The sequence below is a fragment of the Phycisphaerales bacterium genome, from assembly GCA_040217175.1.
Lineage (GTDB): Bacteria > Planctomycetota > Phycisphaerae > Phycisphaerales > UBA1924 > JAHCJI01.
Map to the genome: position 1 here is coordinate 230,686 of JAVJNT010000001.1, position 56,453 is coordinate 287,138.

Annotated in this window: 51 protein-coding genes and 1 tRNA gene (2 of these 52 only partly in view); 24 read left to right on the forward strand and 28 right to left on the reverse strand. The window is 67.9% G+C overall.

Annotation, left to right across the window (positions count from 1 at the left end; all coding sequences use genetic code 11):
- Positions 1-36: the 5' portion of a futalosine hydrolase gene (gene mqnB, locus RIA68_00970; protein ID MEQ8316002.1), read on the reverse strand. It extends 684 nt beyond the left edge of the window; the window shows 36 of its 720 coding nt (coding positions 1-36); its start codon is at positions 34-36; its stop codon lies beyond the left edge, outside the window.
- 201 nt (positions 37-237) lie between these two features.
- Between mqnB and RIA68_00975 the strand changes: the two genes are divergently transcribed.
- Positions 238-1,977 carry an HlyD family efflux transporter periplasmic adaptor subunit gene (locus RIA68_00975; GenBank protein ID MEQ8316003.1) on the forward strand — a complete coding sequence of 580 codons (1,740 nt, stop codon included), beginning with the start codon at positions 238-240 and terminating at the stop codon, positions 1,975-1,977.
- Positions 1,978-1,983: 6 nt separating this feature from the next.
- On the opposite strand, the gene RIA68_00980 is transcribed toward RIA68_00975, so the two are convergent.
- The 6 genes from RIA68_00980 to RIA68_01005 form a co-directional block, all read right to left on the reverse strand.
- Positions 1,984-3,282, reverse strand: a complete 1,299-nt coding sequence (locus RIA68_00980) for an HD domain-containing protein (GenBank protein ID MEQ8316004.1) — start codon at positions 3,280-3,282, stop codon at positions 1,984-1,986.
- Between the two features lie 123 nt (positions 3,283-3,405).
- Positions 3,406-4,374 (reverse strand): calcium/sodium antiporter, encoded by a 969-nt coding sequence (locus RIA68_00985; protein MEQ8316005.1) that lies wholly within the window; start codon positions 4,372-4,374, stop codon positions 3,406-3,408.
- A gap of 111 nt (positions 4,375-4,485) precedes the next feature.
- A complete protein-coding gene (locus tag RIA68_00990) occupies positions 4,486-5,562 on the reverse strand; it encodes a hypothetical protein (GenBank protein MEQ8316006.1) in 1,077 nt (358 codons plus the stop codon).
- A gap of 18 nt (positions 5,563-5,580) precedes the next feature.
- Positions 5,581-6,660, reverse strand: coding sequence for an LOG family protein (locus RIA68_00995; protein ID MEQ8316007.1), 1,080 nt, complete (start codon positions 6,658-6,660; stop codon positions 5,581-5,583).
- A 47-nt stretch (positions 6,661-6,707) separates the two neighbouring features.
- Positions 6,708-11,159 (reverse strand): AsmA-like C-terminal region-containing protein, encoded by a 4,452-nt coding sequence (locus RIA68_01000; GenBank protein ID MEQ8316008.1) that lies wholly within the window; start codon positions 11,157-11,159, stop codon positions 6,708-6,710.
- Positions 11,160-11,184: 25 nt separating this feature from the next.
- Entirely contained in the window at positions 11,185-11,652 is a 468-nt protein-coding gene (locus RIA68_01005; protein ID MEQ8316009.1) for a thioesterase family protein, read from the reverse strand.
- A 72-nt stretch (positions 11,653-11,724) separates the two neighbouring features.
- On the opposite strand from RIA68_01005, the gene RIA68_01010 reads away from it, so the two are divergent.
- From RIA68_01010 to RIA68_01030, 5 genes are all read left to right on the forward strand, one after another.
- On the forward strand, positions 11,725-12,324 hold the full coding sequence (locus RIA68_01010; protein MEQ8316010.1) for a GNAT family N-acetyltransferase: 600 nt from the start codon (positions 11,725-11,727) through the stop codon (positions 12,322-12,324).
- Entirely contained in the window at positions 12,324-13,058 is a 735-nt protein-coding gene (locus RIA68_01015; protein ID MEQ8316011.1) for a hypothetical protein, read from the forward strand. The genes RIA68_01010 and RIA68_01015 overlap by 1 nt, the downstream gene beginning before the upstream one ends.
- The gene (gene queC / locus RIA68_01020) at positions 13,055-13,744 is read left to right on the forward strand and encodes a 7-cyano-7-deazaguanine synthase QueC (protein MEQ8316012.1); all 690 of its coding nucleotides are present in this window, start codon (positions 13,055-13,057) and stop codon (positions 13,742-13,744) included. The genes RIA68_01015 and queC overlap by 4 nt, the downstream gene beginning before the upstream one ends.
- Entirely contained in the window at positions 13,741-14,451 is a 711-nt protein-coding gene (locus tag RIA68_01025; protein MEQ8316013.1) for a 7-carboxy-7-deazaguanine synthase QueE, read from the forward strand. The genes queC and RIA68_01025 overlap by 4 nt, the downstream gene beginning before the upstream one ends.
- A gap of 122 nt (positions 14,452-14,573) precedes the next feature.
- The gene (locus tag RIA68_01030; protein MEQ8316014.1) at positions 14,574-16,106 is read left to right on the forward strand and encodes a trypsin-like peptidase domain-containing protein; all 1,533 of its coding nucleotides are present in this window, start codon (positions 14,574-14,576) and stop codon (positions 16,104-16,106) included.
- A gap of 2 nt (positions 16,107-16,108) precedes the next feature.
- Here the strand turns inward: RIA68_01030 and RIA68_01035 are convergent, their stop codons facing one another.
- From RIA68_01035 to RIA68_01045, 3 genes are read right to left on the reverse strand one after another with little or no spacing between them, the layout of a single operon-like run.
- Complete coding sequence (locus RIA68_01035; protein MEQ8316015.1) at positions 16,109-16,864, reverse strand: alpha/beta hydrolase; 756 nt, start codon at positions 16,862-16,864, stop codon at positions 16,109-16,111.
- A gap of 43 nt (positions 16,865-16,907) precedes the next feature.
- Positions 16,908-20,225, reverse strand: coding sequence for an efflux RND transporter permease subunit (locus RIA68_01040; GenBank protein MEQ8316016.1), 3,318 nt, complete (start codon positions 20,223-20,225; stop codon positions 16,908-16,910).
- Positions 20,222-21,571, reverse strand: coding sequence for an efflux RND transporter periplasmic adaptor subunit (locus RIA68_01045; protein MEQ8316017.1), 1,350 nt, complete (start codon positions 21,569-21,571; stop codon positions 20,222-20,224). Before RIA68_01045 ends, RIA68_01040 begins: the two co-directional genes overlap by 4 nt.
- Before the next feature lie 113 nt (positions 21,572-21,684).
- On the opposite strand from RIA68_01045, the gene RIA68_01050 reads away from it, so the two are divergent.
- The 6 genes from RIA68_01050 to RIA68_01075 all read left to right on the forward strand — a co-directional run bounded on the left by RIA68_01050 (position 21,685) and on the right by RIA68_01075 (position 24,200).
- Positions 21,685-21,757: transfer RNA gene (locus tag RIA68_01050), tRNA-Ile, on the forward strand.
- A gap of 164 nt (positions 21,758-21,921) precedes the next feature.
- On the forward strand, positions 21,922-22,800 hold the full coding sequence (locus RIA68_01055; GenBank protein ID MEQ8316018.1) for a DUF502 domain-containing protein: 879 nt from the start codon (positions 21,922-21,924) through the stop codon (positions 22,798-22,800).
- Between the two features lie 102 nt (positions 22,801-22,902).
- On the forward strand, positions 22,903-23,220 hold the full coding sequence (raiA, locus tag RIA68_01060; GenBank protein ID MEQ8316019.1) for a ribosome-associated translation inhibitor RaiA: 318 nt from the start codon (positions 22,903-22,905) through the stop codon (positions 23,218-23,220).
- 2 nt (positions 23,221-23,222) lie between these two features.
- The gene (locus RIA68_01065; protein ID MEQ8316020.1) at positions 23,223-23,705 is read left to right on the forward strand and encodes a PTS sugar transporter subunit IIA; all 483 of its coding nucleotides are present in this window, start codon (positions 23,223-23,225) and stop codon (positions 23,703-23,705) included.
- Between the two features lie 50 nt (positions 23,706-23,755).
- On the forward strand, positions 23,756-24,007 hold the full coding sequence (locus RIA68_01070) for an HPr family phosphocarrier protein (protein ID MEQ8316021.1): 252 nt from the start codon (positions 23,756-23,758) through the stop codon (positions 24,005-24,007).
- Positions 23,997-24,200, forward strand: coding sequence for a hypothetical protein (locus RIA68_01075; protein ID MEQ8316022.1), 204 nt, complete (start codon positions 23,997-23,999; stop codon positions 24,198-24,200). Before RIA68_01070 ends, RIA68_01075 begins: the two co-directional genes overlap by 11 nt.
- Here RIA68_01075 and murA read toward each other — a convergent pair.
- Positions 24,197-25,552, reverse strand: coding sequence for a UDP-N-acetylglucosamine 1-carboxyvinyltransferase (gene murA, locus RIA68_01080; GenBank protein MEQ8316023.1), 1,356 nt, complete (start codon positions 25,550-25,552; stop codon positions 24,197-24,199). The genes RIA68_01075 and murA overlap by 4 nt on opposite strands.
- Positions 25,553-25,853: 301 nt before the next feature.
- Between murA and RIA68_01085 the strand changes: the two genes are divergently transcribed.
- Positions 25,854-26,810, forward strand: a complete 957-nt coding sequence (locus RIA68_01085) for a fibro-slime domain-containing protein (GenBank protein ID MEQ8316024.1) — start codon at positions 25,854-25,856, stop codon at positions 26,808-26,810.
- A gap of 48 nt (positions 26,811-26,858) precedes the next feature.
- Here RIA68_01085 and RIA68_01090 read toward each other — a convergent pair whose 3' ends face one another.
- Positions 26,859-27,263 carry a hypothetical protein gene (locus RIA68_01090; GenBank protein ID MEQ8316025.1) on the reverse strand — a complete coding sequence of 135 codons (405 nt, stop codon included), beginning with the start codon at positions 27,261-27,263 and terminating at the stop codon, positions 26,859-26,861.
- Between the two features lie 625 nt (positions 27,264-27,888).
- On the opposite strand from RIA68_01090, the gene ychF reads away from it, so the two are divergent.
- A complete protein-coding gene (gene ychF, locus RIA68_01095) occupies positions 27,889-28,998 on the forward strand; it encodes a redox-regulated ATPase YchF (protein ID MEQ8316026.1) in 1,110 nt (369 codons plus the stop codon).
- 12 nt (positions 28,999-29,010) lie between these two features.
- On the opposite strand, the gene RIA68_01100 is transcribed toward ychF, so the two are convergent.
- From RIA68_01100 to queF, 3 genes are read right to left on the reverse strand one after another with little or no spacing between them, the layout of a single operon-like run.
- Positions 29,011-29,724 carry an LON peptidase substrate-binding domain-containing protein gene (locus RIA68_01100; protein MEQ8316027.1) on the reverse strand — a complete coding sequence of 238 codons (714 nt, stop codon included), beginning with the start codon at positions 29,722-29,724 and terminating at the stop codon, positions 29,011-29,013.
- A 42-nt stretch (positions 29,725-29,766) separates the two neighbouring features.
- On the reverse strand, positions 29,767-30,753 hold the full coding sequence (locus RIA68_01105; protein ID MEQ8316028.1) for an HD domain-containing protein: 987 nt from the start codon (positions 30,751-30,753) through the stop codon (positions 29,767-29,769).
- Positions 30,754-30,798: 45 nt separating this feature from the next.
- Complete coding sequence (gene queF / locus RIA68_01110) at positions 30,799-31,176, reverse strand: preQ(1) synthase (protein MEQ8316029.1); 378 nt, start codon at positions 31,174-31,176, stop codon at positions 30,799-30,801.
- Positions 31,177-31,308: 132 nt separating this feature from the next.
- Between queF and RIA68_01115 the strand changes: the two genes are divergently transcribed.
- Entirely contained in the window at positions 31,309-31,683 is a 375-nt protein-coding gene (locus RIA68_01115) for a PilZ domain-containing protein (GenBank protein MEQ8316030.1), read from the forward strand.
- Here the strand turns inward: RIA68_01115 and asnB are convergent.
- The 3 genes from asnB to RIA68_01130 all read right to left on the reverse strand — a co-directional run bounded on the left by asnB (position 31,676) and on the right by RIA68_01130 (position 34,403).
- On the reverse strand, positions 31,676-33,475 hold the full coding sequence (asnB, locus tag RIA68_01120; protein ID MEQ8316031.1) for an asparagine synthase (glutamine-hydrolyzing): 1,800 nt from the start codon (positions 33,473-33,475) through the stop codon (positions 31,676-31,678). The genes RIA68_01115 and asnB overlap by 8 nt on opposite strands.
- A 77-nt stretch (positions 33,476-33,552) precedes the next feature.
- On the reverse strand, positions 33,553-33,876 hold the full coding sequence (locus tag RIA68_01125; protein ID MEQ8316032.1) for a hypothetical protein: 324 nt from the start codon (positions 33,874-33,876) through the stop codon (positions 33,553-33,555).
- Between the two features lie 158 nt (positions 33,877-34,034).
- Complete coding sequence (locus tag RIA68_01130; GenBank protein MEQ8316033.1) at positions 34,035-34,403, reverse strand: hypothetical protein; 369 nt, start codon at positions 34,401-34,403, stop codon at positions 34,035-34,037.
- Between the two features lie 64 nt (positions 34,404-34,467).
- Between RIA68_01130 and RIA68_01135 the strand changes: the two genes are divergently transcribed.
- The 3 genes from RIA68_01135 (at position 34,468) to ahcY (ending at position 37,824) form a co-directional block, all read left to right on the forward strand.
- Complete coding sequence (locus RIA68_01135) at positions 34,468-35,202, forward strand: tetratricopeptide repeat protein (GenBank protein MEQ8316034.1); 735 nt, start codon at positions 34,468-34,470, stop codon at positions 35,200-35,202.
- Positions 35,203-35,269: 67 nt separating this feature from the next.
- Positions 35,270-36,229, forward strand: coding sequence for a metalloregulator ArsR/SmtB family transcription factor (locus RIA68_01140; GenBank protein ID MEQ8316035.1), 960 nt, complete (start codon positions 35,270-35,272; stop codon positions 36,227-36,229).
- An 80-nt stretch (positions 36,230-36,309) separates the two neighbouring features.
- Positions 36,310-37,824, forward strand: coding sequence for an adenosylhomocysteinase (gene ahcY / locus RIA68_01145; protein MEQ8316036.1), 1,515 nt, complete (start codon positions 36,310-36,312; stop codon positions 37,822-37,824).
- Between the two features lie 92 nt (positions 37,825-37,916).
- On the opposite strand, the gene tpiA is transcribed toward ahcY, so the two are convergent.
- The 4 genes from tpiA to RIA68_01165 form a co-directional block, all read right to left on the reverse strand.
- A complete protein-coding gene (gene tpiA / locus RIA68_01150) occupies positions 37,917-38,702 on the reverse strand; it encodes a triose-phosphate isomerase (protein ID MEQ8316037.1) in 786 nt (261 codons plus the stop codon).
- A 3-nt stretch (positions 38,703-38,705) separates the two neighbouring features.
- Positions 38,706-39,086 carry a DUF4112 domain-containing protein gene (locus RIA68_01155; GenBank protein ID MEQ8316038.1) on the reverse strand — a complete coding sequence of 127 codons (381 nt, stop codon included), beginning with the start codon at positions 39,084-39,086 and terminating at the stop codon, positions 38,706-38,708.
- Between the two features lie 99 nt (positions 39,087-39,185).
- The gene (locus RIA68_01160) at positions 39,186-39,707 is read right to left on the reverse strand and encodes a hypothetical protein (protein MEQ8316039.1); all 522 of its coding nucleotides are present in this window, start codon (positions 39,705-39,707) and stop codon (positions 39,186-39,188) included.
- Entirely contained in the window at positions 39,704-40,423 is a 720-nt protein-coding gene (locus RIA68_01165) for a hypothetical protein (protein MEQ8316040.1), read from the reverse strand. The genes RIA68_01160 and RIA68_01165 overlap by 4 nt, the downstream gene beginning before the upstream one ends.
- 574 nt (positions 40,424-40,997) lie before the next feature.
- On the opposite strand from RIA68_01165, the gene RIA68_01170 reads away from it, so the two are divergent.
- Positions 40,998-41,849 (forward strand): hypothetical protein, encoded by an 852-nt coding sequence (locus RIA68_01170; GenBank protein MEQ8316041.1) that lies wholly within the window; start codon positions 40,998-41,000, stop codon positions 41,847-41,849.
- Positions 41,850-41,960: 111 nt separating this feature from the next.
- Here the strand turns inward: RIA68_01170 and RIA68_01175 are convergent, their stop codons facing one another.
- Complete coding sequence (locus tag RIA68_01175; GenBank protein MEQ8316042.1) at positions 41,961-43,250, reverse strand: NADH-quinone oxidoreductase subunit D; 1,290 nt, start codon at positions 43,248-43,250, stop codon at positions 41,961-41,963.
- 199 nt (positions 43,251-43,449) lie between these two features.
- Here RIA68_01175 and RIA68_01180 point away from each other — a divergent pair, with 199 nt between their 5' ends.
- The 3 genes from RIA68_01180 to RIA68_01190 all read left to right on the forward strand — a co-directional run bounded on the left by RIA68_01180 (position 43,450) and on the right by RIA68_01190 (position 48,036).
- A complete protein-coding gene (locus RIA68_01180) occupies positions 43,450-45,624 on the forward strand; it encodes a glycosyltransferase (protein ID MEQ8316043.1) in 2,175 nt (724 codons plus the stop codon).
- Positions 45,625-45,696: 72 nt separating this feature from the next.
- Positions 45,697-47,265, forward strand: a complete 1,569-nt coding sequence (gene purF, locus RIA68_01185) for an amidophosphoribosyltransferase (GenBank protein ID MEQ8316044.1) — start codon at positions 45,697-45,699, stop codon at positions 47,263-47,265.
- Between the two features lie 3 nt (positions 47,266-47,268).
- On the forward strand, positions 47,269-48,036 hold the full coding sequence (locus tag RIA68_01190; GenBank protein ID MEQ8316045.1) for a hypothetical protein: 768 nt from the start codon (positions 47,269-47,271) through the stop codon (positions 48,034-48,036).
- On the opposite strand, the gene RIA68_01195 is transcribed toward RIA68_01190, so the two are convergent.
- Entirely contained in the window at positions 47,919-48,611 is a 693-nt protein-coding gene (locus RIA68_01195; GenBank protein MEQ8316046.1) for a DUF4230 domain-containing protein, read from the reverse strand. The genes RIA68_01190 and RIA68_01195 overlap by 118 nt on opposite strands.
- A 52-nt stretch (positions 48,612-48,663) precedes the next feature.
- Positions 48,664-49,290, reverse strand: coding sequence for a hypothetical protein (locus tag RIA68_01200; GenBank protein ID MEQ8316047.1), 627 nt, complete (start codon positions 49,288-49,290; stop codon positions 48,664-48,666).
- A 146-nt stretch (positions 49,291-49,436) separates the two neighbouring features.
- Here RIA68_01200 and fliD point away from each other — a divergent pair, with 146 nt between their 5' ends.
- Together fliD and fliS are read left to right on the forward strand one after the other, a co-directional pair.
- A complete protein-coding gene (fliD, locus tag RIA68_01205) occupies positions 49,437-52,277 on the forward strand; it encodes a flagellar filament capping protein FliD (GenBank protein MEQ8316048.1) in 2,841 nt (946 codons plus the stop codon).
- Between the two features lie 47 nt (positions 52,278-52,324).
- Entirely contained in the window at positions 52,325-52,795 is a 471-nt protein-coding gene (fliS, locus tag RIA68_01210; protein MEQ8316049.1) for a flagellar export chaperone FliS, read from the forward strand.
- Here the strand turns inward: fliS and RIA68_01215 are convergent.
- The 3 genes in view from RIA68_01215 to RIA68_01225 are tightly spaced (at most 54 nt apart) and all read right to left on the reverse strand, a layout consistent with a single transcriptional unit that may run on beyond the window.
- Entirely contained in the window at positions 52,779-53,867 is a 1,089-nt protein-coding gene (locus RIA68_01215; protein ID MEQ8316050.1) for an AAA family ATPase, read from the reverse strand. The two genes, fliS and RIA68_01215, sit on opposite strands and share 17 nt — an antisense overlap.
- A gap of 31 nt (positions 53,868-53,898) precedes the next feature.
- A complete protein-coding gene (sthA, locus tag RIA68_01220) occupies positions 53,899-55,311 on the reverse strand; it encodes a Si-specific NAD(P)(+) transhydrogenase (protein ID MEQ8316051.1) in 1,413 nt (470 codons plus the stop codon).
- A gap of 54 nt (positions 55,312-55,365) precedes the next feature.
- Positions 55,366-56,453 carry the 3' portion of a phosphoglycerate kinase gene (locus RIA68_01225; GenBank protein ID MEQ8316052.1) on the reverse strand. Its footprint extends 118 nt past the window's final position, so 1,088 of the gene's 1,206 nt are visible here — the last part of the coding sequence; the start codon falls outside the window, past its right edge; the stop codon is at positions 55,366-55,368.

Here is a 56,453-nt window from a genome sequence, read left to right on the forward strand (position 1 = left end):
AGGAAGATCGTGGGCTTTCGTCGAACTGGTGTCCATAGAACGTCGTTGGCGGTGGATTGGCCCAAGTTTTTGAGGGATTTCGGCGACGGAGTGGAACCCTTCGGGGCTCTGGGTAGTTGAACGCTAGTGTCCTCCAGTTCGCGGGGCCGATGGAACGGCCCAGAAGGCGGGCAATCGCTCGGTCCCGGGGTCTCGGGGCCGTGGCACACTCGAGCGACGCTCCGGGGAAGGTGGTCGATGGGACAGGCACGAACGAGGCGGGGCAGCATCCTCATCAAGGCTGCGGGAGCGGTCGTCGCACTGGCCGTGATCGGCGGCGGCGGGTGGTATGCCACCACGCAGCTCGATGACATGGAGGCGGTGGGGACGGCCGACATCGTCTCTGCCTCCGTGCGAAACTTTGATATCCAGACCATCGCGACGGGTGAGCTCGAGGCTCGCCAGCAGGTCGAGATCCGCAACAAGGTCGACAGCCGTGCCACGCTGGTCAGCATCATCGACGAGGGCACCCGCGTCTCCAAGGGCGACGTGCTCTTCACGCTCAACAGCGAGTCGATCGAGCAGGAGATCACCGAGGAAGAAAGCCGGGTCGAGACGGCCCGGGCCGACCTCGAAGCCGCCGAGAACGCCTACCTCATCCAGGTAAGCGACAACGAGTCGAATCTCCGGGCGGCCAACCTTGAGTTGGAGCTCGCGCGGCTGGCGCTCCAGCAGTGGCGTGACGGCGACGACCCCAAGGAACTCGAGCGGCTCCAGGCCGACCTCGACAGCGCCACGCGGAACCGAGATCGCTTGCGGGACAAGTTCGATCAGAGCAAGATCCTGTTCGACAAGAAGTTCAAGAGCAAGAACGACTTCGACCAGGAGCAGATCCAGTTGCTCGAGGCCGAGTCGCGGGTGAAGCAGGCAGAGCTCGCGCTCCGTACCTACCGCGATTATCAGCGGCCGCGCGACGAGAAGCAGCGCACGAGCGCCGTCGAAGAGGCCGAGGCCAAGGTCGATCGCGTTCGCAAGCAGAACGCCATCGAACTCGCCAGCCGGGACGCCAATCGCAAGAACGCCCGCAGGCAGCTGGAACTCCGCGAGGAGCGCCTGTCCAAGCACCGCGAGCAGCTTGGCTACTGCGAGATCAAGGCGCCCAACGACGGACTCGTTGTGTACAACTCGAGCACGCGGCGCGGTCGCTGGAACGATGACCCGCCAGAGCCCGGCCAGGAGATCCGACCCAACCAGGTCTTGATCGTCCTGCCCGACACGAGTGAGATGGTCGCGTCGGTCCGTGTGCACGAGTCGCTGGCCGGACGGCTTCGGCCCGGCCAGGCCGCGACGGTACAGATCGAGGCCCTCGGCTCGACCATCCTGCCGGGGACCGTCGAGTCGATCGGCGTCCTCGCCGAGAGCGGCAACTGGCGAGATCCGAATCTCCGTGAGTACACCGTGCGCATCCTGCTCCAGCCCGGAGAGCACGCCAACAAGCTCAAGCCTTCGATGCGGGCCGAGGCCACCATCGTGATGGATCGCGTGGATGAGGCGCTGACCATTCCGGTCCAAGCGGTCTTCAGCGAAGGACGCCTGCAGTTCGTGTACAAGCCGAACGGCACTCGCTACGAGCGTGTCCCGATCCGGCTGGGTCGCCGCAGCGAGACGGAGGCCGAGGTGCTCGCAGGCCTCTCGGCGGGAGACGTCGTGCTGGTCCGCTCGCCCGCACCGGGCGAGGTGCTCAAGCAGCCCTGGGACCCCGGACGCCTTCAGACCGTCGGCTTCACGCTCGACGAGAACGGAAAGCCCGTTCCGGATCGGGCGGGAGGCCGTCCGAGCCGGACGACGAAGGCCGAGGGCGACGAGCAGACCGAGGTCGCACAAGGTGATGCCGCCTCTGACGATACGGCGACCGTCGAGGAATCGGCGTCCGGCGAAATCGCCGAAGCGGCGCCCGTCGCGTCGGCTTCGGACAAGGCGGCCGAGCCTACGGGCTGAAGCAGTTCAGGTCGGCTCGAGCGCCTGCGCCCGGTTGATCCGCTCTCGATCGGCCTGTCGCAGGTCGAAGGATTCGTGGCTCGGCAAAACGAAGTTGTCCTTCGATACGTCGAAGCCCTCGGCCTCCACGATCGAAAGGTCGGGCGTCGAAGTGAGATCAACCGTGTCGGGCGGCTCTTCCGCGTCGATCACGCTTGATCCCTGGGCAGTCGCGCCGACGGCGTCGCTGAGGCCTTCGATGGGCAGCACACGCGGCCGGCACGGGTCGTCTGGCCGCCAGTTGCACACGACAGCGCGGCGCCGGTCGCTCAGCGTCACGACCGAGCCGGGCGTGTAGGCCGGCACACAGGCGACGAGTGCCTTGATCACCATTGGGTCGAAGCGCTTGCCGGTGTCGCCCAGCACCATTTCTCGCAGTGCCGCGACGGTCGAACGCCGAGTCTGGGGCACGGAGTCGGCACCGGGCGCGTCACCACTATCGCGCAGGCGATCGAACGCGTCGGCCACCGCGACGATACGCGCAAACGCGTGGATCTCCTTGCCCTCGAGCGGCACCGATCCGCCGCCGAGGAGCTTCCGCCGCGGGAAGCCCGAGCCGTCGTGGGCCTGGTGGTGGTGCAGCACGATGGCCGCCGCTGACGGGTCGACGCCGTCGCGCACCATGTCGAATCCGAGCTTGACGTGCCGCTGCCAGTTGGGATCGCCTTGGTCGTGCTCGCGATTCCACCGGCGGAGGGTCTCTGGCGGCAGGCGGAGCATGCCGACGTCGTGCAGCATGGCGCCGACGCCAAGCGACGTCACGTCCCGGGCGTGGTTCGGATGCAGGCGCGGACGCTCGGCAATGAGGTAGTCGCCTAGCTTCAGCCCCATCAGCACGCTCAGGAAGCACACCGAATTGGCATGACGGCCCTGCGGCGTGTCGGCGGTGGCGAGTTCTTCCAGGTAGTACGCCGCCGTCGGCGCGCGCACGAGTTGTTCGATCAGTCCGACGACGGCCCGCTTGTAGCTGGTGTAGTCCAGCCGAGCCACGGCATTGGAGGCGACCTCGTCAAGGGATGCGAGGACGTGCTGGCTCAGCTCGGCACGGGCCTGCATGATGGCCGGGCTGACGTACCGGCTCAGGAACGACATCCCCGGGTAGTGGATGTAGATCTCGCGCAGGTTGATCTCTCGCAGACGGGCAATGAGCCGGGCGTCAAGGGTGACGTCCGCCTTCAGGAGCACGGGGCCCCCGCGCTGCGGGTGGTACACCGGCATGGCAAGTCTCATGCCCTCACTGGCTTCGTGCATCGATACGCGCAGCATGGTCGATCTCCGAGTGTCGGCGAATACACCCGTTCCATCGGCTGCACGGACAATCCAGTTGGCCCTGGAAGGCCGACTTCTGGCCGGAAAGCCTTCGTTTTGCCTTGATGCTCGGTTATGGGGCTACAGCGTCATGACCAGGGTCACGTAGACCGCATAAACGGTCAAGAGCAAGCAGCCCTCGATCCGGCTCACGGTGAACCGCGTGACCATGATCGGCAGGAGCAGCAGCGTGAGCCCGAGCATGACCCACGCGTCCCTCTGGACGGCGATGTCGGGCACTTGCAGCTCCCCGATCAAGCCGCTGACGCCGACCACGCAGAGTATGTTGAAGATGTTGGACCCGAGCACGTTGCCCACCGCGAGGTCCGAGTGGCCCTTGAGGGCGGCCATGACGGTGGTGACGACCTCGGGCAACGACGTGCCGAATGCCACCATCGTCAGCCCGATCAGGAATGCGGGCACGCCCAGGGTAACCGCGAGGTCGGTGGCGCCCAGGACGGCGCGATCGGAGCCGATGACCATGCCGCCCAGCCCGATGGCAACCAGCACCAGGCTCATGGCCACGCCGTGCGGCGGCTTATCGCCTTCGTGCTCGTCCTCGGTCTCGATGACTAGAGCAGAGTCTTCCGGGCTCAGGTGCCGCGACGAGTACAGGGTCCACGCGATGAACGCTGCGAGACCGACCACGAGCAAGGTCGCGTCGACACGCGTGATCGACCCGCCAAAGAGCGTGGCGACCAGCGCAAGCGTCACGATGATGAGCAGTGGGACCTCGCGGCGGACCACGCCGCCCCGGACGCGAGCTGGCTTGATGATCGACGCGATGCCCAGCACCAGGCCGATGTTCGCGACGTTCGAGCCGATGACGGTGCCCACGATCAGGTCGCTCTGTCCCTTCAGCACGGCGCCGATGCCCGTTGCCAGCTCGGGCATGCTGGTACCAAAGGCCACGACCGTCAGGCCAATGATGAACGTGGGGACGCCCAGGCGTCGGGCTAGCGACACGGCCCCGCGAAGCATGATCTCTGCTCCGCCCACCAGCAGCGTGATGCCGAGCAGCAACCACAGGATCGAAACCAGGTTCTGCAAGGCGGCCGTGCTCCACGAGTGGCAATAGGGATAGCCCGATCGAGTCCGTCGATCGGTCCCGATGGTAGGAGAGTGGTCGTCGGGCTTCGGGCCGGCGGTCTCGCGTGCGGGTCAGCCCCCGTCGAGCGACAGCCACTCGGGCAGCACAGGAACGACCACGAGCGCGACCGGCCGAGCCGTGCCGTCTGGACCGAAGGTCGAGAGGACCGCCTTGCCAATGCTCGAACCGGTTGGAACGGGGCCGACCTCGTCGGCCGCTTGCTCCTTGTCGGCCACGGTGATCACCAACGCATGGCCGCGTGGGATGGAGCCGCGCAGCAACAAACGCTCGAACACCGGGCCGGCGTCGAGATCGCTCGGCGGGCCAGCGTCGAGGTCGAGCCGATCGGCAAGCCTTGCCGCGAAGGTGCGGGCAGAGCCCTCCGACCGCAGGTACTGCGGACACAACTCGAGGCGGAGCACCGGGCCGCTGATGCCCGGAGCAGGCCAGGCCCGGCCGATGAGCGCCATGCGGCCGGCTCCGAGGATGAGTGGTCCAGCATCGGTCTCGAGCCGCTGCGTTGAGAAGGGGACGCCCATAGCCATGTGCGACCAGGTGGTCGTGGCGCCCCACCAGACCCGCTCCAGTGGCCCCGGGACGCCCATCGCGTTGCGCAGGCTCGCGAGTTCGTCGATGGGCACGAGCGCGAAACGCATTCCGTTCTGCGTCCAGACCTGCACGGCCGCCGCGTCGAGGGCGTCGCGCGTGTTGGCGTACTGGTCGACTGCCTCGCGTCCGGGGCGATCGATCAGACCTTCCGACCTTGATGCCACGAACTGCTCGAACGTGTTGAGTGGGCCGTCCTCGGGTTCGGCGGGCGGACCCGCCTGGCTTGCCGTCGACACCACGAGCGGCCCGTCCGGGTCTTCTTCGGCACTGGCGATGCGTTCGGCCTCGATGGCCAGCCATTCGCCGTAGAGCGCTTCGAGTTGCGCGTTGCTCCGAGCCCGCTTCCACGACGTGGCGTCGAGCGCCCACGTGCGCAGCTCCATCCCATAGCCAGCCAGGCGCGTCACCGGCTCCTCGTCCACCGGAGGCGCATCGGGAATGCGGATCTGCTTCGCGCAGCCACCTCCGATCAGCCACGCCGAGCACGCGGTCGCTGCAAGCAACACGCGGGCGGCGCAGGCTGGTCGGGCTCGGGTCATCGGTGCGGCTTGAGAAGGTCAGGACGCGTCGAGCTGGTTGATCCGGTCGATGAGCTTGCGGACCAAGCCGAAGTCTCGCCTGGTGTGGGTGAAGCTGATGCGTGGGAGGTCGAGGAACTCGTCCTCATATTCGTGCGGCCCGCCCTGGCGGATCTGGCCTTCTTTAACCAGGCGGGCGAATTCGTCGTTGAGCGTCGCCAGGTGCTCGTCGCTCAGCCGGCGGCGGACGCGGATGATCAATTCGTCTCCGGCGTAGCGCGAGCTGTGGTAGTTGCGGTAGAAATCCAGCACGTGCTTGACGGCGTCGCGCGGGTTCCTGGCGTGGTAGTAGAGCGAGGTATCGTCTTCGCTGATCATCTGGCGGCTGAGCAGCGCGTTGCGGGCGAACGAATGGAACTCGTCCCAGTATCCGCCGCCCTGGCCCTCGAGCATGACGATGGGGGCCATGCCGCTCTTGCCGGTCTGGATGAGCGTGAGCGTCTCATAGGCCTCGTCCATGGTGCCAAAGCCGCCCGGAAAGAGCGCGACGGCCTGGGCCTGCGAGAGGAACATGAGCTTGCGCGTGAAGAAGTAGCGGAAGTGGATGAGCTTCTCGTCGCCGTGGATCACCGTGTTGGCGGTCGTCTCGAAGGGCAGACGGATCGCCACGCCGAAGCTCGCCGCCTTGCCCGGGCCCACGTGGCCGGCCTTCATGATGCCGTCGCCCGCGCCGGTGATGACCATCCAGCCCGCCTCGGCCATCTCCTTCGAGAACTCCACGCACGACTCGAAGTCGGGGTGGTCCTCGGGCGTTCGGGCCGAGCCGAAGATGGTGATCTTCTGCGCCTGCTCGTAGCGGCCGAAGACGCGGTAGGCGTACCGCAGTTCCTTCATCGCGGCGGTCAGCAGCTTCAACTCGCCGCGGTTGCGACCATCGGGCAGGAGCTTCAGGCCAGCGGCGACCAGTTCGGCAACCAGCTTGCGATCGAACGCCTGCGTCCCGTCGGGCGCGACCATGTCGACGAGTTCGTCGATCCGCTTGCCGATGGCCTGCCAGTCGGCGCGAGGGTTGGGGGTGCGGGCGTCGCTGGTCGTGGTGCGTTCGGTGCCTTCCTGCATGGGCCCATAGGGTAGCCGTGGGGACGGCTCGTACGAGGCCTCGATGGCTACCAGCCGCTGTCGGGTTCGCCGCGCTGTTGCGAGTACCGGCGCAGGCGTTCCTTCGACCACTCGTCGAAGTTCTGCCCGCCCTGGATCATGCGTCGCAGCCGATCGAGCGGCCCCACGAGCGCCTGGGGCTTGGGCGCCGGGGCGGGGTCGTCGAGCGTGCCCCGCAGGTCGACCGCGACGATCACGTCGCGCAGCGAGCGTACGAACGAGCGGAACGCGTTGTCGCGTGTCGGCCTGGTCGTGATGTTCATGTCGAGGGCGCCGCGCTCGAGATCGACCGTGCCCAACCCATCAAGGATGACCGAGTCGGAGCTCACCGCGAGCCGCGTGAACGTCAGCGTTCGGCCCTCGACGTAGAAGTCGCCATTCATCGCGTCGTAGGCGTCGGCCCCAAACTTCACGTTCATCGCTTCGACCGCGGCGCGAATGGCCAGGGGCAGCTCGACCGGCGACCCGCCACGGATGCGCATGGAGCCGCGGCCCCGGTACCGGTCGCGCTTGCCGATCTGGCCCTCTAGGCCCAGCGAGAGGTCGAGGTCTCCCGCCCCGCGGACGGCCTCGGGCTCGCGGTCCTGCAGCGCCGCGAGCACGCGTTCGGTGTAGAGACCCGAGCCTGCAAGGTCGAGTGCGTAGCGAGCACGCTCGCCCTCGTCCTCGGCAAGCGTCACCGTGCCGCGGCCGGCGACGCGCCCGCCGCCCGCCACCGCACGGACGACCGGCATGCGCACCACACCGTCGCGGCGCACGTCTGCCAGCAATTGCGCCTCGGTCACGTCCAAGCCCCAGCACGAGCCTTCGGCGGCCGACAGGTCGATGGCCGCCAGCAGCGTCGGGTGCTCGGTATCGCTCGCGATGGCGATGGCCGCTTGCCGCAGCACCGCGATCGGCCGCTCGTTCTCGCCCTCGGCATCATCTTCCGCTGCGCGGGTGCCCACGACGGCGTGCTGGACGCCGAGCAACGCGTCGGCCTCGATCCTCGCATCACGATCGGCCTGCGTGACGATGCGCAGCCGGCCTTCGTTGATCACCATCGAGCCCAGGCTCTCGGCATCCATCGCATCCAGCGACCGTCCGACGCCGGGCGGCAGGATTCCCATGATCGGTTCGGGCACGCCGTGCACGCGGCCGATGGCACCCTCGCTCTGACCAACTTCTCCGTCGAGGCCGACCTCGACCTCGCTCCGCAGCCCGCCCGCGGCACGCCAGTAGCCGTCGAGGGACACCCACCAGTCGTCGCCGCCCAGCACGAGCGAATCGATCTCGCCCTTGTATTCCGACTCCCCGCCGGGGCCGTCGGGGCTGGGCTTCATCTCTCGCCCCGACACGATGCCGCTGACCCAAGGCACGAAGTAGCGCTCACCGTCGCGCACGAGCGATGCGTCGTAGGGCGAGAGCTCGAACTCGCGGATGGGCGAGACGCCAGGGCCATCGCCCCCGTAGCCCTCGGTCTGGAGCGCGACGAACGCGTCGTACTCGCCATGGACGTCCCAGCGGTCGAGGAACGAGCCCTCGTCGCGCGCGTCGCGGTTGCTGGCGAGCCGCCGCAGCAGCTTTGACTCGAGCCTTCCCCCCTGGATCTCGATGTCGAGCGTCGTGGGGCGAGTCACCAGGCTGCCGCGTTCGCGGAGCGCATCGAGCGGGATCTCGCCGCGCAGCCGGACGCGGCCGATGGGCTCGCCGTCGAAGCTGCCCTCGCCCAGCATGCGGTCGAAGGTCACCATGGGCCCCTCGTCGCCCGTCGCCACGACGACCGATCCGCGGCCGGCGTCGAGCCCGAGGCGGCCGTCCAGCCAGTCGAACCGCAGGCCATCGACGCGAGAGATGCGCGCCTCGGCCGATACGTCCTCGCCGGCCTTTCGCACGCTGCTCGCCAGGTCCGCGAAGCCGCGGACGTCGAAGAGGTCGCGCGCGTCTGACAACGCCTCGGCAAGCTCGGGCGCGAATACCGCCACCGCGTCCTCGACGGGCGACTGCAGGTTCAGGTCGTCCGTCGTGACGACGGCGATCACGGAGTCGGTCTCGAAGCTTGCCCGCACGTTCGCGTCGACGCGACCGCCGAGCGATGCCTCGCCCGTCAGAGATCCGCGGAGCCCTTCGCCATCGACCCGGAACGAGCCGCCGACATCGTTAATGACCAGCGGCCTGCGTCGCTCGATCGCCCGTGGACTCAGCGTCGCCGATCGCGGCTGGATCTCGGCCCACCAGTCCAGGTCTCCCGCCGAGTCGCGCGTGACGCGCACCTGGGCGTCGATCTGTCCACTCGGGCCCAGGTCTTCGAGCAGGCGTCGCGGCCCGCCTGCTGCGCCGTCGCCGCGCGGAACGGCGGCGAGCAGCCCCGGATGGATCGGCACGCCCGCTGCCTCGATCGCAACGTCCACGGTCGTCGATCGATCGACGCTCTGTGGATCATCGATGGGTACCTCAACGACCACGCTAGCCGTCGCGTCGCCGCCGGCAAGCGTCGTCGCCCGTGCTTGTTCCGCGGCGATCCTGAGACTCCGGGGCTTGCCTTCCAAGATGGTGTCCCGCTCCGAAGGCAAGTCGATCGTCAGCAGCACGTCGCTGGCATGGATCGGCACCGGAAAAGCTTCGGGGAGCAGCCCGAACCGATCGCTGCGGACCTCGACGTGCACCGTCGTGCTGTTGTCGACGCCAGTCTGTCGATCCACCCGCACGTGCGCATCGGCAAGGCCACCCAACGCAAACGCCGGGGCGCGCCCGAGGACGCCCGGACGCCGGAGCAACCCTTGGTCGTATCGCTCGGCGAGCAGTTCTTCGTTCAGGATGATCTCTCGGATCTCCGGCGCGATCTCGTCGAGCACGTCGCGGAGTGATTGGTCGTATTGAACGCCAAATGCGCGTACGTCGACGTCGACGCCAGTAGCGACCTCATCGAGCGTGATGATGGTCGAGGCGACGACGGGCGCGCCGCCGGGCGTCGCACCACGTAGGCCCAGCAGGCTGATCGTGCCGTCGTCGATTTCGATCGAGCCGCTCACGCCTTGCACGGGATACGGAAAGTACTCGAAGCGCATCCCCGCATCGCGGATGGCGCCCCTGCCAATCACCTGCTGGCGCACGCCCCTCCCGTCGGCGACCTGCGACACACTGGCCGAGAGCGAGACCGTGCCCGTCGGTTCGAACAGGTCGAGCACCTGCGAGACCTTCTGTAGTACCGGAGCGGGGCGACCGAGCCAGGGGGCGTCGGTCGTAAATCGGTACGGCTCGATCGTGGCGACGTCGAACTCGTAGAGCGGCTCGCCATCGCCCAGCCAGAGGCGGACCTCGATGTCGACGTCGAGGTCTTCGATCGTGCTGCTCAGGTTGCCCTCGATCATGAGCGTCCGTCGGCCAACGCCCGGCTCACCTGGCTCGGGCGGCGCCTGCAGCGATCGCCAGGGAACGATCTTGCCCGAGTCGGGGGCCGGACGCTGTACGAGCCGGACCAGTCCGCTGCCGCTCGTGGGGATCAGCGGCTCGAGCGTGCCCTCCTCGTCGACCGGTACGGGCACGCGAATGTCCAGCCGGGCGTCGATATCGGTGTCCTCGGGGAACGGCGCCGGAAGCGCCGAGCCGGCGCGAACGTCGAGCACCAATTCGAGCACGTCGGTCGCTTCGTCGTAGCGCACTGTTGCCCCGCGCGTTCGACCGCCGATGCGCAGCTGCTCGTATGCCTCGCGTAGCTGCAACGGGATGGCCTCGGGCGGAAAGTCGGCCATGTCGATGCCGCCGAGCGTTCCCGAGAAGCCGCCGGGCCCGAGCTGCCCCTCGAAGCGCAACGGCTTGGCACTGTTGCAGCGCTTGGGGTCCTCGAACGCCGTGACATCAAAAACGCCCGGCGTCTCGCGTGAATTCCGCAGCGATGCCACGATCGGCAGCGTCCGAAGCTCGGTGATGTTGCCCTCGGCGTCGTGCTCGCCCAGCAGCACGCTGGCGTGGTGCACGATAATGCTCGGCAGCGGATCGCCGCCCGTGCCTCCCGCGGCCGGCGGCTCGACGGCCAGGATGTTCAGGTCAAATTCCTCGAACGGCTTCGTGAGGCGCACGGCCGCGTCGAACACCTCGACGCGGCGGACCAGCGGGCCGCCCCGCAGCCTGCCGCGCCAGCCGAGGAGGATGCGTCCCTGCCTGACGTGCAGGAACTTCGACGCCTCGCCCCTCGGGTCCGATGCCTCGACGGGCTCGGGCGTGCGGAACATCACGTCGCGGATGATGATGTCGCCGCCCAGGTCGAGCTTGAGCGAGCCGCCCTCGACGCGCACGCCGAGCTCGTGCGCCAGCTTGGGCCGCAGCACGACGCCGGCCGCCGGCGTCAGCAGCAGTCCACCGGCGATCACCCCGACCACGCCAATCACGATGATCAGCAGCACGAGCCGTACGAACCACCGGCGGCGCACCCATGAACGGGGCTTCTTCGCACTCTCGGCTTCGTCCGGATGCTCGGCCATGCGTGCTCCGTAGGATCGGCCTTCGCTACGACCGTCCTTCGACGATCTCGACCAGCCAGGCCGGCATGGGCGTCGGCCGGCCCGAGCCATCGACGCAGGCCAACTCGGTGGTCGCGGTGACCACCGGCCGATCGCCCGCGCGTCCCGCCTGACCATCGCCCGGCTCGACCACGTGAATGGCGTAGTCGTGCCGCAGTCGGGCCCGGCCGGCGATGCTGGCCCGGCAGGCGATGCGCAGCACGTCGTCGTACCGCGCAGGCCGCTTGTACGAGACCTCCAGCCGCGTTACGACCAGGAATACGCCCTCGGCCTCCATCTGGGCGTACGTTCGGCCGGCCGACCGCAACGCCTCGGTGCGGGCCATCTCCAGCCACGGCACGAAGCTCGCATGGTGGGCCACCCCCATCGGGTCGCACTCGCAGTATCGGACGCGCACCTCCGTCAGTTCGGCGGGGCCCTCCAGAACGGCATGGTCGGGGTTCGTTGCGGGCACGCGGCGAGTCTAGCGTTACCGTTTCCCGCACGAACGAGTTCGTGCTCGACCAAGGAGGCGTCGGCTCGCCGGATGGCCGAACCTGACACAAGCCAACCCAAAGCCACGCCGGGCGTCGTCGCGGCATCATCGGTCGAGGTGCGCCCACTCTTGGCAACCGACCCGATCGCGCCCATTACTGCGCTGCTGCACCGCTCGTACAAGGGCCAGCGCGACCGCGGCATGGATCCGCTGGCCGGACGCCAGTCGGTCGAGATCACCCGCCAGCGGTGCTACCGGGGGCAGACGTTCGTGGCGCTCCGGCCGGCTTCCGGCCCGCCCTCGTCCCGGTTCGCCGAACGGCTCTTGGGCGCCATCCTGTTCCAGGAACGAGAGGACGCGGCCTTCCCGCCCTGGTTCCTGCGGTCGGACGTCACGCACTTTTCTCAGTTCGCCGTCGATCCCTCGCTGCAGCGCGGCGGCGTTGGTTCGGCGCTCCTGTCGCGAGTGGAGCAGGAGACGCTGGCGATTGGCGCCCGCGAGCTCGCCCTCAGCATGGCCGAGCCCGACGTGCCGTTGCGCGAGTACTACGAGCGTCGCGGCTACCGCGTCGTGCAGACCTGGCAGTGGCCCTACACCAACTATCAGAGCCTGATCATGAGCAAGACCCTGCAAGCCGGGGAGGGCGGCTGATGCCCAGCGACCTGGGACGAGGCAGAGCGCTCGACGATGCACCGGGCGTGGTGGGGGTGACCAAGGACGAACTGGGCGGGCTGCCCGACGACCTGCTTTCGCGTCCTGATGCGGCCAGGGCCGACCCCTCGCGCTGGTTCGAGTGCCCCGAGCAGCCCCTGGAGATCGAGGTCGGCCCGGGCAAGGGCGGGTATCTCGTCGAAGCCGCGCGGGCACGGCCCGGGAGCAACTTCCTGGCCATCGAGCAGGACCCCGACGTCTACTTCTACACCGCCGACCGCGTGCGCCGGCACCGGGAGTCGGGCGTGCTCGCCAACGCCCGCGTGCTGCGTGGCGACGCGGTCGCCTTCCTGAAGTGGCGCGTGAGCGACGGCTGCGTGCGCACGCTCCACCTGTACTACTCCGACCCCTGGCCCAAGCGCAAGCACCACAAGAATCGCGTGCTGCAGGACGGCTTCCTGGTCGACTGCTGGCGCGTGCTCGAGCCCGGCGGCGAGCTGCGCCTGGCGACCGACCACGACGAGCTCTGGGCCTTCTACGAGCGGCAGTTTGAGGCCTGGTGCCGCGGCGTGCCCGAGGGGTTCGCCTCGGCGCCGTTCTCGCTCGGCGACCTGCCCAGGCTGCCCTCGGCGCCCGAGGGCGGACTCATCGGCAGCAACTTCGAGCGCAAGTTCAAGGAACTCGGCGCTACGCCGCGGGGCGCGATCTTGACGAAGATCGCGGACGCACGATGAGTCGCGCGGTCGTCCTCCTCAGCGGCGGGCTCGACAGTGCCACGTGCCTGGCCCTGGCGCGACGACAGGGACGCGAGTGCCACGCCCTGTCGTTCGACTACGGCCAGCGACACAAGATCGAGCTCGAGTGCGCCGAACAAGTGGCCCGCAGCCTCGGCGCCGCCTCCCACGTGGTCTACACGCTCGATGCCGCGCCGTTCGCGGGCTCGTCGCTGACGACCGGGGGAGACGTGCCCAAGGACCAGGCAGAGCCAGGAGCGGGCGAGATTCCCTCGACGTACGTGCCGGCGCGCAACCTCGTGTTCCTTTCGGTCGCGACGGCGTACGCCGAGACCCTCGACGCCGAGGAGGCGTGGATCGGCGTCAACGCGGTCGACTACTCGGGCTACCCCGACTGCCGGCCGGACTTCATCGAGGCCTTCGCGAAGGCGGCAACGCTGGCGACGCGCCGTGGCACGCAGGAAGCCAGCCCGCTGGCGATCCGCACGCCGCTGCTGACGCTCAGCAAGGCCGACATCGTGCGCGCCGGGATGGACGCAGGCGCCGACTTTGCGCTCACGACCTCGTGCTATGACCCGGGCCGAGACGAGCACGGCCCGCTGGCCTGCGGCCGGTGCGACGCGTGCATCCTTCGCCGTCGCGGATTCGAGGCCGCCGGCGTCGCCGACCCAACGAGGTACGCGTGAGCGACGCGAAGCTGCCCATCTCCGAGACGTTCGTGTCCATCCAGGGCGAGGGCAAGCTGACGGGCGTGCCGTCCTGGTTCGTCCGCGTCGCGGGCTGCAACCTGCGGTGCACGTGGTGCGATACCCCGTACGCAAGCTGGAATCCCGAGGGCGAGCAGCGCACGGTCAACGACCTGCTCGCCGAGTCGAGGGCCAACGGCGTTCGCCACGCCGTCTTGACCGGCGGCGAGCCGATGATCTTCGAGGGCATCGCCGACCTGGCGCGCGGCCTGGCGGACGTCGGCGTGCACGTCACCATCGAGACCGCGGGCACCGTGTACCTGCCGGTCCGCTGCGACCTGCTGAGCCTGAGCCCGAAGCTGGCCAACAGCACGCCGAAGGACGACCCGCGTGACCCGAGCGGCGCGCTGGCCGTCCGGCACGAGCAGCGACGCCTGAACTACGAGGCCCTGCACGCCCTGCTGGCCGACCATCCCGAGCGGCAGCTCAAGTTCGTGGTGTCCGCGCCGGGCGACCTTCCCGAGATCGAGTCGCTGCTGGCGATGCTGCCCGAGGTCGACGCCGGCGACGTGCTGCTCATGCCCGAGGGGGTCTCGACGCCCGATCCGGCCGGGCTCGGCTGGCTGATCGAGGCGTGCCTGGCCCGCGGCTGGCGGTACTGCCACCGCCTGCACATCGAGCTGTTCGGCGACCGCCGGGGCACGTAGGTGCCTCGGAAATACCAATCAAAGTCCGATCGACAGCAATGCGGAGCCTGCGCGTCCCAAATAGTGTGAACACGGGCCGGGCATGGCCAATAGTGTTCGTGTCGACCGATCAGGAGGTGCGCATGTCGATCAGGATGACCGTGCTCTGCGCCGCCGTCATGGTGGCGGTGACCGGGATTGCCGCATCGTTGCTTCCCAAGGACGCGGGAGCCGTGCAAGGCCGGGCAACGCCGTCTGGCCTCATTTTTGCCGACGACCCCGACCGGGGGACAGACCAGGCGCTGCCCGAGAAGGTGCGCGCCGACGTGGCGTTCGCCGGTAGCCTTAGCCGCGTGTTCCGACACGCTTCGCAGACCATCGAGCCATCGGTCATCCACATCCAGACCGCCCGCCAGGTGACCCGGCGCGTGCGCGACCGCTTCGGCCGCGTCGTCCGCCAGCAGGAGACGCTGCCGTCGGGCGTGGGCTCGGGCGTCATCGTGACCGCCGACGGCTACGCGCTGACCAACCACCACGTGATCCAGGGAGCCGACGAGGTCGTGGTCACGCTGGCCGACGGTCGCGAGGTCGCCGCCCAGATCATCGGCTCGGACCCGGGCACCGACCTGGCCGTGCTGCGGCTCGCCGCCGGCGACCTGACGCCCGCACGGATCGCCGACAGCGACGAGTTGCAGGTGGGCGATTGGGTGGTCGCGGTGGGCAGCCCCTTCGGCCTTGATCACACCGTGACGGCGGGCATCGTGAGCGCGAAGGGCCGCAGCGGCCTGGCGCCTCGCACCGCGTCGCGCGAGCGCATCGATCGCTTCGAGGAGTTCATCCAGACCGACGCGGCGATCAACCCCGGCAACAGCGGTGGACCGCTCGTGAATCTGCACGGCGAACTGGTTGGCATCAACTCGATGATCGCCTCGTCGGGCGGGGGCTCGGTGGGCATCGGCTTTGCCATCCCCAGCGCCATCGCCACCAGCGTCTTCGAGAACGTCCGCGAAACCGGTCAGCTCGAGCAGGGTTTCCTGGGCGTGAGCGACCTGGTCAACACGACCGACGTCGCCGCCGAGACCGGCCGGGAACTGCCCGTGGGCGTGTACGTGCAGACGGTCATCGAGAACGGACCAGCCGATCTCGCCGGCGTGCTGCCGGGCGACATCATCGTCTCGATCAACGGCCGCCAGACGGAAAACTTCAACCGCCTCCGCAATCTCGTGGGCCTCACCAGGCCAGGTACGCCGATCTCGCTCGAGATCATCCGCGAGGGCCAGGTATTGCGGCTGGAGGCGGAGGTAACGGGCAGCGACCAACTGGTCAGGCTTGCCCAGGCCGCGAGGAACGCCGAGTTGGAGCGCGCCCTCGACGAGCGGGCACGAGCGGTGGAGACGCTGGGCGTCGAGGGCCTGACGATCGACGAGACGATGCCGCTCAACCTGCCGGGCATGCCCGGGCAGGGCGTGTTCGTCATCGAAGTGAAGCCGCAGACGCCCGCGAGCGCCTTGGGCCTGAAGGCCGGCGACGTGATCCTGGCGATCGACGATCGCGAGGTGCGCACGGTCGAGCAGCTCATCGACGTCATGCAGCGGGCCGACCTCGAGACCGGCGTCCGCGTCGAGTACGCCAACGGCGGGCGGCGCAAGAGCGCCGTGGTCCGGCTGCGGAGCTGACCTCAGCGTTCGAGGGCCCGCTCGAAGAGCGCGTCGATGGCCGCCCAGTACGCGGCTGGGTCCGAAGGTCCATCGTTGTGGCCGCCGTCCATCTCGAGGTACGTCGCGTCTGGCGCCATGCCGAGCAGCACCTTGCTGTGCGAGGGCGGCACGATGGTGTCGGCGCGCCCATGAATGAGCAGCACCGGCCCCTCGTACTGGGCCAGCACCTTGTCGGTGCGGAACGGGTCCCGGCACAGGAAGCCGGGCACGCGCAACGATCGAAACATCGCCACCATGCTCGAGAACGTTGACTCGAGCACGAGTCCGTCGACTTCGCGGCGCTCCGCGAGCTGCGCCGCGACTGCGCCGCCGAGTGAGAAGCCGTGGACGACGACGCGATCGCCGTCGACCCCGGGCCGGGCGACGAGCGCGTCGTAGCCCGCCACCGCCGCCCGCGTCACGCTCGCCTGCGTCGGCTTGCCGGACGTGCCGCCGTAGCCGGGGTACTCGACGAGCCCGACGGCCAGGCCCTGCGACTGGTAGCGCTTGCCGATCGGCAGCATGCCGGCGACGTTCTCGCCGTTGCCGTGGAAGAGCAGGACGAGCGGTGCCGGTGATTCGCCTCGCGCCGGCAAGAACCAGACCAGTCCCGCGTCGGTGGTGAACGGCTCGACGCCCGCGGGCGGCGGCGGCAGCGGGCCGGCGATCGATGCCGGAAAGATCATGGCCCGGTCGGGCGAGAAGATCAGGCCGATGGCCAAGAGCGTCACTCCCATGCCCGTGACGATGACGACGAGGCGAGCGGCGCGGCGCGCCAGCCTATGGCGTATTGAACGGGGCTCGTTCGTCGAGTCCGTTGCCATTGGTCGCCTTGGTCTTGGAGCCCGTCCACGCGAGCCTCGCGACGGCCTTGATATCGCTGAGGATCGCCAGCATCGACGGCAGCACGAGCAGGATAATCGCCGTCGCCGAGATGAGCCCGCACGCGATCGTGATGGCCATGGGGATCAGGAAGCGGGCCTGGAACGACTGCTCGAGCATCAGGGGCGTCAGCCCGAGTACGGTGGTGATCGTGGTGAGCAGGATGGGCCGCAGGCGGGCCCGGCCCGCGCGGACGAGCGCCAGCGGCAGGCTCGCCGGCCCGCGCTTGCGCTCGTTGAAGAACTCCATGAAGATCAGCGAGTCGTTGACCACGATGCCCGAGAGCGCGACGAACCCGATGAGCGAGAGGAACGTCATCGCGAACCCCAGCGCCAGGTGGCCCCAGATCATGCCGACCGTCGCGAAGGGAATGGCCGCCATGACGATGAGCGGCTGCATGTAGCTCGAGAACAGCCACGCGAGCGTGACGAAGATGAGCCCTGCCGCCACGGCCATGCCCAGCGGAAGGGTGGCGAAGCTCTCGGCCACGTCCTTCTGCCGCCCGCGCTCGACGATGCGGATGCCGGGGAACTCACGCTCGAGTGCGATGAGCTTGGGCCGCAGCGAGCCGACGATCTCCTCGGGGTTACCGAGCTGGCGGTTGACATCGGCGCTTACGGTAATGATGCGCTCGCGGTCGAGCCTCCGCACCGTGGCGTAGCCGCGGCCCTCCTCGATCGTCGCGACCTCGATCAGCGGCACGGCCCGGCCGTCGGGCGAGAAGACGTAGGTGTCCTCCAGGGCAACGGGGCTCGAACGCGTCTCCTTGGGCAGCGTGACGCGGACCTTGACGTCCTCGCGGTTGCCCGCGAACGTGTGGGGCTCGAGGCCGAAGACGGCACCGCGGATCTGCTCGCCCAGCGAGGCCCGGGTAAAGCCCAGCTCGGTCGCGCCGTCCTTGAGGTCGAAGCGCAGCTCGCGCTGCCCGGCGTCGGCGTCGTCTTCGATGTCGAAGACCGCCTCGATCTCGTCGAGCATGGCCTTGAGGCGATCGACGACGATGGTTGCCCGTTCGGTGTTTTCTCCGACGACGCCAAGGCTGATGGCCACGCCGCCCGGGCCGCCGCCGATGGGCTCGAAGCGCAGGCTCTTGACGCCCGCCAGTTCGCCGAGCTGCTCGCGAATGGCCAGGATCACGTCGTTGCTCGTCCGGTCGCGCTGCTCGACGGGATTGAGCTCGAGGAAGATCTGGCCGAGGTGTGGCTGGCTGATATCCCCGCCCTCGCCGTTGACGTCGCCGATGGCGCCGACCGACGCGTAAGCGCTGGCGACCTCGGGCTGGTCGAGGGATGCCTGCTCGATGCGGCGCACGATGGCGTCGGTCTCGCCCACGGGGGTGCCGATGGGCATGCGCAGGGTGACGTTGACCGACTCGGCGTCTTCGGTCTCGAAGAAGATGAACTCGAGCTTCCCTCCCGCGACCATCGCCGCCGACGCGATGACGATCGAGATCGCCAGCGCCAGCGTGAGGTATCGGTATCGCAGGCAGCGGACCAGCATGCGGGTGTAGTGGGGGATGAGCAGGCGCGAGAAGAGGCGATCGCGCCAGTGGTCGTAGCGGGCCTCGAAGCGCGCCAGCCGCGACGCCGTGCCGGTGCGTTCGGCCCGGTCGGTCGAGCGCAGCGTGTGGGCCATGTGGCTGGGCAGGATGAACAGGCACTCGATGAGCGAGACCAGCAGCGCGACCGCGACCACGATCGGGAGCGCCGCGAGGAAGTCGCCGATCTGGCCCTCGATCAAGGCCAGCGGCAGGAACGCGAACACGGTGGTCAGCACCGTCGTGACGACGGGCCAGCTCACCTGCCCGGCGCCCTCGATGGCCGCCTGCATCGGCGGCATGCCCTCTTCGTGCCGCGCAACGATGTTTTCGGCGACGACGATCGCATCGTCGACCAGGATGCCGATCACCACGATCAGGCCGAACATGGTGAGCAGGTTCAGCGTGATGCCGGTCATACGCATCATGGCGATCGTGCCCGCCAGCGAGATGATCAGTCCGATGGCCACCCAGAACGACACGCGCCAGTTCAACAACAGCACGAGCACCAGGAACACCAGCGCCCCGCCCTGCAGCGCGTTGCGTGTCAGGAGCTCGAGGCGTCCGGTGACGAATCTTGCGAGGTCGGTCGTGATGCGAGCCTCGCCCGGCAGGCGGCCCATCCACTTCTGGCCCGACTCATAGGCCTGCAGCCGGTCCGACACCGGGCTAAGGTCGAGCGGCTTGCCCTGGGCCTCGAGCTGCTTGTTCTGCATCTCCCGCAGGAACGTGCCGATGCGTTCGCCGATGGTCAGCTCGAGCGGCTCGCCTCGCATGCCGGCGGTGTAGGCCTTGGTCAGTTCGGCGATCTTGACCACGTCGGTGTCGCCGACCTGGAAGCAGGTCAGCGAGACGGCCGGCTGTCCTTCGAGCCGCGTGATGAGGTCGGTATCGCGGAACCCATACTCGACGTCGGCGATGTCGCCGAGCCGCAGCACCCGTCCGCCTTCACCCTTGACGACGATATCGGCGACGAGCTTGGCGTCTTCTTCGACGCGGACGGTGCGCACCGACAGCGTCTGCGTGCCCGTGCGCACGGTGCCACCGGGCAGCTCGCGCATGGCGGCACGCACGCGATCTGAGATCATCGGTAGGCTGAGCTGGTGCTCGACCATCGCCTGCGGCCTGACCGACACGCGGATCTCGTCGGTCCGGATGCCGTCGATCGTCACGTCGGCCATGCCCGGCAAGGCCCGCAGGTCTTCTCGGATCGCCAGCGCAGCTTCCTTCAGCGCCCGCTCGCTGGTATCGCCGTAGATCGACAGGATCACGGCGGGCAGATTCGGTTCGAGCTTGTCGACGATGATGCGTTCGGATTGCTCGGGGAGGTCCTGGAGCGAATCGACCTCGCGCTTGACGTCGCTGACGGCCTCGTCGATATCGACCGAATCCTCGAACTCGATGATGAGCTGGGCGCTGCCCTCGGTCACGGTCGTGTTGATCTCGACCACGTCGCGCAGGTCGGCGACGCGGTCTTCGATCTTGATCGCCAGCGAACGCTCGATCTCGTCGGGCGAGGCGCCCGGATATGGCGCGGCCACGACCACGCGGTTGGGCCTGACCTCGGGGAAGAACTCCCGGCGCAGACCGAGCCCGAGAAGGATGCCGGCGCCGATGATGGCGAACATCAGCAGGTTCGCAACGACCGGCTTACGCACGCCGAAGGCCGGGAGGCTCATGGCGCGCCTCCGGACTCGCCGACGCGGATGGGCGAGCCGTCGCGCAGGTCATCAAGGTTGGTCACCAGCACCTGCTGGCCTTGCTGCAAGTCCGCCTCGACGGCAAACCACAGCGACTCGCCGGATGGCGCGCCTTCGATGTCGCCCTCGAGCGCGAACAGCGTCTCGACGTCGACCCGCCGGGCCCGCGCGGGCGAGTTCAGGTCGGCGATCAGCACGCCGCCCTGCACGACGGCGCGCCTGGGCACCAGCAGGTGGGCAACGGGCCGGCTCGGCAGCACGCGTCCGACGACGAACATGCCCGGCCGGAGGATGACGCCGTTGCTGGGCGTGAGCATGCCGCGCTCGTCGGTCTCCAGTTCCTGGGCGACCTCGACAAAGACGCGGATGGACCTGGTCTGAGCGTCGGCTTCGGGCGCGAGCCTCGTAATCGTGCCGTTCCACCGAGCGTCAGAACCCGACTCAAGCACGACCTCGACCTCGTCGCCGATGGCGATGTCGCCCGCCGCCGAGGCCGGAAGCGAAAGCGGAAGCTCGAGGCGGCCCAGGTCGACGATGCGGGCGGCCGGGTCGCCAACGCGGGCGTAGTCGCCCTCGTCCAGCGAGACGTCCTGCAGCACGCCGGAGATGGGCGCCGTTACGGTGGCGCGCTCGAGGTCCTGCTTGGCCTGGTCGAGCTCGGCCCGCTGCGACGTGATGTTGGCCTCCAGCGAGGCGCGCCGGGCCGGGATGGATCTGGACTGCTGCTGCAGGGCCGACGCCTCCCGGGCGGCCCGGCGGTAGGCGGCCAGCTTCTGGTCGACCTCGGTGGGGGTGCCGGCGCCGCGGTCTTCGAAGATGCCTCGGGCGCGTTCGTACTCACGCCGGGCGATCTCGGCCTCCTCCAGCACCAGCGTGATCTGCTCATCGAGCGATGCCGCCTCGACGCCGAGCTGGTCGATCTGGGCCTCCAGAGCCGTGACCGTGCCCTCGAGCGCCGTCACGCGTTGGCGAAAGTCTCTGGGATCGATCTCGAGGATCAGGTCGCCCGCCTCGACCGACAGGCCGGCTTCGATCCCGTCGGGCCGATCGACGATCCGGCCGGCGACCTGCACCGCGACCTGGGCCGCCGTCATGGATCGTACCGTGCCGTACCCCGTCCAGGGCCGAGCGGTCTCGACGCGGCGGACCTCGACCGTACGGACGAGCGGCGGCAGTCCGGCGTCTTCGCTGAGGGTGGGCTCGGCCCTGGTGGCCTTGAGGATCTGGAACAGCCCCGTGGCCGCGATGAGCAGGAAGAGTCCGGCCAAGACGCGGGTGGCGAGGGGGATCGCCCTCCGCAATCGGCTGAGCGTAGTGTTCGGCATGTACTCGGACGCTCGGGCGTCCCTCCTTGGTGCACAGGTTACGCCCGAGACCGGCCCTGGGGGGCGTTGCATATCGTTGACTCCCGCCAATGAGCCGATACACTGGGCGGTTCGGGCTTGTAGCTCAGTCGGTAGAGCGCACCGCTGATAACGGTGAGGTCACAGGTTCAAGTCCTGTCAGGCCCATTCCTCCGGACCCGATCCGTTCGGACGCGTTCCATTCGGACGCCGAGCCGGCACGGAGCGTCGGCGTTCTCGCCCACGCGACTCCGCCGTCGGCGGGGTACGAAGCCAAGCACGCCAATGCCGTACCCTGCGTCGCCGGTTGAACGCAGAAGGGAATCCGTCGCGTGGCACGCCAAGAGAGCTTCATGGAGGACTTCAAGCGGTTCTTCGGCCGTGGGCTCGCCGTCTTGCTGCCCTCCATCTTGACGCTCTGGCTGCTGTGGCAGGCGTTCGTCTTCCTCTTCAACAACGTGGCCGAGCCCATCAATCGCGGCATCCGCGTGGTGGTCGTCGAGATCGCTCCACGCGTGACGCCCGAGGACCAGCGGCCCGAGTTCATGCTCGTCGAGCCCGGCGAGATCGACGAGTTCCTGGCATCGCCCGAAGGTCGGCCGTTCCGGGGCCGCTCGACGCAGGTCGTGCGCGAGCACCTCGTGCGACAGCAACTCGGCGAGTTCTGGAACCAACACTGGTACCTCCAAGGCGCCGGCTTGCTCGTGGCGATCATGCTGATCTATCTGGCCGGCCTCTTGCTGGGAAACTACCTTGGCCGCCGCGTGTACGCCCGTGTCGAACGCCTGATCGCACAGATTCCCGGCTTCAAGCAGGTGTATCCCCACGTGAAGCAGGTCGTCGAACTCATCATGGGGGAGCGAAAGGTCGCCTTCCGCCGCGTGGTGATGGTGCAGTACCCCAGGCGGGGGATCTGGACCATGGGTCTGGTGACCAGCGACTCGATCACGACCGTCCACGAGGCGGCCGGCGTGCCGTGCATCGCGGTGTTCATTCCCTCGACGCCCACGCCCTTTACCGGCTTTGCCATTACGGTGCCGCGGGACGAGGCGATCGACATCCCCATGTCGATCGACGAGGCCATCCGGTACTTCATCACCGGGGGGACGCTGGTGCCCGACCGGTTCAGGCCGCCCGGGGCGGACAATTCGGCGATCTCGCCGCCGCCGGCCACCGAAGCCGATCAACCGCCAGCCGCCCAATCGCGATAGGAACGGTCTGGTGGGTATGCTTGAGCGAGCCGGCCGGGATGGCCGGCCAGAAGTGCCGGCGTAGTGAGCCGGCCGTGTCGCCGGAAAGAAGGGACGGACACCATGCGCATTGAAGTCGTCGGCCGACACCTCACGATCACCGACGCGATCCGTCAGCACGCCGAGGAAAAGTCCGAGAAGCTCACGCGCTTCTTCGACCGCATCCTGAGCGTGACCTGGACGATCGAGCATCACAACAACTCCTCGGGCGACTCGTTCGAGGTCGAGTTGATCGTCGACGTTGAGCACCACGACGACCTGGTGAGCAAGGACACTGGTGGCGACCTCTACGGCGTGATCGATTCCGTGCAGCACAAGGGCATCCGCCAGCTCAGCGACCTGCACGACAAGGTGAAGGTCCAGAAGAGGCAGGCGCACTGACCATGGCCATGAAGCTCACCGAGATCGTGACGCAGGACGCCGTCCTGCCCGAGTTGCAGGCAACCGAGCGCGACGACGCCATCGTGGAGATGATCGACGCGCTCGTCGCTGCGGGCGCTGCGAACGCCGAGCACCGCGACGAGCTCGTTGCCGCCGTGCTCGAGCGTGAGCGCAAGGGCTCGACCGGCTTCGGGCGTGGCGTTGCCGTACCGCACGTCAAGCACGCCGGCGTGACGAAGATGGCCGCGAGCATCGCCCGGAGCGGCAAGGGCATCGACTTCAGCGCTCTCGACCGCCAGCCCGTGTACTCCGTCGTTCTGCTGCTCAGCCCGGAGGACAGCCCCGAGGAGCATCTCAAGGCCATGGAGGTCATCTTCAAGAGCCTGGGCAACGAGACGTTCCGCCGGTTCTTGCGGCAGGCGTCGACACGCGACGAGATCATCGAGCTGCTGCACGAAGCCGACCACCAGAAGCTGCCCGGCTGAGCATCGCTTCCTCACGGAGACACGGATTGGCCAAGGAGTGCGCCGCCAGGGTGACCGTCGTAAACCGGCTGGGCCTGCACGCGCGTCCGGCGACGGCGGTGGCAGACTGCGCCCAGCAGTTCTCGAGCCAGATCGCACTCAAGCGCGACGACCAGGAGATCGACGGCAAGTCGATCATGCAGATCATGCTGCTCGCCGCGACCCAGGGAGTCGAACTCGAGGTCATCGCACGCGGCGACGACGCCGAGGAGGCCTGCAAGGCCCTGGGCGACCTATTCGCGCGAGGGTTCGATGAAGAGTGAGACTCCGAGCCCCGCTGGCCCCGGCCCCTTGCCCGAGCAACTCCGCTGCCCGATCACGGGCAAGCAGCTCGCCCTCGACGCATCGGGCGAATGGGTCAACGTCGTCGGAGAGCCCATCCGCTACCCGATCCGCAAAGGCATTCCGGTGCTCGTGCCTCCCGCCGCCGAGAAGCTCGAGCGGCCCGGGGCCTAGGCGGGAACGGCGACCTCGGCGAGTGACTTCTCTTCGACGCGCTGGATGTCGGCGCCGAGCTCGTTGAGGTATTCGTCCATGCGCTGGTAGCCACGGTCAAGGTGGTAGACCCGGCGGACCACCGTCCGGCCGCGCGCCGCCAGGCCCGCGAGCACCAGCCCCGCAGAGGCGCGCAGGTCGCTGGCCATGACCGGTGCGCCCACCAGCTTCGGCACGCCGCTGATGACCGCCGTCGGCCCGTGGCGGATGATCTGCGCGCCCATGCGCAGCAGCTCGGCCACGTGCAGGAAGCGCTCGGGGAAGATCTTTTCGGTGATGATCGAGTTGCCGTCTGCGAGCGTGAGCAGGGCGAGCGCTTGGGCCTGCAGGTCGGTCGGGAAGCCGGGGAAGGGCTGCGTCGTGAGTTCGACGGGCTTGAGCGGCCCGGTGCGCCTCACGAAGGCCGTCGCGCGGATCGAGTCGCCGCCGGTGGTGTCGAGCGGCTCGTGTTCGCTGAGCTCGAGCTCGATGCCCGCGGCTCGAAGCATCTCGAACGGTCCGACCAACGCATCGACCGGCCAGTTGGCGATGGTGAGCTCGCCCCTGGTCATGGCGGCGGCCATCGCGTACGTGCCCGCCTCGATGCGATCGGGCATGATGCGGCGGCTGGTCCCGCCCAGCTCGTCGACGCCATCGACAACGATCCGCGGCGTGCCCAGGCCAGAAATTCGCGCCCCCATGCTCTGGAGCAGCCGGCCCAGGTCGACGACCTCGGGCTCGCAGGCGGCCGACTCGATGACCGTCCGGCCGCGTGCCAGCGTCGCGGCGCTCATGATGTTGGCCGTGCCCAGCACGGTCGAGCCGAACGGCCCGCCCAGGAACACCGTGGCGCCGCGCAGCCCGCCGGCGGGGGCCTTCGCGACCACGTCACCGTTCGACAGGCTGATGGATGCCCCGAGAGCAGCCAGGCCCTTGAGGTGCAGGTCGATGGGGCGGGGGCCGATGGCACAGCCCCCGGGCATCGAAATCCGGGCTTCTCCCCGTCGGGCCAGCATCGGGCCCAGTACGCACACGCCCGCACGCATGGTCCGCACGATGTCGTATCGGGCGTGGCTCAGGCTCGCGTCGGTCACGATGGTGCGCACGGACCGGCCGCCCCGGGTGGCGCCGTCTGCCTCGGCGACCTCGACGCCCAGCTCGCCCAGCAGGCGGAGCATGTTGGAGATGTCCTCGAGCCGTGGCACGTCCGAGAGCTCGACGGGCTCGTCGGTCAGCAGCGCGGCCGCCAGCATGGGAAGCGCGGCGTTCTTGGAGCCGTGCACCTCGAACCTGCCGGAAATGGGCTTGCCGCCCTCGATCACAAACGCGTCCATGCGTGCGTCTCCGAGTTGCTCGATACGACAGATGTGGACGGCCGCAGCCTACGCCGGCAGCACATCCGAAAAGGTCATGTGCCTGTCGTTTACATCGACGGTTGGCGGGCCCAGGCGTTGGAATCGGCGCAGCCGCACCCCCTGGGGTTCCCCATCCCTCACAGCCGGCCAACTCGCCACCGGGAATTCGTGTCGGTGCATTGCCGCCAGCCGCGGCGCATTCGAGGCTGTTCGTAGGTAATCACGCCCCTGCGTGGGGGCGTCTGACGTGAGCCGGGATTCGCCCGGCATGGAGGCAACGATGCGAAATGGTCAATCTTCTCGCCGGATCGTGCGGGCCGCGGGCGCGGTCGGCGTGGCCGGCATCGTCGCTCTGGCCGGTGGCGCCACGGTGGCAAGTGCACAGGTCGGGCAGGCTTCGGATCCGTACGCGGATCTGCCGACCGAACTGACGCTGACCGGTACGGTCCGCGACTTCCGTCCCAACAACGAGGGCGGCCACCCGGACTTCCAGCGGTACAACACCGGCCTGCGTGTCGGCTGGGTCGCCTTCGAGCTGGACTCGGACGGCAAGCCCACGCTGCGCGAGGGCGCCGGCAAGGGATTCAAGATCAGCGGCAGCTTCAAGGACGAACAAGGCCGCGCCATGTTCCCCTTCGCCCGCGACGTCGACTACATGGACTCGCGTGAGGGCGATCGCTTCGGCTCGCTGAACGCACAGAGCGGCAGCGTGTACACCAGTGCCGAGAGCTTCGGCCAGTGGTTCCGCACGGTGCCGGGCGTCAACCTGGCCAAGCCGGTCGACATCACCCTGACCCGTGAGCAGGGCACGGACCGCTACGTGTTCCATGCCCATGACGATCGGAGCCAGGACGGCATCCAGGGCTTCTTCCCCATCGACGAGCAGCTGTACGGCAACCCCGCCGGCGACCGCTGGGGCCACAACTACCACTTCACGTACGAGCTGGCCACGAAGTTCATCTACGACGAGGACGCGGACAACACGTTCACGTTCTACGGCGATGACGACGTGTGGGTGTTCATCGACGGCAAGATGGTGATCGACATCGGCGGCGTCCACGGCGCCGTCAGCCAGACGGTCGACCTGAGCCGCCTGAACTTCCTGGAGGACGGCGGCGAGTACGAGCTGAAGGTGTTCTTCGCCGAGAGGCACTACACCCGCTCGAACTTCCGCATCGAGACCACGCTGCGGCTGCGCACCGTCGAGTTGCCCAGCAACAGCGCGTCGTTCGACTGATTCCTTCCCCGCGGTGGCGGCCTGCTCGTGAGGCCGCGCAGCCGTTCTTTACCACGCCGTGTGCCACGGATGGGCCCTGGAGGGGACCCGTGGCGCACGGCGTTCGTATTGGCCGGGCGAGGTAAAGAACAGGAACGAACGCGGCGAGCGTTGCAAAGGGACGATGAAGTAGCGTTCGATCGACGGCCGATCGCTTCCACGCCATGAGCCGTAGACGTAGCCGCCGTCGGCGGGCGGCATGCCGAGGGCCGTATCGCGGCGCGCGTAGGCGAGCGTGTCGTGGACGGTGCCGGGCATCGGCATGACGCTGGCCCACGACTCGGTCGACGCCTGCGGCGCGGCGTGCGCGAACGTGGGACGGGCCGCGCGGGGCTGGCTCGTGGGCGTCGTGCAGCCCTGGATGAACAAGGTCAGGGCCGCCAGGCCCAACAGGAAGACTCGTTGCCGCGCCATGCCCGCCTCCGCGAGGGGCTGTGGCTCCGTCCTAGTCTTGCACCGGCCATCCATGTGCCGGCTCTCTCGATCAACGCGCCCGGGAGGACTCGAACCTCCGACCTACGGTTTCGGCTACCCCGAAGCTTTCGCGACGGACCGGACCATCTCTTCGCCCGCCGGCGTGCAAGCCGGGGAGGGCGCCGGGCGCTTCCGTTGGTGGCACGTGCCACCGCTGGTGCGGGGGTATCGCCGGGGCGGCTCACCCGCTGGTCTCTACACCTTCCGCCGGCGCTGGCTGCTCGATCGGGCTGCCAGGCCCCGCCGACGGCTCGGCTCGGGATTGCCCGCCACGGCCGTGCGGTCGTGGGGTGGGTTTCCCCGAATTCACCCGGTTCGCCTCGGCCCGTTTCCGAGCCGGGCCCCTCTTGTCGAAGGAAACCGTTGCTCTGTCCTGCTGAGCTACGAGCGCTCTCGTTCCGAGCAAGAGTGTACCCCGGGCCTTGCTCCAAGTAGACCACGAAACCGCGTGTCGGGCCAGCCTCGCGGCGGGTCGAAGGAGCAGATAACCGCGTCGTGGACGCGGGCGTGCATATCTTTGCCCCCTTCGATTCGTACCCGCCCAGCAGCATCGGAAGCACCATCCATGGACGCAGGCATCGTCGGACTGCCCAACGTCGGCAAGTCGACCCTCTTCAACGCCCTGACCAACGCCGGCGCCCTGGCGGCCAACTACCCCTTTGCCACCATCGAGCCCAACGTCGGGATCGTGCCCATTCCCGATCCCAACCTCGCCCGCATCGAGAAGCACATCACCACGCAGAAGGTCGTTCCGGCCGCCATGCGCCTGGTCGACATCGCCGGGCTGGTGCGCGGCGCCAGCGAGGGAGCGGGCAAGGGCAACGCCTTCCTCAGCAACATCCGCGAGGTCGACGCGATCGCCCAGGTCGTCCGCTGCTTCCACAAGGCTCCGGGCGGCGAAGAGATCCTGCACGTCGACGGCTCGGTCGACCCCATGCGCGACATCGACACGATCAACAGCGAACTGCTGCTGGCCGATCTCCAGGCCGTCGAGAGCGCGCTCTCCAAGGCCGAGCGTGCGGCCCGCAGCCGCGAGCCCGAGGCGGTCGCACGCTTCGCGGTGCTGCAGAAGATCCAGCCGGTGCTGGACGAGGGCCGGCCGGCACGCGTCATCGCCGATTCGATCATGGACGCGGAGCAGCGCAAGGCATGGCGTGGGCTGGGGCTCATCACAGCAAAGCCCATCCTGTACATCGCCAACGTCGACGAGGGCGACGTGAATGGCGAGGGCGAGCTGGCCCAGAAGGTCAAGGCACACGCGGAAAGCGAGGGCAACGCGTGCGTGCCCGTGTGCGCGAAGATCGAGAGCGAGTTGGCCGAGCTCGACCCGGCGGACAAGGCCGAGATGCTCGCAGACTACGGCATGGACGAGCCCGCGCTCAGCAAGCTCGCACGAGAGGCGTATCGCTTGCTGGGCTTGCAGAGCTTCTATACGGCCGGCGAGAAGGAGATCCGCGCCTGGACCGTCCGCCAGGGCGCGACAGCCCCGCAGGCTGCCGGCGTCATCCACACCGACTTCGAGCGTGGGTTCATCCGCGCGAACATCTACGGCGTCGACGTGCTCGACCAGTACGGCAGCGAGAAGGCCATCAAGGAAGCGGGCAAGATGCGCGTCGAGGGGAAGGACTACGTCATGCAGGACGGCGACGTGTGTCACTTCCTGTTCAACGTATAGGAATCGGCTGACTCAGTTCCAGCTCACGCCCTTGGGCCAGCGCTCGGGGTGTTGCGCCGCGGCGTTGCGGATGATGCGGGCCATGTCCTGCAGTGCAAGCTCGACGAGCCGCACACGCCGTTCGGCGTCGGGCTCGGCCAGCAACTGGTACCGCAACTCGGGATCGGTAAACAGCGAAAAGCAGACCAGCTCGAACGCGGCCGAGTCGGGGATCTGCTCGTTCTCCAGGCGCTCAACGACCCACGACGCGGTGCGGAGCTGCTGGAGCGGCCAGGCGGTGAGGTGCTCGGTCAGCTTCTGCCGGGCGGTCTCGAGGCCGTTGGGATCCTGGCCCGGCAGGTCGAGCGGCTCGAGGTACGCGGTGCGGTAGTGCCGCTCGTCGTCGGGCGGCTGCTCGTCGATGATCCGGGCCCGGCAGATGCCCTGGAGCAGGATGTTGTAGTGGCCATCGGGCAGCTTTTCGTGCTGGAAGACCTGGCCGATGCACACGGCCGGCCGCAGCGGAAGCGAGTCTCCCGTGTAGTCGAAGGCCTCGAGATTCCTCGTGTCGTAGGTCGCCATCGCGATCTGGCCCGAGCCATCGAGCGCGTCGCCGATCATCTGCCGGTACCTCGGCTCGAAGATGTGGAAGGGCGCGACCTGCTGCGGCATGAGCGCGACCACGCCAAGCGGGAAGAGCGGCATCGGCTTGCCGAAGTTGACCTGGATGGCGATCTCGTCGCTCATGCACAAGTGTATCCATCGGCCGCGTCGCCCTATTCGCGCCGGCTATTCGCGCAAGGGGTCCGGCCGGTACACCCGCGTGTTCAGGGCCCAGTGCTTCTCGGTGAACGGGCCGCGCAGGTCGGGTCCTTCCGAGCGGTCACGCTTCGCGGCGACGAGGGCCATCTCGGTCTTGGCGTCCAGGTCGTCGAGGTTCGAGACGAAGATCGCCTCGGGGGTCGAGGGAACCTTGGCCGCCCCGAATTCGGGCACGCCGTGGTGCGAAAGGATGATGTGCTCGAGCACCATGATGGCCTCGGGTGGCATGTCGATGCCCTGGGCGTAGGCCTTCTCCCGCAATAGGATGACGCCATCCACGATGTGGCCGACGAGCAGGCCCCGATCGGAGTAGTCGAATGCGCGGTCATACTTGAGCTCACGCGTCTTGGCCATGTCGTGCAGCAAGAGCCCGAGCAGGACGAGGTCGCGATTCAGGTCGGGGTACAGCGTGAGCATGCGGTCGGCCAGGTTGCAGAGCTGGAGCGTGTGCTCGAGCAGTCCGCCCAAGTAGGCGTGGTGGAGCACCTTGGCCGCTGGTGCGGTGCGGAAGGCCGACATGAGCGGCTCGTCCTCGAAGAACGCCATCGCCAGCCGCTTGGCCGCCGGGTGCTCGAGCGTGTCGAAGATCGCGCGCAGCTCGGCGAACATCTCCTCGGGGTCGCGCTTCGAGGCGGGTAGCAGCTCGCGGATCATCTCCTCGTTCGGATCGAAGGGATCGATCGACTGGATGATGATCTGCATCTCGCCCTGGTAGGCCTGGGCGTCGCCCTCGACCCACACGAAGCCCTCGGCCGGTAGCCGGTTGTACGCCGATTCATCGATCGACCACATCCGGCCCGGCGCCGTTCCCGACTTGTCCGAGAGCAGGCAGCGCAGGTAGAGCTTGTCGGTGCGCGTCTTGCCGAGCTGGGCGTTGATGATGGCGAACGGGCCGCTGACGTGCTCGCCCTCGCCGACGTCGGAGAGCAGCACTCGCTTCTGGGTTCCGGCCATGGATGGGCGCTCGCTTTCGGTGTGAGAGACTGTATCAGGAAGGACTCAGACGACGTGCGGTGGCACGGGACCGTGGTCGGCCCGGATGACCGATCGAATGCCCCCGCGGCCGCGCCAGTTGGTGGTGATGCGCATCCAGTTGGGCTTCATGAGAGCCGAAAGATCGTCGCGGATGCGATTGGTGACGGCCTCGTAGAAGATGCCCTCGTCGCGGAAGCTCTGCAGGTACAGCTTCAGGCTCTTGAGCTCGACGCACACGCCGCCCGCCGAGCCCGCCGCGGGCTCGAACACGACGATCACCTCGCCGAAGTCGGGATGACCGGTCTTGGGGCACAGCGACGTGAACTCTTCGGCCACGTGCTCGACGACGAACGGCGTATCAACGGGCGTGGGGAACGACTCCAGGAGGCTCGCATCGGGCATCGCCTGTCATAGACCGCACGCCGGGACCGATCAAGCCCGCACCACCCGCACGACCGTTCCAGACCGGTGCGGCAACCACCCGTGCAAGGCCCCGGCGGACGGGCTGGCCCCGGGATCGTCGATGCTTGGGCGATGAACGACGTCTTTCGCTCCCACGATCACTGGCTGCAGGCGTCCAATCGCCGTGGCGTCGGCCGGATCGAGATCCGACACTTGCGTACGAGCCTTGGTCGGGTCGTGGACATCAGCCCCGGAGGCATCCGCGTACGAGGCAAGCCATGGCCGCCGCTGGAGACCTACGGGCCCTTCGAGGTGGAATTGCACGGCATGCCCGAAGTGTTGCCGCTAAGGGTCACGCTCGCTTGGGTCAGCCGACCGACGATGTTTTCCCGCGAGATCGGGCTCGCGTACGTCGATCTCAGCGACCACGCGAAGCATGCGCTCGGCGGCCTGTTTGCCGCTTGCGAGGACCTGACTCGCGCCCGGGCCGGCAGTGCGGCTAGCTGAACCAGCGGCGTCCCCACATCGCGATGTTGATCATGGGCCAGGCGAGCTGCCAATTGGCGGCCGGGTCCTGCGCTACCGCCGCCCAGGCCGTGCGCTCGAAGAACTCATCGACGATGGGGTGGCGACCAATCTCATCGAAGAGCGGCGTGAGCCATCCCTGGAACGGCAGCGGGAAGCTGGCCTTGCGGCGGTACAGGATTTCTTCGGGCACGATGCCTGCGAACGCCGACCGCAGCGCGATCTTCGTACCGCGCTCGGGCGGCAGCGAAGGGTCGAACTTCTGGTCCATCGGCAGGGCGTCGGCATGGCTTGCCACCACCCGATCGGCCAGCGGCGTACGGCCTTCCACGCCCGACTGCGAGAGCGCACTATCGACGCGCTGCAGCAGGCCCGTCAGGTTGGTCCGCCGGACCAGCCGCATGTGCGCCCGGAGGGCCTCGTCGCGTGGACCGAGCGATGGGCCCGGGCGCGCCGCCTCCTGCTCATACGCATCGCGGTACGCCTGCACGAGCCAGCCGCCGAACTCGGCGATGCGCGCGAGCTTCGGGCTGAGCACGCGCGGCAAGAGCTGGGGCGCGACCCACGCGTTCTGGACGAGGAAGGCGACCGCCGGGTCGTCGCCGCCGGCGTCGATGTAGTCGATGGCTTGCTGCAGCGGGCCGTGGTACCCGCCGAAGAGCTCGTCGGCCCCCTCGCCCGTCAGCGCCACCTTGCACCCGCCGGCTCGGATGGCGCAGCCCAGGGCGTGGATGGCCGTCTCGTTGGGCGTGCTCACGGGCTGGCCTGTTCGCTCGATCAGCGTGCGCACGCCGGCGATGAACCGCTCGCGCGTCATGCGGATCGAGCGGTGCGGCATGTCCCATCGATCCGCCAGCCACGCCGCGTGTGCGGCGTCTCCCTCGCGGTTATCCTCGTCTCCGCCCGCGCCGAACGTCGGGAGGCTCAGGCGGTGGGCTCGCGTGGTCGCGGCGATGATCGTGCTGTCGAGCCCGCCGCTGAGCAGCACGCACACGGGCACGTCCGATCGCAGGTGCTGGGCCACCGAGTCCTCGACGAGCTGCCTCGTATCGAGATCGCCAACTCCCTCGATGGGCAGGTCCCACGATTCGGACGGCACGTCGCTGGCTGAGAGATCGAATTCGAGGACGCGGCCGGGCGGCAGCATCGAGACGCCCTCGAACAGCGTGCGTCCCTCGGTACTCAGCCGGATCGTGCACAAGTACGCCGCCAAGCCGAGCGGATCGACCCTCGGCGACAGGTGGGGGTGCTCGAAGAGCGCGGGGACTTCGCTCGCGACGACGAGTTCTGGGCCGCCGCCGTCATGCGGCTGCGCCCAGGCGTAGCACAGTGGCTTGATGCCCAGCGGATCGCGCGCCATGACGAGCCGCCGCTCGACCGTGTCGTACGCCACGATCGCGAACATGCCGCGGCACCGGCGCAGGCCCTGCGGACCCCACGCGCTCAATGCCTGGCAGACGGTCGCCGTGTCGCTGGGGGAGTCGGGCTCGAGCCCGAGGGCGGCCAACTCGCGTCGCAGCGACGGGTCGTTGTAGAGCTCGCCGTTGTAGACCAGCACCCAGCGGCCATCGCGAGACAGCATGGGTTGCCGTCCGGCCTCGCCCGGTGCGATGACCTCGAGGCGTCGCTGGCCCAGGAAGACCCCTGGCGCGCGCCACACCCCGGCGCCGTCGGGGCCTCGATGGGCCAACGAGTCGCGGACGCGGAGTGCCTGACGGTCGGTGACCGAAAGGTCGGCTCCGGCGCCCCGGACTATCGCAACGATGCCGCACACGCCGGGGATATCGGCGTGCGGGCACGCGCAGGCTCAGCCAACGCCTGCCCGAGGGCACCGGTCGAATCGATACTCGATCAGACCCAGACTTGCACGATCAGGTGGCAGGCCTTGCCCAGCGTGTCGCTCCACTCGCCGACCTGGGTGGTGACGAGCTTGATCTCGCAGTCCTCGTGGCTCTCCAGCCACGCGTTGATCTGCGAGTCGAGGTGGTTCAACGCGTCGCCCTGGAGCTTGCAGTGGAAGCTCTTGACGTGCGTAGCGCCCTGACCGGTGAGCTGGGCGTGCCGATGCCATCCCGCGTCGTCGTCGGGGGTCACGCCGAGCTTGGCCAGCGTCCGGATCTTGGGCTTGCTGTCGGCGTCGGCCGGCGAACCGGACGAGTTGGTCTGATCGAGCATTCGCGATGCTCCCGCGGGCCGCCTTCCGCCCGAGGCGTTGCCCACACCTGGCCCGGCTACCCCACGCGGCCGGACGGCACGATGCCCACCATGGCGTCGCACCAGCGGTCTTCGAGACATCCTAATCGAATACGAGCGCATCACGAAGCCAATTTTGCTCACGATCGAAAGGCAACGCGTCCGTGACCGTCGGGGTTTCCACGGATCTTCTGGTCGCGATTACCCAGCGAGATCCTCACGATCAGCTCGCCGTCACGATGGCTGATGACGTCACAGCGGCCCTCGGCGATCCGGGTCACCGAGCCCCGATCCCCGGAGATCGGGCCCTCGTAGTCCAGATAGCGGCGACGATGGTCGCCGATGGGCTCGGCCACGAACGAGTCGGAGTCCTGGCTGATGTCGCGGTCGAGGCGGAAGGTCAGGAGTGGGCCGTCGGCGTCGGTCTCGAGCATCCAGTCGAAGTGGTGGGAGCCATCGGGCAAGTCGTGGCGGAGCACCACGGTGCGACGAGGAAGGGTTTGGGCCATGCAGCGAGAATCGTTGGCCCCGGGGGGTAGCCAAGTGCGAGTTGGAGCGCCGATAATCGCCCCTATGCCGATCAAACCCACGCAAGCAATCGTCGTCCTGCTGACCATCGGAGTCCTGGCCCTCGGGCTGGCCGGGTGCGCCAAGGAACGATCCGCCGGAGAGATCCGCGAGTCGGCCAACAACGCCTACGACCGGGGCGATTACGCCAAGGCCCTTGCCGAGTGGGAGGAGTATGCCCGCGTGTACCCCGTGCCGTTGGCATCAGACCTCGGCCGCGGAAAGGCGCTGCTGGCCCTCGAGCGACCGGGCGACGCCATCACGCCGCTCGAGCGCGTCTACCGCGACGACCCTATGGATGAAGAGAAACTGGACCTGCTGGTGGCGGCCCTGTTCAGCTCGGGCGAGCACGACCGGCTGATTGCGCTCCTGCGTGACCGAACCCGACAGCCCGGCACGGTCGAGGAGTACCTGCGGCTGGCCCGCTACGCCGAGGAAATTGGCGACCCCGACGAGGCAGAGCGTGCGTTGCTGGCGGGGGCACGCGTCGACCGCGGGCAGAGCGTCGAGCCGCAGCTCAAGCTGGCCGAGTTCTACCACGGCATCGGTGACACCGAGCGGGCCCTGGAGCGATACGCCATGGCTCTGTGGTTCGACTACACCGATGCGACGATCGCCGAGCGAATCCGTGCTCTGGGCGAGACGCCGGGTCGGACGTTCGTGCGGGTGCCGCGGGAGGCCGTGGAGGAGGGCCTGCTGCCGCCGGACGCTGCCCCGCCGGAACCCGAGCCTCGGGGGTAATCCCTGAATTTTGCGCATCGGTTTGGCATGACCTCTGATGCTTTCTACACTTCATCCGGATACACGGATGAAGACCGCCGACGCACTTAGTGACATCGCCGCTGCCCTGTCGGCCATCGCCGACGGGGTTCGGCTGCGCATGCTCAGGGTGCTCGAGGCGGAAGAGCTCGCCGTCGGCGAGATCGCGCAGGTGCTGCAACTCCCTCAATCGACGGTCAGCCGGCGGCTGAAGCTGCTGGCCGAGCACGGCTGGGTGCAGCGGCGTGCGGCGGGCACCGCGACGCTCTATCGCTGCGTAAGCGACGACCTGCCGCCCGAGCTTCGCGGCGTGTGGGGACAAGTCCGCGAGGCGACTAGCGGCGGTGAACTCGAGGCGGACATGCGTCGGCTGCGGGCGGTGATCGCCGACCGCCGGCCGGGCTCGGCGGCCTTCTTCGGCCGCGTCGGCGCCGAGTGGGACGACGTCAGCCGCGAACTGTTCGGCGAGCGGTACGCGGGCGAGGCGCTCGCATCGCTCCTGCCCACCAACATGGTCGTCGCCGACATCGGCTGTGGCACGGGCGTATTCACGGGCATGCTGGCGCCAGTGGCCTCGCGGGTGATCGGCATCGATCGCGAGCCCACCATGCTTGACGCCGCGCGTACCCGCCTCGGCACTCCAGAAAACGTTGAACTGCTTCTCGGGGATGCCGAGCAGCTCCCGCTCGAAGACGGCAGCGTCGACCTCGCAGTGTTCGGGCTCGTGCTGCATCATCTCGAGCGCCCCGAGGCGGCGCTGCGGGACGCGGCACGTGTCCTAAGCCCGGGCGGGCGTGTGTTGATCGTCGACATGCTGCCGCACGCCCGCGAGGAGTTTCGCCTCGAGATGGGGCATCGCTGGCTCGGCATATCGCAGACGCAGCTCGAGGCGTGGGCGACCGCTGTCGGGCTCGTGATCAACGGACATCGCACGCTCCGAAGCTCGCCAATCGCGCGAGGGCCCGAGGTCTTTGCTGCGACCGCAACGCTACAGAGCGACGGGGCATGAACACTGAGTAACGATCGGGCCCCGGGAGGCCGGGGGTCGTGTGGAATTCACAACCAACATCGAACCTAAGACAACGCCAGATGGCAACGAAGAGGAACACCAACATGACGACGCTGACCACCGACGTGGCCGAGACGGGCCGGGGCCAACTGCAGTACAAGGTCAAGGACCTGAACCTCGCCGAGAGCGGCCGCAAGGAGATCCGCCTGGCCGAGGACGAGATGCCCGGCTTGATCGCGCTGCGTGAGAAGTACGGCAGCAAGAAGCCGCTCAAGGGCGTCAAGGTCGCCGGCAGCCTGCACATGACGGTGCAGACCGCCGTGCTGATCGAGACGCTCGTCGAGCTCGGCGCCGACGTCCGCTGGTGCTCGTGCAACATCTTCAGCACGGCCGACAACGCGGCCGCCGCGGTCGTGGTTGGTCGCCCCGAGGACGGCGGCACCCCCGAGAACCCCGCCGGCACGCCCGTCTTCGCCTGGAAGGGCGAGACGCTGGCCGAGTACTGGTGGTGCACCAAGCAGATGCTGACCTGGCCCGACGGCAGCGGTCCCGACCAGATCGTCGACGACGGCGGCGACGCCACGCTGCTGCTTCTCAAGGGCCAGGAGTTCGAGAAGGCCGGCAGCGTCCCCGCCTTCAACGAGGACAAGGACCCGGAGGAGTACAAGCACATCCTCAATACCATCCGGGACACGATTGACTCCAGCCCCGGCTGGTTCAGCAAGGTGACCCCCGAGGTCAAGGGCGTCAGCGAGGAGACCACCACGGGCGTCCACCGCCTCTACCAGTTCGCCGAGAAGGGCTCGCTGCCCTTCCCCGCCATCAACGTCAACGACAGCGTCACCAAGAGCAAGTTCGACAACGTCTACGGCTGCCGCCACAGCCTGATCGACGGGCTCAACCGCGCCACCGACGTCATGCTCAGCGGCAAGGTCGCGGTCGTCTGCGGCTACGGCGACGTGGGCAAGGGCTGCGTGCAGAGCCTGCGCGGCCAGGGCTGCCGCGTGATCGTCACCGAGATCGACCCGATCTGCGCCTTGCAGGCGTCGATGGAGGGCCTGGAGGTCAAGACCCTCGAGGACTTCATCGAGACCGCCGACATCTTCATCACGACGACCGGCAACAAGGACATCATCACGCTCGAGCACATGAAGCGGATGAAGGACAAGGCCATCGTCGGCAACATCGGGCACTTCGATAACGAGATCCAGATGGAGAAGCTGATGCGCGACGGCGACGTCGAGCGTCGCAACATCCGCCCGCAGTACGACGAGTTCTTCTTCAAGAGCATGGACAAGAGCATCCTCGTGCTCGCCGAGGGCCGCCTGCTGAACCTCGGCTGCGCCACCGGCCACCCCAGCTTCGTGATGAGCGCGAGCTTCACCAACCAGGTGATCGCCCAGATCGAGCTGCACGAGAACCTCGAGAACTACGAGAACAAGGTCTACGTGCTGCCCAAGCACCTCGACGAGATGGTCGCGCGTTTGCACCTGGACAAGCTGGGCGTGAAGCTCACGAAGATGAGCCAGGACCAGGCCGAGTACCTGGGCGTTCCGGTCGAGGGCCCGTACAAGCCCGATCACTATCGTTATTAAGCTTGAGCGCTCCGTACGGCCCTCCGGGCCGACACTCGCTCTCGCGTCGTTGACAAAGCAGGGAGGACCGCGTGCCTGTGCACGCGGTTTTCTTATGCCTTTGCGGCGTTGACGATGGCGAGGAAGTCGTCGGCCTTCAGGGATGCGCCGCCGATGAGGCCGCCGTCGATGTCGGGCTGGCCCATCAGTTCTTCGGCGTTGCCCGGCTTCATCGAGCCGCCGTAGATGACTCGGATCGCGTCGGCCGCGCTGCCCCCCAGCACGGTGCCGAGGACCGAGCGGATGCGCTCGTGGGCGGCCTGGGCGTCGCTCGCGCTCGCGGTCTTGCCGGTGCCGATGGCCCAGACGGGCTCGTAGGCGATGACCAGCAGATCGTTGCGGACGATGTTGGTGCCCGCGAGGGCCGAGCGGAGCTGGGCCTCGTTCACTTCGTCGGTCCGGCCCGACTCGCGCTCCTTGAGCGTCTCGCCGATGCACAGGACGGCCGTCAATCCCGCGCCCAGCACGGCCTTGAGCTTGGCGGCGATGCGTTCCTCGGGTTCCTTCAGCCCGTGCCGCCGCTCGCTGTGGCCGATGAGCACGGTGCTCACGCCGCACTCCTTGAGCATCTCGAGCGAGACGTCGCCGGTAAACGCCCCGTTGCCGTGGGGCGAGCAGTCCTGGGCGCCCAGCAGCAGCCCGGTCGCGCCCACGCTCGAGCGGATGGTCTCGAGCCACACGAAGGGCGGGTAGATGGCGACCTGCGCCCCGCTCCCCCCCACGTCGCTCACCGCCCGGCCGACGTCGGCGGCCAGCTCGAGGGCCTGGCCCCTCGTCGTGTTCATCTTCCAGTTGCCGCCGATGAAGGGGCGGCGCTTCGTGCCGGTGGGGGTGCTCATGGGTCAACCGTATGCGCCGCTGGCCGATTCGTGTTCGCCGAGTTCCTTCTCGAGCAGCCTCAGGTTCCGCGTGTTCGCCTTGTACCACGCGTCGGGGATCACGCCGACGACGGGGACCAGCCCGACCAGCCAGTCGAGCCCCAGGTTCGCGAGCATCTTGACGAGCACCCGCCGCCGCACGCCCGCCCGGCTGGCCTCCAAGATTGGATACAGGCTGATCACGAGCGAGGCCGTGTCGCCGACGACCGGCAGCAGGCTGATGATGGGGTCGAGGCCGAAGCGGTACTCGGTCCCCGGCACGCGATAGCGCGTGTCCATCCAGCGGGAGACGGTGCGGACGCGCTCGAGGGCGCGGGCGGCGCTGTGGGAGTCTTTCACGGGCATCGTGCAAGGCTACGGAGCGTCGCCGGGTGGCGGGGGGCGCGATGAGCGATGGTTCACGCCGGTGCCTCCGTGCGAGCCGCGTGCGTGAGCACACGGGCCTCAGTCGGGCGAACCTGCGTCGGTCTCGGGTTGCCCGCCCGGGTCTGCGGGGGGTTCGAGATACAGCTCTCCGCCCCGGGCACGGAGTTTGGCGACGGCGAGTTCGAGCTTCCGCTCGGCGGCGAGGCGCTTTTTCTCGGCGGCTTCGCCTTCGAAATCGAGGCGTTTGACTTCGAGTTCCCCGTCGATGGCTCGGATTTTGGCGTCGATCTCGCGAGACTCGGCGTCGAGCTTGCGTGCTTCGGCGTAGGTGCGTTCGGCTTCCGCCGCCTTAAGCCTTGCGGCGTTGTGGGCTTCGGCGGCTTGGGCAAGGTCGATGGCCTGCATCTTCTTGAGCTTGCAGTCGCGCAATTCGGTCAGCGGCTTGGCGATGCCCAGCCTGCAGGCATCGGCGACCCCGGTTGCGAAGCTCACGGCGAGGTACTCGGCGACAATCCTCGCGTTCTTCGTGACTCGGATCGGACTTGCGCTGAGCTTGCCGATCAGGTCGAGAATGGGGCCAATCGGCTCAAAAGGGGTCATGCCGGCACTCCTGCCTCGGCGCGCACGAGCGCGCCATCGACGGTGTATGTCAGCGCGTAGCCGGTGTGGACTTCGTGCAACTCGGAGAGAGCTTCGAAGACTTCTTGCAAGATGCCCTGGTCGGCGTCGCCAGGATCGATGGCGAGGCGAAAGCCCGGTGGCGGTACTGGCTCGGGCCAGCCGTCTGGCTCGCCATTTGGCCAAAGCGGACCTAAAGCGGCTGGATCAATCGGAGTGCCGTCATCAGCTCCAGCTCGCGCGGCGTGTGATTCCAACAGGAGTGCATCTGCCAGTTCACATCTGTAATGTCCAGGGTGATCAAAGTTTGCATACAGGTTAGCCGTAGTTGCAAGCGATGAAGTATTGGCGGCTAGTCCAGCCGAGGCGTCTGACTGTGATGATGCTGCGATGGCTGCGAAGTACATCGCGTAGAGCGCTGCGAAGCCAGGGTCCTCCGACGGTGCTCCGACAGACGCAGACTGCAATCGATCGAACCAGACTTGGGTGTCGTCGCGATGGGCGGACCCTCGTGCAACCTGAATCGCATAGCGCAAGCCCCGAGTCGCTTCCGAATGTGCTGTGCTCGGCACAACATCGCTAACGTTGGCGAAGTTCGCGACGCGAGACGCAGATCGCGCCGCGAAAGCCACACGATACAAATGTGGCATTTGCTCCAGAATCCAGTGAATCTTGTCGGCCGTGGGCTGCGGATCCATGGCAGGCCTCCTTCCAACCTACTACACACATGATGCCGCGAAGAGTCTAGGTACGATTCGATGACGTACAGAACCACGGATCTGAAAGGGTGCACGGCCGCGCCAGCCCCACGATCCAAGGCCTGTGCGCCGGTAATCTACAGAGCGCCATTGAGTTCGCTTTTTTGGGCAGAGCATACCGGACCCGGTCGCGCGTTGCAAGGGCATTACGAGCTCGAGCCGCGGCCTTGGACGCGCCATTTAGGGCTCCCGATCCTCTACCCGGGACCCCGAACGCGCTACTTGCGATGTCTGAGGCGCTATCTGGGATGCCTGATGCTGCATCTGGGATTCTGAACGTTCCATCTGGGATGCCTGATGCTCTCTCTACGTTGCCTAATGCTCCATCCGGGACTCCAAACATGCCATCAACGATCCCTGTTGGAGCATCGGGGTTGGGTTTGTGGACGTTGCGCCACGCGGCGTTGAGTGGTGACGTGCGGTTCTGGGACGCAGGCTGCCCTTCGAGCGTTCGGCCTGTCACGGTCGTGCGGGTTGTGCGGGCGGTTTGGGCCGCTTTTGCCGCGCATGCGGCATGGCGCAACGCGAGCGTCGCGCGGATCGTGACGACAACATCGGTGGCGACGGATGGGCCGCCGCCGGCACGAACATCGAGGGCCGCGTGCACGAGCGCGGGCCCGCCGCGAACAGGACCACGATCATGTCGACCGTCCCCCCCGGCCGTTCCGCCGCCATCACCTGGTTCACGCAGCGCCTGTCGACCTGGACCGCCAACGCCGAGCAGATCGGCTTGAGTTCGGCCCAGGTCACGAGCCTTACCGGACTTACCCAGACGGCCTCGAATTCGCTCTCGAACGCCAACCAGAAGCGCAACGAGAGCAAGGCCGCGACCCAGGATTTCCACAACGACGCCGACGCGATGCGCGAGCTGGGCACGAGCCTGGTCGCGACCATCAAGGCCTTCGCCAAGGCCAGCGGCGACCCCAGCGTCTACGCCCTGGCGCAGATCCCCGAGCCGGCCGACCCCGCGCCGACGCCCGCGCCCGGCCAGCCGTACGAGTTCGAGACCCAGATCCTCGTGAGTGGGGCGCTCCGCGTGCGCTTCAAGTGCGACAACCCCGGCGCCCAGGGCGGCACCGCCGGCGGCGTGAGCTACGAGGTCCGCCGCCAGGACAACGCGGCGGGCGGCTTCCCGATCATCCTGATCGCCGGCGAGCGCGAGTTCGTCGACCAGACGCTGCCCCCCGGCCTGAACACGGCCACGTACCGCATCACCGCCTTCCGCACCAGCGAGCGCGGCGACGCGGCGGAGTTCAACGTGCGGTTCGGCGTTGGCAACAACCAAGAGCAGACCGCGACCGTGACGGGCGGGACCGCGCCGACGGGCGGGCCGGACACGCCCGGCGGCGAGCAGAAGGCGGCGTAGGGGAGGAGGGGCATCGGGCGTCTGGAAGATGCGCGAGACGCACCATGAAGCGGGCAAGAGGCCCGCTTTTCTCATACCCGCTGCCTGATGCCCGATGCCTGGTGCCCCGCGCTAGCGGTCGAGCTCGGCCGCCACAACATTAATGCTGCCCAGGATCGCCACCACGTCCGCCAGCATGTGGCCCTCGGTCATGAGCGCCATGATCTGGTAGTTCATGAAGGTCGGCGGGCGGGTGCGGGCGCGCCAGGGGCGGGGGCCGCCGTCGCTCACGATGAAGTAGCCAAGCTCGCCGTTGGCCGTCTCCTGGGCGGCGTAGGCCTCGGCGACCGGCGGCTTCCAGCCGCGGTTGCTCATGATGAGCTCGAAGTGCTGGATGAGGCCCTCGATCGAGCCGTAGACCTCGTTCTTGGGCGGCTTGACCATCTTCGAGTCGGTGAAGGCGTTGATCGAGCCGCCGGGGATGTCGTCGATGAGCTGGTCGATGATCTTGACGCTTTGTTTAATCTCCTCGACGCGCACGAGGAAGCGGGTGTAGACGTCGCCCTGGTCGGCAACGGGCACCTGGAAGCGCACGGCCTCGGCGCCCTGGCCGTCCCAGTTGTCGGCGAAGCAGAGGTAGGGCGCGTCCTTCCTGAGGTCGCGCGCGACGCCCGACGAGCGGGCCATGGGGCCGGTGATGCTCCACGCGATGGCGTCTTCCTTGGAGAGGATGCCGATGTCGCGGGTGCGGTCCATGAAGATGCGGTTGCGCTCGACGAGGGTCTCGAGGTCCTTGATGGCGACGAGGCAGTCCTCGTGGCAGAAGGCCTTGACCATGCGCTGGAACGTTTCCTGGTCGGGCAGGTCCTGCATGGCGCCGCCGACGCGCGTCCAGTCGGGGTGGTACCGCTGGCCGCTGACGAAGTCCATGATGTCGTAGATCTTCTCGCGCGGGTTAAAACTGTAAAGGAAGCCGGTGATGGCCCCGAGGTCGAGGGCCGCAGCGCCGACGCACAGCAGGTGGTCCTGGATGCGCGCCAGCTCGGCGAGGATCGTGCGGAGGACCTTGCAGCGCGGCGTGATCTCGATGCCGAAGAGCGTTTCAACGGCGTTGTGCCAGGCGATGTCGTTGGCGATGGGGCTGAGGTAGTTCATCCGCGACACGATGGTCACGTACTGGTTGTAGTCCAGGGCCTCGCCAAGCTTCTCGAAGCCGCTGTGGAGGTAGCCGATGTGGGGCGTGCAGCGGGCGACGCGCTCGCCGTCGAGCTCGAGGACTAATCTGAGGGTCGTATGCGTTGCCGGGTGCTGGGGACCGAAGTTGAGCGTCCAGCGGTCGCCCGTGTCGGGTCGGTCGGCCAGGTAGCCGGTGGATTCGACGTCCAGGCCGTAGCCCTCGTCCGGTCGCATGGTGTAGGGCATGGGTGCTCCGCGTGGGTCGTGGCAAGCTGGCTCGGAATGGCTCGTGGCGGCTCTGCTGGCCCCTCAAGCGTGCGATGATAGACGCCGCTGGTGGGGCTTTGGCGGGGCCGCGAGCTACGATGGGGTGTCCCGCGTCGAGCCTGCCCACGCCCCAAAGCCAAACTGGCGCACGATCCCGAATCGCGAGAGCCACCGCCGCATGCGAATCTGCCTTGTCAGCCGAGAGGTCGCGCCCTTCTGGGGCGCCGGGATCGGGGTCTACGTCTCCCTGATGGCCCGGGCCTGGGCTGCCGCGGGGCACGAGGTCCACGTGCTGAGCGAGCCGCACCCGGGCATGCTCGAAGATGGGCCCAAGAGCCACCGGGGCGTCCGATTCCACGCGGTCGACATCGAGGCCGGCCAGTGCACGCTCGACGGCTTCCGCTGCCACCTCGAGCAGCACTCGATGGCCGTGCACGAGAAGCTGAGCGAGCTCCACGCGAAGCACCGGTTCGACTACGTCGAGTTCCCCGACTTCGGCGGCGAGGGCTGGCTGGCGCTCAAGGCCCGGCGGACGCTGGGCGCCTACGACGGCGCCGTCATGGCCATCCGCCTGCACACGCCGCTGGCCGACTGCATCGAGCTGAACGCCGACGCGATGCTCGACCGCGAGACGGCCCTGATCCTGGCGATCGAGGGCCAGGCCCTGCGGGACGCCGACGCGCTCGTGTCGCCCTGCACCAGCCTGCTCGAACGGGTTCGATCTCGGTACGGCCCCGACGTCGCGGACGACCGCAAGCCGGGCTTCGTCGTGCCCTACGCCTTCGACATGGCCAGCGTCGAGGAGCTGGGCAAGGGTCCGGCCGAGACGTACGAGCGGCCGACCATCCTCTTCTACGGCCGTGCCGAGCGGCGCAAGGGCGTGCACCTGCTCGTGCCCGCGGCCCAGCAGCTCATGGACGAGGGGCTGGACTTCGACGTCCGCTTCATCGGCGGCGACACCATGACCGGGCCGGCCTGCGGTTCGATGCGGCGGCACCTCGAGAAGCTGGCCAGTCGCGCCCACGCTGAGCGCTTCCGCTTCGACCCGCCCCGCCCGAGGGCCGAGCTCGGCCCGGCCATCCGCGGCGCGACGGCCTGCTGCTTCCCGTCGCTGTGGGAGAACTATCCCAACGTGTGCCTGGAGGCCCTCGCGCTCGGCAAGCTCGTGGTCGGGTCGAACGCCGGCGGCATGAGCGAGCAGATCGAGGACGGCGTCAGCGGCCTGCTCTTCGAGAGCGGCAGCATCGAGAGCCTGAAGGCCGCGCTCCGCCGGACGCTGACCGACGGCGACCTGCGGGAGAAGGTCAAGGCGACGGCGCCCGAATGCGTCGCGACGGCGTGCGAGCCGGGCCGGATCGTGCGCGAGACGAGCGCCGCCATCGCCATCGCGCGCGAGCGCATGGAAAAGACCGTCGATTTCGATAACGCAGCGTCGGTCACCAGCAACGGCACGACGACGCCCGACGCCTCCATCATCATCCCCTTCTACAACATGGCCCGCTGGCTGCCCCAGACGCTTGAGAGCGCCAAGGCCCAGACGCACGCCAACACCGAGATCATCGTCGTTGACGATGGCTCGACCGACCCGGCCGGCATCGCCATGATCGACCAGCTCGATCGCGACGAGTCGGTGCGCGTGGTCCGCAAGCGCAACGGCGGGCTGGGCGACGCCCGGAACGCAGGCATCGCCGCCGCACGCGCGCAGTGGGTCGTGCCGCTCGACGCCGACGACCTGCTGCACCCGACCTTCGTCGCCAAGACGCTGCACGCCGCCCGGCAGCCGAGCACGTCGAGCCGGCCGCTGGCGATGGTGACGTCGATCGTGGCGGCGTTCCCCGATCCGCCTGGCACGCACGAGGACGCCCCGTGGGTCTGGCTGCCGCTGGGCCTGGAGCGTGACATGCTGCCGGCGGCCAACGTCTGCTCGTGCTGCGTGGCGCTGATTGAGAAGGACGCCATCGAGGCGGTGGGCGGCTACGACGCCTGGCTGACCAGCTACGAGGACTGGGACTTCTACTGCGCCCTGGCGAGCAAGGGCTACCGCTGCGAGATCGTCCCCGAGCGACTGATCTACTACCGCCAGCGGCAGGAGTCGATGCGACACGAGATCGGCGAGCCGAACCTGGTGCGGTTTAGGGCGCTCATCACCCAGCGGCACCCGCGGCTCGCCGAGCATCCAGAGATCGCGCTTCGGATCCTGGCCGGGGAGCTTCGACAGCACGAGTCGGTGTACCTGCGCAACCCGCGGTACCAGGCGATCGATCGCATCAATGCGGCGTTCAAGCGAACGCCCCTGCACCGCCCGCTCAAGAGCCTGGTGCTCCGCACGCTGGGCGTTGGCGCGATGGACTGATCGGGGCGGTGCGCTGCTAGACTCTGCTGGTTCGTTCGTCCGCCGCACGCTTGACCTCCCCCGGGACCGCGCATGCCCCAGAACGCCGCCGATGCCCGCTCCCTTCCGCTGCCGGTCTTGAACAACGCGCCGCCCCGGCCCGTCTCGGAGACGGACGATTGGGAAAAGAAAGAGAAGTGCGCGGTCTTCGGCATCTGGGCCGGGGCGCATGGCCATGCTCGGCCGGTCCATACCACGTACACCGCCCTCTACGCGCTGCAGCACCGAGGGCAGGAGTCGGCGGGCGTCGCGGTCAGCGGCGAGGCCGGCATTAGCGGGCACACGGGCATGGGGCTGGTGCCCGAGGTCTTCCCGCCTCGGGTGCTCGCGACGCTGGCCGACGCCAACCCACGCGCGGCGATCGGGCACAATCGCTATAGCACCACCGGCGCCAGCCTGGCGACGAACGCCCAGCCGTTAGTGCAGACCACCGCCCAAGGGCGCGTCGCCGTCGCCCACAACGGCAACCTCGTGAACGCGAGCGCCCTCCGGCACGCCTTCGGCGAGAACGGGCACATCTTTCATACCTCGAGCGACACCGAGGTCATCATCCACCTGCTGGCCGCGCCGCAGCAGCAGCGGACGCCCGATCCGCTGGCGGCCACGCTCCGGCGCTTGCAGGGCGCCTACTCGCTGGTGATCCTGTTCGAGGATCGGATCGAGGCGGCCCGCGACCCTTGGGGCTGGCGACCGCTGGTGCTGGGCCAGATGGAAGACGGCTCGCCCGTGGTGGCCAGCGAGACGGTGGCACTCGACGTCATCGGCGCCACGCTCGTGCGCGAGGTCGAGCCCGGCGAGATCGTCACGCTGGACGACTCGGGCGTGCACAGCCGCCGGTTTGCGCCCTCGGCGAGCCCCTCGGCCCTGTGCGTCTTCGAGCACGTGTACTTCGCCAGCCCGGCCAGCGATGTGTTCGGCCAGAACGTGCAGGTGTTCCGCGAGAGCCTGGGCGCCGCCCTGTGGAAGGAGGACCCGATCCTCCGCGAGGCGCCGGCCGACTACGTGATGCCCATGCCCGACTCGGGCCGCAGCGCCGCGAACGGCTACGCGCGGGCCAGTGGCATTCCGTACCGCGAGGCCATCGTGCCCAACCGGTACGTGGGACGGACGTTCATCAAGCCCACCCAGCACGAACGCGAAATCGCCGTTCGGCTGAAGCTCAACGTCATCGCCGAGCTCGTGCGCGGCAAGCGGGTGGTCGTGGTCGATGACTCGGTCGTGCGAGGCACCACGACGCGACTGAAGATGCGACAGATCTACGAAGCCGGCGCCGCGGAAGTACACCTGCGCATCAGTTGTCCGCCCATCCGTCACCCGTGCTACTTCGGCGTCGACTTCGCAACCCGCGACCAGCTGATCGCCAACGGCCGCAGCGTCGAGGACATCCGCGAGTACCTGGGCGTCGACAGCTTGCACTTCCTCTCGCTCGATGGGTTGTTGAGCTGTGCCAGGCACGAGCCCGATCGGTATTGCACGGCATGTTGGAGCGGCGACTATCGCATCGACGTGACCCATCCCACCACCGATCAGTTCGTCGAGCCCCAGCAGGAGCGGATGTTCGACCTGACGCCCTCGCCCGGCGGCAACGGACAGGATCGGTGACCCGTGGCCGGCCGAGCGACACGCCCGGCCGTGCTGCTGCCCGTGGTCGTGTTCGGGCTGCTGGGGGCGTGCGTGGGGGTTGCGTCGTCGGTCGTGGCCGTGCTGACGCCCGACGGCGGCCAGCACTCGGCGCGCACCAGCACCCGCTACGACCTGGCCGATGACCTGACGATCTATGTTTTTACCGTCGAGCGGCCCGGCTACTCGCTCATGTCGGTGACCGGGCCCATGCCGACGTGGGCCGCGGACGCGCTGGACAAGGACCGCAGCCAGCTCATCCCGATCGGCGACGGAGATCCACGGCCGCGTTGGCTGAGGGCTGCAGACGCCCAGGACCCGCAGACTGCACGGGGGATCAAGGCCGGCTGGCCGTTCCGCGGGCTGTGGGGCCGGACGGTCTACAACGTCAACCACAGGCCCAATCGCACGCACACGGGGCTCGCGCACGTCACGGTGCGCAACGCGCAGCACGCCTTTCCATGGCGGCCCCTGTGGCCCGGGTTCATCGCGAACATGCTGGTGTATGGCGGCGTGATGCTGGCGGTCTGGTACGCGGCGGTCTATGCCGTGCGGTGGCGACGGGGACGGCGCGGGAAATGCCCGCACTGCGCCTATCCGGTGCAGTCCGGCTCGAGTTTGTGCCCTGAGTGCGGCTACGCCTTTGCGCCGACCTCGACCGGCTCGAGCACGGGCTCGGCGGCATCCTCGGCGTCGTCAGCCCAGACGACCTCGACCTTGACGTCGAAGAGCTCGAGCAGCGACGACAAGTGACGTGCCACGCTGCGCTTCGCTTCGGCAAGGTACTTGGGCTCCTTGCTCTCGTACAGCTTCGCGGCGTCGCGCTGGGCGGCGGTCATGAGCTCGGTCTGGCGCTCGGCGGTCATTGGGATGACGTCGAACAGGCCCAGCACCCGGCCGTGCTGGATGTCGTACGGTGTGACGTCCGAGAGCCGCAGCACGCCGTCGATCTCCGGCAGCGTCACGCGGTAGCGGTTGACGCCGATCTGCTCGATGTCGGTGTGCTCGATGCGGGTCAGGTCGATCGAGTACTGCTTCTCGAAGTGGAAGATCATCGCGACCTTGGCCTGGCTCAGCAGCAGCGGGGGCATCCACTGGAATCCGCGCGAGGCCGTGGCGATCTCCTTCACCATCACTTCGAGCCCGACCAGCCTACCAACGGACCGCACACGCTCGGCCAGCACGATCGTCTGGTCGACCTTCGGCGGTTCGGCGTCGCTGCGCCGGCGGCTCGCGCGATGACGCCAGACGAGCAGCACTGCGGCGGCGAGAAGACCGCCCGCGACGAAGGTCACGACGACGAGACCGAGGATTTCGAGGATTCCCATGCTTCTTCCTTGGGATTGGCGGTCCGCCGGTTGCGGCGACCGGCGGACCGCTTTAGGAGGCGGCGGGCTTCTCGGACTTTTCTGCGTCCAGGGCCATCTCGAACGGCCGGACCATCAGGTGCACGCCCGCGGCGACAAGCACCACGAACACGATGAACACCACGAGGGCCACCGCACTCGAGACGAAACCGCCGGCGGCGACCAAGGATTCCCGGAGCGGCTTTGCAGGCCCGATAAACGAAAGCGAGGCCAATCCGCCGCCGACCAAGAGCAGCAGGGCACCCAGGGCGACCCGCCGCCACGCCGATGCTCTTGGGCCGAGCACCAGGACGATCGCCCACACGCCCAGGGCCGCCGCGATGAGCAGGCGACCGCCGAGCATGGGAACCAGCAGCGTGGAGCCCAGCGTGTTGCGGCCGGCGACGGTGCTCAGGAATCCGGCGATGGCAGCGCATCCGGCGATTGTGGCAAGGGTCATCGGCAGCCCGTCGCGCTGGTATCCCAGGCCGACGAGGACGAGGCCGATGCCGCAGCCGAGCAGCACTGGCTCGAACAGGAGCATGGGCCAGACGAGGTTCTCGATGGAGAAGGCGGCCAGGTACAGGCCGACGAGGGCCGATAACCCAAGGACGGCTCCACCCCCGACGTACAGCAGATTGGCCTTGCGATTGCGTGTCACGGATCCATTATCGGCTTGATCTGCGGGTCGATCCGGCCGGCTCGGAGCCCCGAGGGGATTTGGGCTCGATTTTGGGCTTCCTTCGGGCCGATAGGCCTGTTGGTGGCAGCGGGGGGAGGGTCCCTCGGCGGGCAAGGAGGTCTGCGATGGGTGGCATCACGTCGGGCATCGGGCTGGCCAGCGGTCTGGACACGGCATCGATCATCCAGCAGCTGCTCTCCTTGGAAGCGCGGCCCAGGATCTTGGCGCAGCAGCGGCTGAGCTCCATCAAGGTACAGCAGTCGGCGTACCTGGACATCAACTCTCGCCTGCAGAACCTGCGCAGCATCGTGAGTGGTCTGCGCACGCAGCCGGTCTTCGACGCCAAGAAGGCCACGAGCAGCGACGAGTCGATCCTGACAGCGACGGCGTCCGCCGGGGCCGCCGCGGGGTCGTACACCTTCCTGGTCGACCGACTCGTGAGTGCCGAGCAGTGGCTGACGCGGGGCTTCTCGTCGGCCGACGACGTGCCGGTGGGGGCCGACGCGTTCACGTTCGAGGGGGCCGAGGCGCGGCTGGACTCTGATACGGCGTTGGCCGACCTGAACGGCGGCAACGGCATCACCCGCGGCAAGATCCGCATCGATGATGGGACGACCTCGGCCGAGATCGACCTCTCGAAGGTCGCCACGGTCAGCGAGGTGCTCGACGCCATCAACGCCGCCGACTTGGACGTCACCGCCTCGGTGCGAGGTGGTAGCTTCGTACTGACGGCCGGCTCGGGCTTGGGCAGCGACATCACGGTGACGAACGCGGGCTCGGCCGAGGTTGCCGAGTCGCTCGGGCTCGCCACGGGCGGCACCGTGCTGAGTGCGGATCTGGTCGGGACGAACGTGTACGGCCTGTCCGAGACGACGGCCCTGTCGGTCCTCAACGACGGACGCGGCGTGTTCGCCAACGAGATCATTGGCCAGACGGCCGACTTCACCATCTCGGTGAACGGGGATGCGCGGTCGATCCGGCTTGGTGCGCTCTACGACACGGAAGGCGAGCTCATCGAGGGCAAGGCGGCGACCGTCGGCGACGCGCTGACGCGCATCAACGATGCGCTCAGTGGCACCGGCGTGACGGCGGAGATCAACGCCGACGGCGATGGCTTCGACCTCGTCGACTCGCTCGGGCTGAACACCATCGAGGTCGCCGACGGCACGGGATTGCTCGGTAGCGCGATGGAAGACCTGGGCTTTTCCGCTGGCACGACGGTGGGTTCGGTTGCGGGCGACGTGGTGCTGGCGGGCATGAACAGCACGCTGCTGTCGGGCTTGCGTGGCGCGGCCGACGACCTGGGCGACGGCATCCTGCAGGTGCGTGCTCGCGACGGCAGCGTCTTCAACGTCACGATCTCCGACTTCGATACCGACGTGAATGGCCTGTTGACGCAGCTTCAGGACCAGATCGATCCGACCAAGATCACCGTCGGGCTCGACGAGATGGGTACCGGGCTCACCTTTACCGACGTATCGGGCGGGATCGGCAACCTCTCGGTCGTGGGGTCGGGCGGCCCGAGTGACACCGCGGTTGCCCTCGGGATCAGCACGGGCACGGGCGGTGTCGCCCAGGACGTCTTCACGGGCGATCGCATCCAGCGACAGTACGTGGGCCTGAATACGCTCGTGTCGGACCTGAACAACGGCGACGGCATCGGTACGGGCACGTTCCGCATCATCGACTCGACCGGAACCGCGACCGAGGTCGAGATCGATGGCGATATTCGTACTGTCTCGGACCTCATCCGGACGGTCAATTCGGCCATCGCGGGCGACGACGTCTCGATCCGCATCAACGACAACGGCGATGGCTTCGTCGTTGAGGATGCGGCTGGAGGGGCGTCGAAGCTGCTGATCGAGGATCTCTCGGGGCAGGTTGCCGCGTCGCTGCGGCTCGACGGAGAGGCGGAGGATGCGGGCGACAACCGCATCGTGGGCAGCTATGAGACGCGGATCGAGTTCGAGGCCGACGACTCGTTGCGCGACGTGATGACGAAGATCAACGAGGCTGGCGTGGGCGTGACGGCGTCCATCCTCAACGAGGGCGTGGGCGCCAACCCGTTCCGCCTGAGCCTGAGTGCGCGCGACGCGGGCGTGGCCGGCCGGACGCTGATCGACACCGGCGGGTTCGACCTGGGGCTGACCAAGCTGCAGGAGGGCCTTGACGCCAAGGCGTTCTTCGGCTCAACCGATCCGGCCCAGGCAGTGCTGTTCACCAGTTCGTCCAACACGGTGACGGACGTCTTCGAGGGCCTGACGCTCAACCTGCAGTCTGCCAGCGACGAGGCCGTCACGATCAACGTGGCGTCGGATCGCGGCGAGCTCGAAAGCAAGATCGAAGAATTCGTAGGTGCGTTCAACGAAACGCTGGATCGCATCGACTTCCAGAGCCGCTTCGACGAAGAGACCGAGGCCCGTGGGCCGCTGCTGGGCGACAGCACGCTCTTGAACCTCAAGAACGCGATGATGAGCACCATCCTCGGCGGGCCGCTCAACGTATCCGGCCGCTACAGCAACCTCAGCCAGGTGGGCATCACCGTGGGCGAAGGCGGACGGCTCGAGCTCGACAAGGACGTGCTCCAGGACGCCATCGAAACCGATCCGCAGGCCGTCGAGGACCTGCTGATCAAGCGCGACATCGACCAGTCGGGTGGCACGCGGACGCTCGGTGAGGGCATTACCGTCACCGATCCATTGGCCCGCGAGACGTTCTCGGCCCTGGGCGTGTTTGCCCGGGTCGAAGAGCTGAGCCGCACGTACATCGACTCGGTGGACGGCGTGCTGACGGCTCGGGGCCAGGCGCTCGAGAACCAGGTTCGGCTGCAGGAAGACCGCATCGAGTTCTTCGATCAGAAGCTGGCCACCAGGCAGACTCAGCTCCAGCGCGAGTTTGCGTCGCTCGAGACGATCATCAGCAACTTCCAGGCCCAGCAAGCCGCGCTGGCATCCTTGACGGGATAAACGAGTTTCTGCTGAACCCTCCCGGGCCTTCAGCCGATTGGAGAGTCATGCCTACTGAATCGGCCATGTCTTACCTGCGATCCCAGGTGATGAGCGCCTCGCCCGCCGAGTTGCGCCTGCTGCTCCTGGATGGAGCCATCCGCTTCGGCCTGCAGGGCAAGCAGGGCCTGATCGACAAGAACTTCGAGCAGAGCTACGAGGGCATCAGCCAGTGCCGTGCCATCATCACCGAATTGGCGGTGGGCGTCGATCGGAAGGTCGATCCGGACCTGTGCGACCGCGTGACGAGCCTGTTCATGTTCATGTTCGGCGAACTTACGCAGGCGAGCATGGACAAGGATCCTGAACGCGTGCAAGCCGTGATCGAGCTGCTGGAGTTCGAACGCGAGACCTGGAAGCTGGCGATGGACCGCGTGAAGCAGGACAAGGCGAGCGGTCAGGACACCGGCCAATCTGCGGCAGCGACATCCGCGTCGAACGTCGAGTCACGGCCTTCGTCGCTCAGCGTGCAGGCATAGCGGCCGATTCGGCCATTCGCTCGGCGAGCACTTCGTACGCAAACCTTGGTTGCACGTCTCGCGCGAGCAGGCTCGAGCATGCGGCGATGGCCTCGAGCGCTTCGGGGCCGAGCGTGCCGTTGCGCAGCTCCCGCCGAGCCCACGTGGCGATGACGCCGAGCGCCAGGCCGTGGGCGGTGCGGTTGGCGGCGTCCTTGCTCGCCGCGGGGTGGGCCTTCACCCAGGCCTCGGACCACTCGGAGGCGAGCTTGGCGCAGGCGTCGGCGAGCGAGCCATCGTCGTTGCCCGCGGCAGCGGCCTTGGCCAGCGGCACGAGCCGGTCGGGCCAGGCAACGACGCCGGTGTTCAACATAAGCTCGGCCATGCCTGGTGAGCCGTCGGCCAGATGGAGAACGGTCGAGCGTTCAGCGTCGCCGATGGCGCCTTGGCGGTCGAGCCAGGCTCGCATCGCATTGGTATCGACCGGTCCGAGGCGTAAACGTTGGCAGCGACTGTGGATCGTGGGGAGCAGGTCGTGTGGACGGTCGGCAACCAGGATGATGACGGTGCGCGGCGGCGGCTCTTCGAGCGTCTTGAGCAGGTGGTTTTGGCCTTCACGCGCGAGCAGGTGCGCCTCGTCGATGATGCAGACCTTCGCGGCCTGCCCGCCGGGCAGGGATGAGGTGCGGGCGACGGCTGGGTCGAAGAATTCCTTGAGCACGTCGATGGAGATCGTGCGCTGCTTCTTCTTGCGCAGTTCGGCGTCTTCGCTGTAGCTAGCCAGTTCCTTGGAGATCAGCGTGAGATCCGGATGGGCGCCGCCTTGGAGGAGTTCCTGCGCCTCGTCGCGATCGGGGCCCGCGTCGGGAGTCAGGAGCGCGGCGGCGAAGGCCAGCGCCAGCGTGCGCTTGCCCACGCCCGGCGGGCCCTGGAACATCCATGCGTGCGGCACACGGTCGGCGACGAGGGTCTTGCGGAGGAACGCGACGGCTTCGCCCTGGCCCAGTAGGTCGTCGAGCGAGCCAGCGGCCAACGCCCGCTCGGGCAGCGGGTCAGGCTCTCGCGTTGCGGCTTTGCGGGTGCGTTTGGCCATGCCAAGTCGAGGCTAGGCCGCGGCCGTTGGGTCAGGTGCTGCGCAGCCGGTTGCGGCCGTTGAGGGCGGCGACCTTGTAGCACTCGGCCAGCGTCGGGTAGTTGAAGACGGTGTGGACGAAGTAGTCGAGCGTGCCGCCCAGGGCCATGACGGCCTGGCCGATGTGGACGATCTCGGTGGCACCGGCGCCGATGACGTGGACGCCCAGGATGTGCTGGGTCTCCTGGTGGATCAACAGCTTGAGCATGCCCAGTTCGTCGCCCAGGAGCTGGCCGCGGGCGATCTCGTCGTACTGGGCGACGCCCGACTCGAAGGGGATGTTCTCTTCGGTCAGCTCCTTCTCGGTCTTGCCGACCATCGAGATCTCGGGGATGGAGTAGACGCCGTAGGGCAGGGTTCCGGATTGCTCGGGCAGACGCACTTCGAACATGTGGCAGGCGGCATGGCGGCCCTGTTCCATGCTCGTGCTGGCCAGGGCCGGAAAGCCCACCACGTCGCCGGCAGCGTAGATGTGCTCGACGGCGGTCTGGTAGTGCTCGTTGACCTCGATGCGGCCGCGCTTGTCGGCGCTGAGCCCGGCGGCCTGCAGATTGAGCGCTTCGGTCGCGCCCTGGCGGCCGACGCAATACAGCAGGCAGTCGGCCCGGATCGTCTTACCGCTTTCGAGGTACACCTCGGCCATCTGCTTGTTGCCGCTGCGGGCAAGATCAGGCGGATCGATGACCGTGATCTTCACGGCCTTCTCGCCCAATCGGAGCGTCATGCCCCGCTTGCGGAGGTGGAACTGCAGCGCTTCGGTAATTTCCTCGTCGACGAAGCCGAGCAACTCGCGTCGACCCTCGATGAGCGTGACTCGCACGCCCAGGGCGGTGAGCATCGAGGCGTACTCGGTACCGATCACGCCGCCTCCGATGACGATCATGGTGGCGGGCAGGTACTCGAGCTGCATCAGTTCATCGCTGGTGATGACGTTCTGGCCGTCGAAGGGGATGTCTTCGGGCCGGGCCGGACTCGCGCCGACGGCGATCAGGAACTTGTCAGCCTTGACCTCCGAGACGCTGGTTCCTGCAACCCGGATCGTGTGCGGGTCGAGGAACGAAGCTTCGCCGTACGCGACATCGATGCCGTTGGACGCAAAGTGGCCGGCAACCTTGCCGACCTCGTGGCGGATGACCTTGTTGGCGGCATCGAGCAGCCCCGCAAAGGACTGGCTGCGGGCGGCCATGAAGTCGCTCTCGGTGGGCAGCAAGCTCTGATTGCCGCTGGTTCCGAGGATGGCCTCGCGTAGTGCCTTGCTGGGAATGGTGCCGGTATTGACCGCAACACCGCCGACCTCGCGGAGGCGTTCCACGACGCAGACGCGTTTGCCGAGCTTTGCCGACTGGATGGCAGCCCGCTGGCCGGCCGGTCCACTTCCGATGACGCAGAGGTCGTAGGTCGCCATGGCTTCCGTGCTCCCGATGCCGCCATCGGGGAGCGTCCGCGCCCGTCTGACGATTCAACCGCTTGTCTTGTCGAGGACCTCGATGGCCTCGAACTTTTTGCCTTCGAGCATCTCCACGGAGGCTCCGCCACCGGTCGACACGTGGGTGATATCGGTCGATAGTCCCATGGAATCCAGCGCAGCGGCCGAGTCGCCGCCGCCCACGATGGTGACCGCCCCGGCCTTGGTGGCCCGAACGAGCGCCTCGGCGACGATCCGGGTGCCGCCGTCGGCTCCGGGCCACTCAAAGATGCCCATCGGGCCGTTCCAGAGCACGCTCTTGGCCCCGTCGATCGCCCGCGCGTATCGCTCGGCGGTCTTGGGTCCGATATCGACCGCCACCGCGTCGTCGGGGATGCGATCTTCGGCGCGGGTCGGGGCACCATGGTCGAACTTGTCGGCGACCATGTGGTCGGTGGGCAGCAGCAGTTCGACGCCCGCGGCGTCCGCCGCAGCCATCGCGCGCTCCGCCGTCGAGACGTGCTCCTCCTCGACCAGGCTCGTGCCCGTGGGCTCACCCTTGGCGCGCATGAACGTGTAGGCCATGGCGCCGCCGATGAGCATGGTGTCGCACTTGGGCAGCAGGTGCTCGATGGCGCCGATCTTGGACGACACCTTCGCGCCGCCCAGGATCACGACCATCGGCTTGCGCGGGTTGGCGACGGCCTCGCTTAAGAACTCGATCTCCTTCTCAACGAGCAAGCCCGCGACCCTTGGCTTGCCCTCCATCGCGCGCGGCACTGCAACCATCGACGCGTCGGCCCGGTGGCAGGTGCCGAAGGCGTCGTTGACGTAGAGGTCGCCGTACGCCGCGAGCTTGGCTGCAAAGTCGGCGTCGCCCGTCTTCTCGGCCTTGTGGAAGCGCAGGTTCTCGAGCAGGACGACGTCGCCGGGCTTCATCGCGTCGACGGCCGATGCTGCATCGGCGTCGACGCAGTCGTTCGAGGGGAAGCGGACTGGAAACTCCAGGAGCTTCGACAGGTGGTCGGCCACAGGCCGAAGCGAGAACTCGGGCTCGAAGCCGTCGCCCTTGGGCCGACCCATGTGGCTCATGAGCACGACGCTGCCGCCGCGATCGAGCACGCTCTTGATGGTGGGCACGG

What these genes read in the sequence shown, in the direction of transcription:
- RIA68_01160 (MEQ8316039.1), bottom strand. Translation starts at nt 39,707, where the DNA reads ATGACCCCTTTTGAGCCGATTGGCCCCATTCTCGACCTGATCGGCAAG.
- RIA68_01075 (MEQ8316022.1), top strand. Translation starts at nt 23,997, where the DNA reads ATGAAGAGTGAGACTCCGAGCCCCGCTGGCCCCGGCCCCTTGCCCGAG.
- RIA68_01140 (MEQ8316035.1), top strand. Translation starts at nt 35,270, where the DNA reads ATGAAGACCGCCGACGCACTTAGTGACATCGCCGCTGCCCTGTCGGCC.
- RIA68_01045 (MEQ8316017.1), bottom strand. Translation starts at nt 21,571, where the DNA reads ATGCCGAACACTACGCTCAGCCGATTGCGGAGGGCGATCCCCCTCGCC.
- RIA68_01155 (MEQ8316038.1), bottom strand. Translation starts at nt 39,086, where the DNA reads ATGCCCGTGAAAGACTCCCACAGCGCCGCCCGCGCCCTCGAGCGCGTC.
- queC (MEQ8316012.1), top strand. Translation starts at nt 13,055, where the DNA reads ATGAGTCGCGCGGTCGTCCTCCTCAGCGGCGGGCTCGACAGTGCCACG.
- RIA68_00990 (MEQ8316006.1), bottom strand. Translation starts at nt 5,562, where the DNA reads ATGACCCGAGCCCGACCAGCCTGCGCCGCCCGCGTGTTGCTTGCAGCG.
- RIA68_01175 (MEQ8316042.1), bottom strand. Translation starts at nt 43,250, where the DNA reads ATGCCCTACACCATGCGACCGGACGAGGGCTACGGCCTGGACGTCGAA.
- RIA68_01165 (MEQ8316040.1), bottom strand. Translation starts at nt 40,423, where the DNA reads ATGGATCCGCAGCCCACGGCCGACAAGATTCACTGGATTCTGGAGCAA.
- RIA68_01180 (MEQ8316043.1), top strand. Translation starts at nt 43,450, where the DNA reads ATGCGAATCTGCCTTGTCAGCCGAGAGGTCGCGCCCTTCTGGGGCGCC.
- RIA68_01215 (MEQ8316050.1), bottom strand. Translation starts at nt 53,867, where the DNA reads ATGGCCAAACGCACCCGCAAAGCCGCAACGCGAGAGCCTGACCCGCTG.
- RIA68_01170 (MEQ8316041.1), top strand. Translation starts at nt 40,998, where the DNA reads ATGGCGCAACGCGAGCGTCGCGCGGATCGTGACGACAACATCGGTGGC.
- purF (MEQ8316044.1), top strand. Translation starts at nt 45,697, where the DNA reads ATGCCCCAGAACGCCGCCGATGCCCGCTCCCTTCCGCTGCCGGTCTTG.
- RIA68_00995 (MEQ8316007.1), bottom strand. Translation starts at nt 6,660, where the DNA reads ATGCAGGAAGGCACCGAACGCACCACGACCAGCGACGCCCGCACCCCC.
- RIA68_01115 (MEQ8316030.1), top strand. Translation starts at nt 31,309, where the DNA reads ATGAACGACGTCTTTCGCTCCCACGATCACTGGCTGCAGGCGTCCAAT.
- RIA68_01135 (MEQ8316034.1), top strand. Translation starts at nt 34,468, where the DNA reads ATGCCGATCAAACCCACGCAAGCAATCGTCGTCCTGCTGACCATCGGA.
- RIA68_00975 (MEQ8316003.1), top strand. Translation starts at nt 238, where the DNA reads ATGGGACAGGCACGAACGAGGCGGGGCAGCATCCTCATCAAGGCTGCG.
- RIA68_01100 (MEQ8316027.1), bottom strand. Translation starts at nt 29,724, where the DNA reads ATGAGCGACGAGATCGCCATCCAGGTCAACTTCGGCAAGCCGATGCCG.
- murA (MEQ8316023.1), bottom strand. Translation starts at nt 25,552, where the DNA reads ATGGACGCGTTTGTGATCGAGGGCGGCAAGCCCATTTCCGGCAGGTTC.
- RIA68_01035 (MEQ8316015.1), bottom strand. Translation starts at nt 16,864, where the DNA reads ATGGGAGTGACGCTCTTGGCCATCGGCCTGATCTTCTCGCCCGACCGG.
- RIA68_01065 (MEQ8316020.1), top strand. Translation starts at nt 23,223, where the DNA reads ATGGCCATGAAGCTCACCGAGATCGTGACGCAGGACGCCGTCCTGCCC.
- RIA68_01090 (MEQ8316025.1), bottom strand. Translation starts at nt 27,263, where the DNA reads ATGGCGCGGCAACGAGTCTTCCTGTTGGGCCTGGCGGCCCTGACCTTG.
- RIA68_00980 (MEQ8316004.1), bottom strand. Translation starts at nt 3,282, where the DNA reads ATGCTGCGCGTATCGATGCACGAAGCCAGTGAGGGCATGAGACTTGCC.
- ahcY (MEQ8316036.1), top strand. Translation starts at nt 36,310, where the DNA reads ATGGCAACGAAGAGGAACACCAACATGACGACGCTGACCACCGACGTG.
- RIA68_01130 (MEQ8316033.1), bottom strand. Translation starts at nt 34,403, where the DNA reads ATGGCCCAAACCCTTCCTCGTCGCACCGTGGTGCTCCGCCACGACTTG.
- RIA68_01000 (MEQ8316008.1), bottom strand. Translation starts at nt 11,159, where the DNA reads ATGGCCGAGCATCCGGACGAAGCCGAGAGTGCGAAGAAGCCCCGTTCA.
- RIA68_01040 (MEQ8316016.1), bottom strand. Translation starts at nt 20,225, where the DNA reads ATGAGCCTCCCGGCCTTCGGCGTGCGTAAGCCGGTCGTTGCGAACCTG.
- RIA68_01010 (MEQ8316010.1), top strand. Translation starts at nt 11,725, where the DNA reads ATGGCCGAACCTGACACAAGCCAACCCAAAGCCACGCCGGGCGTCGTC.
- RIA68_01105 (MEQ8316028.1), bottom strand. Translation starts at nt 30,753, where the DNA reads ATGGCCGGAACCCAGAAGCGAGTGCTGCTCTCCGACGTCGGCGAGGGC.
- raiA (MEQ8316019.1), top strand. Translation starts at nt 22,903, where the DNA reads ATGCGCATTGAAGTCGTCGGCCGACACCTCACGATCACCGACGCGATC.
- fliS (MEQ8316049.1), top strand. Translation starts at nt 52,325, where the DNA reads ATGCCTACTGAATCGGCCATGTCTTACCTGCGATCCCAGGTGATGAGC.
- RIA68_01085 (MEQ8316024.1), top strand. Translation starts at nt 25,854, where the DNA reads ATGCGAAATGGTCAATCTTCTCGCCGGATCGTGCGGGCCGCGGGCGCG.
- fliD (MEQ8316048.1), top strand. Translation starts at nt 49,437, where the DNA reads ATGGGTGGCATCACGTCGGGCATCGGGCTGGCCAGCGGTCTGGACACG.
- RIA68_01125 (MEQ8316032.1), bottom strand. Translation starts at nt 33,876, where the DNA reads ATGCTCGATCAGACCAACTCGTCCGGTTCGCCGGCCGACGCCGACAGC.
- tpiA (MEQ8316037.1), bottom strand. Translation starts at nt 38,702, where the DNA reads ATGAGCACCCCCACCGGCACGAAGCGCCGCCCCTTCATCGGCGGCAAC.
- RIA68_01015 (MEQ8316011.1), top strand. Translation starts at nt 12,324, where the DNA reads ATGCCCAGCGACCTGGGACGAGGCAGAGCGCTCGACGATGCACCGGGC.
- RIA68_01030 (MEQ8316014.1), top strand. Translation starts at nt 14,574, where the DNA reads ATGTCGATCAGGATGACCGTGCTCTGCGCCGCCGTCATGGTGGCGGTG.
- queF (MEQ8316029.1), bottom strand. Translation starts at nt 31,176, where the DNA reads ATGCCCGATGCGAGCCTCCTGGAGTCGTTCCCCACGCCCGTTGATACG.
- sthA (MEQ8316051.1), bottom strand. Translation starts at nt 55,311, where the DNA reads ATGGCGACCTACGACCTCTGCGTCATCGGAAGTGGACCGGCCGGCCAG.
- RIA68_01195 (MEQ8316046.1), bottom strand. Translation starts at nt 48,611, where the DNA reads ATGGGAATCCTCGAAATCCTCGGTCTCGTCGTCGTGACCTTCGTCGCG.
- ychF (MEQ8316026.1), top strand. Translation starts at nt 27,889, where the DNA reads ATGGACGCAGGCATCGTCGGACTGCCCAACGTCGGCAAGTCGACCCTC.